The organism is Sulfitobacter sp. AS59 (assembly GCF_038899995.1).
In the GTDB taxonomy this organism is placed as follows: Bacteria; Pseudomonadota; Alphaproteobacteria; order Rhodobacterales; family Rhodobacteraceae; genus Sulfitobacter.
This window is the reverse complement of record NZ_JBBMQK010000002.1, coordinates 115,021-172,691: the sequence shown is the minus strand read 5'-3', so window position 1 is coordinate 172,691 and position 57,671 is coordinate 115,021. Positions and strand designations below refer to the sequence as shown.

Sequence of the window (57,671 nt, the reverse complement as noted above, 5' to 3'; positions counted from 1 at the left end):
CACCCCACGGCATCTTTACCCCACGCTATGACGGGCGCCCGATCAGCGGCGATGTCATGATATCGGTGATGTCGTTTTTCATGTTTTTCACCCTGACGCTGGGCCTTGTCGCGGTGGCGCTTAGCATGACGGGGCTGGATTTCGTGACCTCGGTATCGGGGGCGGGGGCCGCACTTGCCAATATCGGGCCGGGTCTGGGCGATATCATCGGACCTGCGGGTAATTTCAGCACGCTGAACGATCCGGCCAAATGGATTCTTACAGCCGCAATGCTGTTCGGACGGCTGGAACTGATGGCGGTTTACGTCATCCTCACCTTTAAATTCTGGAGAGCCTGATGGCCAAGACCACGACCGTGCAAACGCGCCCCTTGGGTGCGCAGATTTCGCATATGCTTAAGGATCGCGGGGTCGAGGTGATTTTTGGCATTCCCGGCGTGCACAATCAGGAAATGTACCGCGGGATCGAAGAATCCGGCCTGACCCATGTGCTGGCCCGCCACGAGCAGGGTGCCGGCTTTATGGCCGATGGCTATGCGCGGGCGACGGGGAAGCCGGGTGTGGCTTATGTGATCACCGGGCCGGGGCTGTGCAACATCATGACCCCCATGGGTCAGGCCACCAGCGATTCTGTGCCCCTGCTGGTGCTGTCTTCTTGTCTGGATGAAACCGCAGCCCGCAAAGGTCAGCTGCATCAGATGAAGGACCAACAAGCCGCCGCCGCGACAGTTTGTGACTGGTCCGAGGAAGCCCGCAACGCCAGCGCCGCCTATACGCTGATCGACCGCGCGCTGAGCGAATTTGCCACGCAGCGCCCCGGCGCAAAGCACATTCAGGTGCCCATCGGAGTGCTAGAAGCCTCAGCACAGGGCCATGCCCCATCCGGGGACAAAACAACCCGCCCCTTGGGCCCAACGCCGCAGGATATCGCAATGGTCTGTGATCTCTTGATGGCCGCCAAGCGTCCGCTGTTCGTTTTCGGCGGCGGTGCAAAGGGGGCAGGTGACGTGAATGCCCTGCTGCGCCGCGTGGGGGCTGCGTCCTTCACCACCTACGCCGGTCGTGGCGTGGTGGCACCGGATGCGCCTTTGCACTTTGGATCAACCTTGGCGCGGCCCGGCAGCGCCGATGTGATCGCCAGCGCTGATCTGGTGATCGCTGTCGGCACCGAACTGGCCGAGGTGGACATCTGGCGCGCGCATTTTGGGCACACAGCGCCCTTGGTGCGGGTCGATCTTGACCCAACCGTGCTGACCGACGGCCAAAGCGCGCAGGTTCAGGTGCAAGGGGATGCCGCTACGTTTGTATCTGGCTTGTGCGAGATGGGCATTGATCGGCCCCAGTCGGGATGGACCGCGCAAGAGGTCGCAGCCGCACGCGCGCGCTGGCGGTCAGAGATCAAGGCCGAGCGCCCCGGGCTGTTGCCGGTGATCGACGCCCTGAAAGCAGCGGTGCCCAAAGACGCGATGATCTATTCCGACATGACCCAATTTGCCTATGCCGCCAAAGAAGTGTGGGATATGGACGCGCCCGGCCACTGGCATCACCCCTATGGGTTCGGCACATTGGGCTATGCGACCCCGGCCGCCATTGGTGGCGCGATTGGGCGGCCCGATGCGCCCACGTTGGCGATCATCGGCGATTATGGATTTCACTATACCATGCAGGAACTCGGCGCGGCGGTTGAGCTGGGCCTGTCGCTGCCCATCATCCTGTGGGACAATGGCAAACTGGGCGAGATCGAAGACAGCATGGTCCGTGCACAGATCGCGCCAAACGCAGTCGTCGCGCATAATCCGGATTTCTGTAAACTGGCCGAGGCCTTTGGTGCCTTGTCGGCGGCCCCCAAGACGCTGAATGATCTGCCGAAGGTTCTAAATGAAGCGTTCAGCGCCGGTCGCCCGACGCTGATTTATCTCACACCTGACATCACGGGCTAAGACGTTTTCTTTGAAGAAAACGGGCCGGAATTTTTGAAAATTCCGCGCCCCGTCGCCTGTGTTATTCCCAGCAGTTGACCAGCACGGTCATGCCTTTGGCCTTTGCGCGCAAATCTTCGGGGTGCAACGTGCCTGACCCTTGGGTCGTTTGCACGGCAATGCCCGCCTGTTGCGCAACATCGCTGATCTGCGCGGCATCGACGGCAAAGTTCACGTCTTCGGGCAGTTGCTGCGCGCCATCGTTGCGGGGCAACAGCATGCCCAACACCTGACCATTGCTGTCAAAAACGGGTCCGCCCGCATCACCAGATTGCGCGACAAGTTCAAGCCTGACGACATTATCCTCGCCCTGCAATCCGCGCACATCGGCCAGCGCGCCGTAGGTCACAGTCGCCGTGCCCAACACGCCCTTATAGGGAAAACCGGCAACCGCGATCTCGGATTGCAGACGGGGCAAAAGCGGGTTGAACATCGCAACTTCCATCGGTGCCAGACGATCACTGGGCTTGAGCAGGGCAATGCCATTGGCGGTGTCATTCACAACCACGCTTAGCTCCGTTTCATCCTCCAGCGTCATGCGACCACAGTTTTGCACCGCTTGCGATGTGGTCGCGATAATCCCCGCACCATCGATGAAAAAGCCCGAGCTTGAGAGCTTGGGCAGGCGCACCTGCAGGCCGGACACCAGATCAATCGCCTGATCGTCCCCACCACCCGCAGCTGCATCCAACACGCCGGGGATGCGGGTGAAACTTTGAGACAGCTCAGACATGACGCGGCGGCGGCGGTCTTCGTCACCTGCTGGCCAAACAAGGGTAAAGCCTTTGATCTCGCCATCTTCCAGCGACACTTGGGTCTGGCTTATGATGCTGCCGTTTTCCCCGATCAGCTCAAAGCTGTTCGATTTGCGTTCGCGCGGCCCGTCTTGGGGGACGATTTCAAGGGTCTGCATAATCTCGTAAAGACCGGCCAGCGTGTCTTGATCGCCTGCTTGGCTGACTAACAAAACACGCGCATCAATATCGCCCGTTGCGTTGTACTGCACAAATGGCGGCTCCAGCTTTTCAAAGGCCACAACTTCGGTGGGCAAGAGCATCTCGATACCCGCGTCCGCGTTGCTGACCCGCTTCAGGCCAAGGCCCTCCAGCACGGCGTTATATTGTTTGTTCAGCGCTGCACGTTGCAATGTGGTCAGCACGCCTGTGGGGTCATAGCCGTTGACGGCTTGCCAGTCGGTCATCGACCCGCGCGTGCCGCGTCCGAATGCGCCGTCAATAGCACCGTCATAGAATCCTGCCCATTGCAGCGCGATTTGCAATTGCTGACGTTCCTCGCGCGACAGCGCCCGCTCGCTGCGGCGTGCTTCCGATACCGTCTCGTCTATGGGTGGCTCGGGCTGGGAAATCTCTGCAACGGTGGGGGTCTCTTCGCTGACAGGGGGCAGCGTCGTCTCGGTAATGGGGGCTGCTGGGGCTTCGGCTGTCACTTCAGGCGCGACCGGGGCAATCAGGGGGATGTTCAATACATTCGCACCGACTGGCCAGAACTGCTGTTGAAACCGGCTTGATATCTGCACAAAGCTGTCACCGGGCACCAACCCCTCGCGGCGATACCGGCGCAGCAGTAATTCTGCATCGTCGCGGCGATAGGGGCCGACGACAATCGCATACCAGCCACCGCCCAGCGAAAACCCGTTCACATCTTCGATGTTATTGCTATAGGCCTGCGCCCGCTGGGTCGCGGCGGATAGGGTGGGCTGTGCTTCAACCTGAAGCCAAACCACGTCGTTCGCGGATTGGGCCATCAAGGAATAAGGGGTCAGAAGTAGGGTGGCAAACAGGGCCGCGATCAATCGCTTCATGGTGAAATTGCTCTCGTGCATTTAAATTCAAAGTAGATAAACAGGAACGCGGGTAAAATGCCATGGCCGTTGGGTATGAAATCATCATAAAGCTGCCAATTGACCCTTGGCCGAGCGCGCCGTAGGAAAGGCGCGCAGTAGTAAAGGCTCTTATCCCATGTCCGACCCGGTTCAGCGTCCCCGTTCCTTTCAGGAAATCATCCTTGCTCTCCAAACCTATTGGGCGCGGCAGGGCTGTGCAATCTTGCAACCCTACGACATGGAAGTCGGCGCAGGCACGTTCCACCCGGCAACCACATTGCGCTCCTTGGGCACCAACCCGTGGGCTGCGGCCTATGTGCAACCGTCGCGCCGCCCGACCGATGGGCGCTATGGTGAAAACCCGAACCGCTTGCAGCATTATTATCAGTATCAGGTCTTGATCAAACCAAGCCCGCCCAACTTGCAGGAACTGTACCTCGGCTCGCTTCAGGCGATCGGCATCGATATGGCACTGCACGATATCCGCTTTGTCGAGGATGACTGGGAAAGCCCGACCTTGGGCGCATGGGGGCTGGGCTGGGAAGTCTGGTGCGACGGCATGGAAGTGTCGCAATTCACCTATTTCCAACAGGTCGGCGGGCATGACTGCCACCCGGTATCGGGCGAATTGACCTATGGTCTGGAACGCCTTGCGATGTATGTTCTGGGTGTCGATCACGTTATGGACATGCCGTTCAACAGCCCTGACGCGCCGATCCCGCTGACCTATGGCGACATCTTCAAACAAACCGAAGAAGAATTCGCGCGCTGGAACTTTGACGTGGCCAATACCGAGGTGCTGCTGGATCACTTTGTCGAGGCGGAAAACGAATGCAACGCGATCCTGTCGCAAGAGGCCCTTGACCCCAAAACCGGCAAACGCATCATCATGGCGCACCCCGCCTATGACCAGTGCATCAAGGCCAGCCACATCTTTAACCTGCTCGACGCACGTGGGGTTATCTCGGTCACTGAACGCCAGGCCTATATTGGCCGTGTGCGGACCTTGGCCAAAGCCTGCGCTGACGCATTCGTTCAAACCCGCGCTGGCGGCTGGACCGAGGACGCAGCATGAACGGTAAAATCGTCGGCGGCGCTATCCTGGCCGCAGCTGCCATTGCGGGCATGACGCTCTATTACGTCCAAATCTACGGCTACTATCACGATGCGCCAACACCCGAAAACGGGGTCGAATTGGTGTCGCTTTCAACAGGCCAGCCTGAACCCATCGCGACAGAAAACTTTCGTGCCATTGACGCGGACAGCTCTCCGATCCGGTATCGTGCGTGTTTTGACACCACAGACAGCCTTGCCACGCTGTCCGAAACCTATGTGGCGACCGACAAGATCGAGCCGCGCAATGCGCCGGGTTGGTTTGACTGCTTCGATGCCAAATCCATCGGCGCAGCGCTTGACGCGGGTACCGCCCAGACGTTCCTAAGCCAAAAGAACGTCCACTTTGGCGTGGACCGCGTTGTCGCCATCACATCAGACGGTCACGGCTATATCTGGCACGAGCTGAACGATTGTGGCGAAAAGTCTTATGATGGCACCGTTGTCGGCGAAACCTGCCCGGAACAGCCCAGCCAATAGGGCCTTCTCTGGCTCTTAAATATCCTCGCGCGAAGCGCAAAAATTCTTAGCCGTGCTATGTAATGCGGCAACCGAAAGGTACCACTGATGCCCGACCTGCTGATTGAGCTTTTCTCAGAAGAAATTCCCGCCCGGATGCAGGCGCGGGCTGCGGATGATTTGAAAAAACTGGTAACGAACGGCTTGGTCGAGGCGGGGCTGACCTATGCCTCAGCCGCCGCATTTTCGACGCCGCGCCGTTTGACCCTGACGATCGAGGGGATGCTGGACGCCAGCCCGTCGATCACCGAAGAACGCAAAGGCCCCAAAGCCGATGCGCCCGAAAAAGCCATCGAAGGGTTCTTGCGCGGTGCCGGTCTGACCCGCGACCAGCTGGAAGAACGCGAAACGTCCAAGGGCAACATCCTGTTCGCGATGATCAAAAAGCCGGGCCGCCCCGCAGCCGAGATCGTGGCCGAAGTGCTTGAAACCACGATCCGCACTTTCCCATGGCCGAAATCCATGCGCTGGGGCACCGGTTCCTTGCGCTGGGTGCGCCCGCTGCATTCCATCCTGTGCATCCTGACGGCGGAGGACGGCGCGCAGGTCGTGCCCATGAACGTTGACGGGATCGAAGCGGGGGCCACCACGCGTGGCCACCGTTTCCTTGCCCCCGACACCATCACCGTCAGCAATTTCGACGACTACGCTGCCAAGCTGAAACGCGCCTTTGTCGTGCTGGACCCGGCCGAGCGTCGCGATGCGATCTGGCATGACGCGACCAATATGGCCTTTGCCAACGGGCTTGAGGTTGTCGAGGACGCTGGCCTGCTGGCCGAGGTTGCAGGGCTGGTCGAATGGCCTGTGGTGCTGATGGGGCGGATCGGCGACGATTTCCTTGATCTGCCGCCAGAGGTTTTGCAGACCTCGATGAAAGAGCACCAAAAGTTCTTTTCCGTGCGCGACCCCAAGTCCGGCCGGATTGAGCGTTTCATCACTGTCGCCAACCGCACCACCGCTGATGACGGGGCCACAATTCTGGCGGGCAATGAAAAGGTGCTTTCCGCACGTCTATCGGACGCCAAATTCTTTTGGGAAAACGACCTGCGCATCGCCAAATCTGACGCAGGGATGCAGACTTGGGTCGACCGTCTGTCAAACGTGACCTTCCACAACAAGCTGGGCACACAGGCCGAACTGATCTCACGGATGGAAGCACTGGCAGGCGAATTGGCCCCGATGGTCGGTGCCGATGCAGTCGAGGCCCGCGAGGCCGCACGGTTTGCCAAGGCTGATCTGTCGTCGGAAATGGTCTATGAATTCCCCGAGCTTCAAGGGCTCATGGGCAGCTACTACGCGAAAGCGGCGGGCAAATCCGACGCCATCGCCGCCGCCGCGCAAGACCACTATGCGCCGCTTGGCCCGTCGGACGATGTGCCAACCGCGCCGGTTTCCATCGCGGTGGCACTGGCCGAAAAGATCGACAAGCTGACGGGGTTCTGGGCGATTGATGAAAAGCCGACGGGGTCGAAAGACCCGTTCGCGCTGCGCCGCGCGGCGTTGGGTGTTATTCGGATTCTTTTGGAAAACACGGTCGAAATAAACCTCCTTAGCATATTCTCTGACTCCATCTATGAAATACAGAGAAAAGAACACGACCAGATTAGCCGCGAGGAACAAGATTATGAGATGGATGTTGCTCGCTACATGGGTGTTTCACTTTCAGGATTGAACGAAATTCGCAAAAAGACCGGGAGGGTTATTTCCGCGACTGAGAACCCTGAAAAGTTTAAGGAAAAAATGGATGAGGTTTTTGGCGATATAGATCTTTCTGATATTGATCTTATTGGAGTTGACGCGCGAAACCTCCTCTCCTTCCTCCACGACCGCCTGAAGGTTTACCTTAAGGACCAAGGCGTCCGTCACGATATCATCGATGCCTGCATCGCGATGGAGGGGAACGACGATCTAACCCTTCTGGTCAAACGTGCCAAAGCCCTTAGCGAAACGCTGAAAACCGATGACGGTGAAAACCTGATCCAAGGGTTCAAGCGCGCCAATAACATCCTGTCCCAAGCGGAAGCGGCGGATGGGGTCGAATACTCCTATGGTGCAGACATCAAATTCGCTGAGACTGACGAAGAACGCGCATTGTTCGACGCGCTTGATAAGGCCGAAGCACAGATTAATCCGGCGATGGCGGCGCAAGACTTTACCGCCGCCATGTCCGCCATGGCATCCTTGCGCGGCCCGATTGATGCGTTTTTCGATGCGGTTCAGGTGAATTCCGACAACAGCACCGTGCGGCGCAACCGGTTGAACCTGCTTAGCCGCATCCGCACCATCTGTTCCTCGGTCGCGGACCTGACCAAAATCGACGGCTAACAGTCTGCTTCTTTGGTCTGGCAGGGCGCATCAAGCCTTGCCAGACAACACCGAAAGCCTATGCTGCGGACAGACCAAAAAGGTGCCGCAGTGCAGAAAACGCCCATGACAACGCTGGTGACCCAGACCGCCCCCATCGCCACGGAAACCCATGGCGGGCGGGCAAAATGTTTGCAACGTCTGGTGCGTCTTGATCTGCCGGTGCCGCGTACGGTCACGCTGCCCTTCAATGTGGTGCACGAGATCGCGAATGGCCGGATGCCGGATTTGCAAGCTGTCGCGGATGAATTTCCCAAAGGGGCGTTGCTCTGTGTGCGCCCGTCCAGCCAAGACCCCGATTGGGGCGGCCCGGGGGCAGTGTTGAACATCGGTATGAACGATGCGCGGTTCAAAGATTACTGCGATCGCATGGGCGAGGGGCCTGCATCCGCGCTGTATACGCGGTTCGTGCAATCCTATGCCGTCAACATTGCGCGGCTTGACCCTGACATGTTCGACGATGTGATCGGCGACGGGCGCGAGGCGTTGGAACAATCCCTGCGCGCCTACGAGCTTGAGACCGAAGAAGCATTCCCCCAAGACCGCGTGACCCAGTTAACGGCGGTGTTAAGCTCTATGGCCCGCGCGTGGGAGGGCACCTCGGCACGGCTGTTGCGGCAGGCCAAAGGTGCGCCTGCGGATGCGGGGCTGGGGTTGATCGTTCAGGAAATGGCATTTGGTGTTGGCACGGGGCTGTGCGGGTCGGGCGTGTTGCAATTGGTCGATAGCGACACCGGGCTGCCGCAGATCACGGGTCGCTATCTAAGCCAGTCCCAAGGGCGTGACGCGTTGCAGGGCGATGCCGACGCGATGTATCTGACCCGCGATCCACGGGGGCCTTCGCTAGAGGAACACGCGCCGGAAGCCTTTGAAACGTTAAAGCAAAACGCCGAATTGATGAGGGTGCGGTTGCGCGCTGAAATGCAGCTGGAATTTGTGATCTCGGACGGAGAGCTGTTTATCCTCGACGGTGTGCGGGTGTCGCGGTCGTCACGCGCGTCGGTCAGGATTGCGGTGGCGCTGGCCGAGGAAGGTATCATTTCGCGTGAAGAAGCATTGATGCGGGTGCAGCCGCGCACATTGACCGAACTGCTACACCGGCAGGTCGATCCACGGACCAAGCGGGATCTGATCGGGCGCGGTATTGCCGCCAGCCCCGGTGCCGCGACGGGTAAAATCGTGTTTAACGCAAATGATGCGCAGGCCAGCGCGGCACGGGGCGAAAAATGTATTTTGGTGCGGCGCGAAACATCGCCCGAGGATATTCGCGGCATGCATGCGGCCCAAGCGGTGTTGACCGAACGCGGCGGGATCACCAGCCACGCCGCCGTGATCGGGCGCGGTATGGGTCTGCCCTGTGTTGTGGGCGCGTCGTCGATGACCTTTGATCTGGTCAAAGGACAAATTACCGCCCCCGATGGCCGTGTGTTCAAAGCCGGTGACGAGATTACGATTGATGGCACCAAGGGCGAGGTTCTGGCAGGGGCCGCGCAGATGCTTGAGGCGCTGCTGGATGCGACGTTCCAGAAATTGATGGATTGGGCGGAGGAGGCGGCAGATATCGGCATTCGCGCCAATGCCGACACCCCCGCCGATGCGCAGACGGCCCGCAATTTCAACGCCCATGGCATCGGTCTATGCCGGACAGAACATATGTTCTTTGATCCCAGCCGCTTGACCGTGATGCGCGAGATGATCTTTGCCGACAGCAGCGAAGAGCGTCGGGCGGTGTTGGAACGTCTGTTGCCGATGCAGCGCGATGATTTCATTCAGCTTTTCCGCATTATGCAGGGACAGCCCGTGTGCATCCGGTTGTTCGATCCGCCCCTGCATGAATTCCTGCCCGCCAACCGGTCAGGGCAGCGTGATCTGGCCGAAGCGTTGGATTTGCCCTTGTCCGACGTGATCCGCCGGATCGAGGCGATGTCGGAATATAACCCGATGTTGGGTTTGCGCGGCGTGCGTCTTGGGGTGACTGTGCCCGAGATTTACGAAATGCAGGCGCGCGCGATTTTTGAGGCCACAATCGAGGCCAGCCGTGATGGCGACCCTGTGGTGCCCGAGATTATGATCCCGCTGGTTTCGGCCAAGCGCGAGGTTGAATTGGTCAAGGCCAGCATCGACAAGATCGCCACGGATGTGCGCAACGAACGCGGTGCCACCTTTACCTATCGTTTGGGGGTCATGGTCGAAACGCCACGCGCCGCGCTGCGGGCCGGTGAAATCGCGCCGCATTGTTCGTTCCTCAGCTTTGGGACAAACGACCTGACGCAGATGACATACGGCCTGAGCCGCGATGACGCGGGGCGGTTCATGTCGACCTACGTGCAGCAGGGCGTGTTCCCCGAAGATCCGTTCCATATGCTGGACCAAGACGGGGTGGGCGAGCTGTTGCAACTGGGCGCATCGCGCGGTCGGGCGGCCCAACCGGGTATCACTTTGTCGATCTGCGGAGAGCACGGCGGCAACCCCGAATCGATTGCATTCTGCCGAGAAGCGGGATTCGACTACGTTTCTTGTTCACCTTTCAGGGTTCCCGTGGCCAGACTCGCGGCGGCTCAACTGGCAATTGAACACAAGATAGGGTAGTTTTTGGAATTATCACGTCAATATGTGGTATTGTTGGGCGGTTAATCGCGCAATTGCCGTGCTTAGGGTTTACGTAAGGGGCTGCATTGTCTAATCGGCGTCTCTGAAATTACCTGCGAGGCGCTCAATGCGTTATTCTACCTTCCTATCCCTTTGCGCTGCTGCGGCGCTGTCCATTTCGACACCATTGGCCGCTTACGCCAATTCTCAACAGGCCGAAACACTGGCCGAGATCGAGTCGAAAGGATTGCAAGCAGTCGGATCAGAGCGGCTGGAACGTATGATCGCAGAGAGTGCATCGGCAAACGAGATCGAATTTACCCGCAGCTGGCTGGCAGAGCAGCCAAAAGCATCTGGCGGCGAACAGTGGAAATGCTTGTCCGAGGCGCTTTACTTTGAAGCGCGGGGCGAGACGGTCAAGGGCCAGTTCGCTGTTGCCGAGGTGATCCTGAACCGGGTCAAATCCGATGATTTCCCCGGGTCGCTGTGCAACGTGATCCATCAGGGAACCGGCAAAAAGTACCAGTGCCAGTTCACCTATACCTGTGACGGCTATGCCGAAGTGATTTCAGAGCCGCGCGCCTATGACCGCGTAAGCAAGATCGCGCGCGCAGTGCTTGATGGCAAAGTGCCGTCGCTGACGGATGGTGCCACATATTATCACACCACTGCCGTTAGCCCGCGTTGGTCGCGTGTCTTTACCCGCACTGCGAAAATCGGCGTTCATCTGTTTTACCGTGATGGCGTGCGTACCGCCTCCAACTAAGCGCTGGCCGCCGTCGTCTTTGAGGTCTGGCCAGCCGCAACTGGCTTTGTTACATCCGGGTAAACGGTCTAGGATCGTGTTGACCGTCGAAACGTAAAGGCCCGCATGATGACCACCGACACAAGGCTTGCCTTTGCGCACCCGTCCGAGCGCGCTGCCGCCACTGCTGGGCCGGAACCTTTAGACCGTATTTCCCTGCGCGACCATATCGTCGAGGTTGAAATCGGTGCCTTTCAAGCTGAACGCGGTGTGACACAGCGCATATGCTTTAACATCGTGGTCGAGGTGCAGCCGTTGACCGGCCCTGTGGACGACGACGTGGATCGCATCCTGTCCTATGACCGCGTGACCGAAGCCATTGCCCATGAACTGTCGGACGAACGGCTGAACCTACTGGAAACCCTTGCCGAACGCGTGGCCGACCGGATTTTGCTGGAACGTCAGGCGATGCGCGTATTCGTCCGTATCGAAAAGCTGGACCGGGGCCCCGGTGCCTTGGGCGTTGAAATTGCCCGTGCCCGCGATGATGCCCCCGACGCGCGGTCCGAGGCCGCAGAGGTGCCGCACCCCGAATTGGTATATCTGTGCAATGCCGCAATTACCTCTCCCTATCTAACCGGGTGGCTGGACCAGCTTGAACAGTTGGGGCGTCCGTTGATCCTGTGTGTTGGTGCGTCTGATACGCCCGCCCCGCAGGTCGCGCATAAGATGGCGCAGCGGCGGATTGATTTGCTGGCGATTGAACAGAACGCATGGGTTTTGGCGTCTAAGGACAATCGATGTGTCGTTGTATCGACCCGCACGGAGCTGGACTGGGCGATGAAGAATGGCCAAACCAGCGTTTGGGCCCCGTCGAAAATCGTGTTGGACAGTGTTGATATCCCATCGGCACAACCGCGTGATGCGGTTGCTTTGGCCGCGTGGTTTGCCGCAACATTCGACGCGACAGAGATGCTGGTGTTCGGCAGTGACCTGCCCAAACAGGCATCCGTGCCTTTGCGCATGGTGGCTGTCGATCAGGAACAAATTTAGCGCCATGACCGACTATTTCAGACCGCTTGTTCAGATCGGGCCTGCACGCCCCGAAACGTCTGTACAACTGGCGGGCGGCTGGGGCTGGTTTACCCATGTGGAGGTCCTGTCACGCGACGCGCCAGCGCAGGTGATCCCGGCAAATGAACTGCCCGCAGATGTGGCCGACCGACTGACGGCACCACGGCCCCCCATTGCAGGCATGTCCTTGGACCGGCCCCGCATCATGGGCATATTGAACACAACACCTGACAGTTTTTCGGACGGGGGCCAGCACGAGGGCGTCGCCGATGCTGTGACCGCAGGGCTGGCGATGGCGCAAGCGGGCGCAGATATCATCGACATCGGCGGTGAATCCACGCGCCCCGGCGCGCAGACTACCCCGATTGAGGTCGAGATCAACCGCACTGCGCCCACGATCAGCGCCCTGCGCGCCGCCGGGCTGACCCAGCCAATTTCAATCGATACGCGCAAAGCGGCGGTGGCCGAGGCCGCCGTGGCCATGGGGGCCAATCTGGTGAATGATGTCTCTGGGTTCACCTATGACCCAGCCCTTGGCCCGTTTTGCCAAAAGCATCAACTGCCTGTCTGCGTGATGCATGCGCAGGGCGATCCCGAAACGATGCATCTGAACCCCAACTACTCAGACGTATTGCTGGACGTTTATGATGCGCTTGAGCGTCAGATTACCATGCTTGAGGTCGGCGGAATGGCGCGCAGCGCGATCCTTGCTGATCCTGGGATCGGCTTTGGGAAAAATCTGAACCACAATCTGGCGTTACTGTCGCGGATCAGCTTGTTTCATGCGCTTGGCACGCCGCTTTTGCTGGGGGCGTCACGGAAAAAGTTTATCGGTACTCTTGGCAATGCACCCGAGGCGAAAGACCGCGCGGCTGGGTCAATTGGCGTCGCCCTTGCAGGGTTGGCGCAAGGTGTGCAATTGGTGCGTGTACATGACGTGGCTGAGACCCGCCAAGCTGTTTCGCTTTGGCGTGCTGCATATTCTGGGAGTATTTTATGACGAAGTTATTTGGAACAGACGGTATTCGCGGCACGGCCAATGTCCACCCTATGACCGCCGAGGTCGCTTTGAAAATCGGCGCAGCGGTGGGCCGCTATTTCAGCAGCAGCCGGGGCGGCGCACATCGGGTTGTGATTGGCAAAGATACGCGGCTGTCGGGCTATATGTTCGAGAGCGCACTAACCGCCGGGCTGACATCATCAGGAATGAATGTCTTGCTGCTTGGGCCCGTGCCGACCCCTGCGGTTGGTCTTTTGACGCGGTCGATGCGCGCGGATCTGGGTGTGATGATTTCGGCCAGCCACAACCCCGCCACCGACAACGGGATCAAGTTTTTCGGCCCCGACGGGTTCAAGCTGAGCGATGCGGTCGAGGCCGAGATCGAGCACCTGATCGCCAATGGTGTCGACCTGATCCCCTCCGACAAGATTGGCCGTGCGAAACGGATTGACGACGGGCGGTTCCGCTATGTTGAGCGTGTGAAATCGTCCTTTCCGCGTCGCATGCGGCTAGACGGGCTAAAGGTGGTCATCGATTGCGCCAATGGTGCCGCGCACCGCGTGGCCCCCGAAACCCTATGGGAGCTGGGTGCAGAAGTGGTGCGCATCGGCGTTGAGCCGAACGGATTTAATATCAACGATAATTGCGGATCGACGCACCCTGAACGGGCGGCGGCGGCCGTGATCGAGCATAAGGCGGATGTCGGCATCTGTCTGGACGGCGATGCGGACCGGGTCATCTTGATTGATGAAAACGGGAAAGTCGGTGATGGCGATCAGTTCATGGCACTGATGGCGTCGCGTTGGGCGGCTGAAGAGCGCTTAACGAATAATGCGCTGGTGGCCACGGTGATGAGCAACCTTGGCCTTGAGCGTTTTTTGCAAGGCCAGGGCGTGCAGCTGGAACGCACAGCCGTCGGTGACCGCTATGTCGTGGAACGGATGCGCGAAGGCGGGTTCAACTTGGGTGGGGAGCAGTCGGGTCATATCGTCATGACGGACCACGCCACCACCGGCGACGGGTTGATGGCGGGCTTGCAGTTCTTGGCGGAAATGATCCGGTCCGGTAAGCCGTCATCGGAATTGTTGAACAGCTTTGATCCGGTGCCCCAGCTATTGAAGAACGTGCGCTTTGCCGCGGGACAGACACCATTGGATGACGCGCAGGTCAAGGCAGCGATTGCACAAGCCGAGGCTGATCTGGCCGGGCAAGGGCGTTTGTTGATCCGCAAATCGGGCACCGAGCCATTGGTGCGCGTGATGGCCGAGCATGAAGATGCTGCCCTGATGGCGCGGGCGGTGGATATGGTTGTCGACGCCATGACCCAATCGGTCCGGACCTAAAGGCGCGCAAAAGCGCATTCGATTTATTTGGGCGGGGTCGGGGCGGCGTTGTCGTGCCGGTTCAAAGGGTTGGTCCGTGTCTTGCGTGCGGATGCCTTCGGCGAGGATTTTTTGCCATTTGGAGTTAGGTCTGCGGGTTGGTGAACAACCTGCGGAGCGCGCCGTATTGGCTGAGCGCGACGCCTGCCAAAATCAGGGCGAGGGACCAGATGAGCGAGGCGGGCAGGGGTTCGCCCAGGATCAGCGCGCCCAGGCAGACGGACCATACCGGCACTTGATAGTTGACCAGAGACATGAAGACCGGGCCTGCGCTGCGCACCACCAAGACGCGCAGGAAATTTGCGGCGGCTGTCGGGACGAGACCGAGAAATGCGAGCACGCCTAGGATTTTGGCGGACGGTAGCGGTGGTAGCCCTTCGATCAGGAATGCGAGGGGGATTGTGATGGCGCTGGCGATGATGAGTAGGATCGTCGCAAGGCCGATGGCGTCGACTTGGGGTAGGCGGCGCATCACCAGGGAGCTGAGGGCATAGCAACTGGCCGCACCGAGACAGGCGAAACGGCCAGCGGTTTCGAAGGCGGCCCCTGTGCTTTCGAACGCTTGGGAACCGATCAGAATTGTGACGCCGATAAAGCCGATGACGAAGCCAAGTGTTTTGCGCGGTGTCATTCGTTCGCCTTGCACGAAGAAATGCGCCAGCGGCAGAATAATCAGGGCAACGGCGGCCATAGAGACACCAGCAAAACCGGATGTCACATATTGCTGACCCCACGCCAGCAGACTGAAGGGCACGGCAGAGCTGGCGGCACCGACGAAGAGCAGGGCGGTGATGTCTGTTTTGGTTGGTGGCACGGCGAAGAGATGGAAGCCGCGCAGGGACCAGATTGCGGTCATCACGAGGGCGGCGAGGCTGACGCGACTGGCGGCGATCCAGAACGGGGGCATGCCGGTGAGGGCGATTTCGGTGACCATGAACGTACCGCCCCAGATGAACGCCAGCAAGGCGATCATCAGCCAGCTGCTGGCGGTGATGTTGGGGGTGTTATGCATGGGCGACCTTTGGTGGGCAAAGCCAAGCTTTCGTCGCGGACTTGAGACCTGCAATGACGTGTCGTTTTAATGTTGGCCCTAAGGGGCGCGGGTAGAAAAGGCCCGGAGGAATACCCCCGGGCCTTTTGAATTTTAGTTCTTAGCTTTGTCGACCATTTTGCCTGCGGAAATCCATGGCATCATGTCGCGCAGTTTGCCGCCGACGATTTCGATCTGGTGTTCGTCGTTGGAGCGACGCGATGCTTTGAGTGTGGGCTGGCCCACTGTGTTCTCAAGCATGAAGTCGCGCACGAATTTACCGGATTGGATGTCGCTGAGAACATCCTTCATGCGGGCTTTGGTTTCGGCGTATGGCAGGATGCGCGGGCCGGAAACGTATTGGCCATACTCGGCTGTGTTGGAGATGGAGTAATCCATGTTGGCGATGCCGCCTTCATAGATCAGGTCAACGATCAGCTTGGTTTCGTGCAGGCATTCGAAATAGGCCATTTCGGGCTCGTAGCCGGCTTCGACCAGTGTTTCAAAGCCCATGCGGATCAGTTCAACGATACCGCCACACAGAACTGCTTGTTCGCCGAACAGGTCGGTTTCGCATTCTTCGCGGAAGTTGGTCTCGATGATGCCGGAGCGACCGCCACCGATGGCGGAGCAGTAGGACAGGCCGATTTCCAGCGCTTTGCCGGAGGCGTCTTTGTCAACGGCCACGAGGCAAGGCACGCCGCCGCCTTTGGAGTATTCGCCGCGTACGGTGTGACCCGGGCCCTTGGGGGCCATCATGATCACGTCAACGCCGGGCTTTGGTTCGATCAGGCCGAAGTGGACGTTCAGGCCGTGGGCGAATGCGATGGCGGAGCCTTCGCGGATGTTGTCGTGCACGTATTTTTTGTAGGTTTCAGCCTGCAATTCGTCGGGCATGGTGAACATGATGACGTCGGCCCAAGCGGCGGCTTCGGCGATGCCCATTGTTTTCAGGCCTTCGCCTTCGGCTTTGGCGATCGAGGCAGAGCCTTCGCGCAGAGCAACGACGAGGTTTTTCGCGCCGGAATCGCGCAGGTTCAGGGCGTGGGCGTGGCCTTGGGAGCCGTAGCCGAGGATGGCGACTTTTTTATCCTTGATCAGGTTAACGTCGCAGTCACGGTCATAATAAACGCGCATTGGGGCGTCCTTTCGGGTTCGTTGAAATCTGAGTGTGTTATAGCTGATGGATCGGGTGATGCCATTGTCGGATTATGAGTTTATTTGGCAAAATGAAGATGGTAATGCGTGATTTGGTAAAAATATGGAAAAGTCATGCTTGATGATGAGGATCGGCGCATTTTGCGTCATTGGCAGGGCGATGCAGGGCTGAGCCCGGGCGAGCTGGCAGATCGGGTTGGGTTAAGCCCCGGCAAGGTTGCGCGGCGCATTGTGCGCATGCAAGAGGCGGGGATTGTCGAGGGTGTGGGCATGATCGTGGATTGGGCCGCCCTTGGCTATACCGTCGAAGTGTCATTGCGGATCACGCTGGATAAGACGCAAGGTAATGCGTTTGATGCGTTTCTGGTCGCAGCACGCGCCGTTTCAGAAGTGATCGAAATACAGACGTTTCTGGGGCGTGTGGATGTGCGGCTGTCGATCATTGCCCGTGACATGGCACATTATCAGGCGATTTACCGCGGCAAGATCCTGACCCTGCCGCATATCGCCGACATTGAGGCGCTGATGCATGTGGCGCGGATCAAATCGGACGAGGCGCTGCCGCTATGATTCAGTTAGACGAGATTGACCATCATCTGATCCGATCACTGGCGCGCGACGCGACGCAAAGTGCGGGGGCCTTGGGGCGGCATTTGGGGCTGTCCCAGCCTGCCACATGGCGGCGGATCAAACGGCTTGAGGACGCAGGTATCTTGCGCGGCAAGCGATTGCGGCTGAACCGCGAGGCGTTAGGCTTTGGCGTGACGGTGTTCTTGGGCGTCAAGCTGGCGACCAAAGGGCGTGTGAGCCTTGAGGATTTTGAACGTGCGGTCAGTGCGATCCCCGAAGTGCAAACGGTTGAACATGTTTTAGGGCTTTATGATTATCGCTTGCGGGTTGTTGCGCGGGATCTGGCCGATTTTGAACGGGTCTTGCGGCGGCGGATTATGACCTTGCCGGGGGCAGGGGCGGTCGAGGCGAATGTGCTGCTGAGCGAAGAACGTCTTGCGGGGCCATTGGGCCTATAACTTTGGCAGGCGGCGCTGTATCTTGCGCTTAAAGGAAAAGGAGACACCCATGCCAGCTTTGCTGAATACTGTTGACCCGCAAGGGCTTGAAGAATTCTCGGTCGTCTTTACCGACCGGTCGTTGAACCATATGTCGGCGGCGTTTCAAGGCGTGATGCGCGACATCAGCGCCATGCTGAAAGAGGTGTATAACGCCGATGCCGTGGCGATTGTGCCCGGTGGCGGGACGTTCGGGATGGAGGCCGTGGCCCGCCAGTTCGCCCGCAATGCCGAAGTTGTTGTGGTGCGCAACGGCTGGTTTTCTTACCGTTGGAGCCAGATCATCGAAAGCGGTGATCTGACCGGCAATACCACCGTTCTTAAGGCGCGGATGCAGGGCAACAGCACGCCCGCGCCCTTTGCGCCATGCCCGATTGATGAGGTGGTCGATACGATCCGGACCCAAAAGCCCCAGGTGGTGTTCGCGCCCCATGTAGAGACCAGCGCCGGGGTGATCCTGCCAGATGACTATATCAGGCAGATGGCGGATGCGGCCCATGAGGTGGGCGCGTTGATGGTGCTGGATTGTATCGCGTCGGGCTGTGCTTGGGTGGATATGAAGGCGCTTGGCGTGGATGTGTTGATCTCGGCCCCGCAAAAGGGGTGGAGCGCGTCGCCCTCTGCCGGATTGGTGATGATGTCGGAGCGTGCCGTGGCGCGGTTGGCCGAAACCAAGTCGGACAGCTTTTCGCTTGATCTGGGCAAATGGCATAGCATCATGAAAGCTTATGAGGATGGCGGGCATGCCTATCATTCGACCATGCCCACCGATGCGCTGCGCGGCTTCCGCGACACCATGAAAGAAACCCAAGCCTATGGGTTTAAGCGTCTGAAAGAGGCCCAGTGGCGTTTGGGCGATGGCGTGCGCAAGATGCTGGCCGATCGCGGTGTGGTTTCGGTTGCCGCCGAAGGCTTTGGCGCGCCGGGCGTTGTGGTCAGCTATACCACCGACCCGTCGGTGCAAAACGGTAAGGCGTTCGCGGCGGAGGGAATGCAGATTGCCGCAGGCGTGCCGCTGATGTGCGACGAGCCGGATAATTTCCAGACATTCCGCTTGGGACTGTTCGGCTTGGATAAGCTGTATGACGTCGATGCGACCTTGGCGCGTCTGGCACGTGTGGTCGATAAGGTTCTATAAAATCACGGCGTTGCGGCGGGGTCTTACCCTTGCCGCATGCCCAACCCCATCTCCATCAACATTTTGCGCACGGGGGCCATCGCGTATAGCGCATTCAGCCCCGTCGCGCGGGCATCGCGGGCAATCGGCGCGCTGGCCTGACTGGCGCGGTTCAGCAGATCAATGCCCCGCACCCGCAGCATAATGTCGGCAAAGCGGGCTTTGTGATAGGCATCCAGCATTTTCTGACTGCCCAGATCGGCGGGGCTTGCCTGCGCCAGTTCAAGCAGGGTCGCGACGTCTTGTAACGACATGTTCAGCCCCTGCGCGCCAATCGGAGGCATGACATGGGCGGCCTCTGCGATCAGGGCGATGCGTTCGCCCGACAGACGCGCGGCGTGCTGAGTGATGATCGGCCAGACGTTGCGGGCGGTCGCCAATGTCAGCGGGCCGAACAGATGGCAACTGCGCAGGGTGGCCTCGTCTGAAAATGCATCTGCATCCAGCGCCATGCGTCGCTTGCATTCTGCGGCGCTGTCCATCCAGACCACGGCAGAACAGGGCATCCCGTCACGGTCGGGCAAGGGCACGAGGGTGAACGGCCCGCCGGTGCGGTGGATCTCAGTTGATACATTTTCATGTGGCACAGGATGCGTGACCGCGAATACCACGGCGCTTTGGCCATAACCGGACGTGGTAATGTCGATGCCCGCCGCCTCGCGCATGGGGCTGTTGCGGCCATCTGCGGCGATCACCAAAGGGGTTGTAATGCGGCTGCCGTCGCTAAGGCCGACGCGGGCCTCGGCGGTGCGGGTGAACAGCGATGTGGTGCCAGTGCCGGGGCGAAAATCGACGTTTGGCAGATCGGCTAACCGTTCCAACAGGGCGCGGCGCAGCAGCCAGTTGGGGAAATTCCACCCGAAAGGCTGATCCGAAATTTCGGCTGCGTTGAATTCTCGGGTAACGCGGGGCTCTGCTTCGGCACCGCCCGCGTCGACAATCCGCATAATCTGTAAGGGGGCGGCATGGTCCGCAAGATGGGTCCAGATGCCTGCCGCCTCAAGCACGCGGCGCGCCGGTTGCAGCATCGCGGTGGAGCGTAGATCGGCACCGTCGGCATCGCCATCGGTGATCGGCGGGGTGGGATCAACACAGATCACCTTGAAACCCGCGCTGCCAAAGGCCGCTGCCGCCGTTAACCCGGCAATACCGCCGCCCGAAATCAGAATATCACAATCCATGGTCATCCCCGAAAGCTAGCCCGTGATCCGCCCAAGAAAAGTGCTTAGATCATCGGTGTGGAAATGAATGTGGTCGGCGGCCTCAGGCTCTGGGGCGACATGGACCGTGCCCATGCCCATGGCATGCGGTTCCGCCAGATTGCGCGGGTCATCCTCGAACATCACGGCTTTGGTGGTGTCCAGTTTGTCAGTGGTGAAAACATGCTCGAACGCGGCGCGTTCGGGTTTCGGTAAAAACTGTGCATGTTCAACGCCATAGATTGCATCAAATACCCCGTCCAAGCCACGTGCCGCGACCACGCGTTCGGCATAGGGCGCGGTGCCGTTGGTGAAAATAATGCGCCGTCCGGGCAGGGCGCGGATGCGGTCGGCCAGCATGGGGTCGGGCACCAGCGCGTCAAAGGAAATATCGTGCACGTCATGCAGATAGGGGCCGGGATCCACTGCGTGTTCACGCATCAACCCGGCGAGCGTGGTGCCGTAGCTGTGCCAGTAGTGTTTGCGCAGATAATTGGCGCGGGTATGGTCCACATCAAGTGCGTTCATCACCCAACTGGTCATCCGCTGTTCGATCTGGTCAAACAGGCGGGCCGAGGGCGGGTAAAGCGTGTTATCAAGGTCAAAGACCCATGTATCCACGTGAGAAAAAGCGTGCTTTGGCATATGCCCTAGCTACGCTTCGTCGCAGCCATGCGCAAGATCGCGGGCTTGCGCAAATGGACGCGGGGGATAGAGTGCCCCCAACCAAAATGAAAGTGACCCGATGAGCGCGCCCAGACCCGGACCGACAGATGCCTATGCCATGATCCTAGAGGCGATCGATTTGGGCACCTACAGGCCGGGGGATCGTTTGGTGGAAAGCGAATTGGCGGAACGGTTCGGCGTCTCGCGCACCCCAATTCGCGAGGCATTACAACGGCTTGAGACGCAATCATTGCTGGCACGGGATGGCCGCAGCCTGATCGTGGCATCGCTGGATCATAACCAGACGGCAGAGCTGTATGTCGTGCGCGGGGAGTTGGAGGGGCTGGCTGCGCGGCTAGCAGCACGCCATGCCACCGTCGAAGAAGTCCGCGTGCTGCGCGATATGGTCGAGGCGGATAATGACCTGCGCGATGACCCAGCTGCGTTGGCGCGGGCGAACCGACGGTTTCACAAGCAAATTCATTTGGCATCACACAACAGATATTTGGTGCAGCAATTGGATTTGGTGCATCGGTCGATGGCCTTGATGGCGACATCATCCCTTGCGGTCGAGGGGCGCGGCCATATCGCGCAGGCAGAGCATGACAAGATCGTGCGCATGATCGAACAGCGCGATGAGGATGGTGCGGACGAAGCGCTGCGTTTGCATATCTCGGTCGCCTTCACGACCCGTCTCAAACAAGAGGCCGCGCGGCGCGAAGAAGAGGGCTAGCCGGTGGGGGCAGGGCTTGCGAGCTTGGTCTTTTCGTCTGTTTTATGGGGCACGCCGTGTTCGGTTTTGTCCCAATAAAACGGGTGAAAGATGAATTCATACAAGGCCTTATAAGCCGCGAATGTTCCTAGGATAAAATAAAACGGCAAGCTGAAGGCCCAAGGTATCAAATGCCTGTGCTCTTTGCGGCGTACCGCGCAAAGCGCGATAGAGATGTTTATAAGCTCGGCAAAGATAAAGTAATAGAACAATCCCAAAAGCATTGGTGTGCCAAGGACGGTTTCGACCGGATGGGATAGGCCAATCAAGGTAATGCAAAGCGTCCATAACAGCGGCGCGCAGAGGAATTGGCTGACCGTTGCCAAGAACAGGATCTGCAGCCCGAGAAAACGCAGAAACCCCACCTGTTTTACCAGCTTGATCGGTTGTCGCATGTGCACGCACCACGTGGTCAAAAACCCCTTGAGCCAGCGGGAGCGTTGTTTGACCCATGGCCAAGCCCGAAAATTCGCCTCTTCATAGGTGACGGTGGGCAAAAGGTCGGTTTTATAGCCATGCCGCGCGAGCCTGACGCCCAAATCGGCATCTTCGGTCACGTTATGGGCGTCCCAAGCGCGCAATTCCTCAAGCGCGGTGCGGCGGAAAAACAGGGTCGTCCCACCCAGAGGGACAATAAACCCAAGCCGCGCAATACTTGGCAGAACAACCCGCCACCACGCGGCATATTCGATGGTAAAGCAGCGCGAAATCCAATTGGTGCGCGCGTTGTAATAGTCCAGCATTCCCTGAACACAGACGACATTTTTGGGCGCGTTGGCAAAATGGCTAACGACACGGTCAATTTGATCCACTTCGGGTGCGTCCTCGGCATCCCAAACGCCGATAATGCTGCCTTTGCAAAAGTCCAAAGCATAATTCATCGCGCGGGGCTTTGTGCGCAGATTGTTCGCCTGCGGCACCTCGATCACGTCAAACCAGACGGGCAGCGTGGTGCGCGCAATGGTGTCGCGGGTCATGTCGTCGCCTTCCTCAAGCACCAGCACGATCTGAAGCAGCGATTTGGGATAGGTCAGTTTCGCAAGCCGCGTGATCAACGCCCCGGCGATTTCCTTTTCACGGAACAGGGGCACGAGCACGGACACATGGGGGTGGAAATTACGACCCGGTTCGTGTTCCGGCGGGGGGCGCGGCGGAATTTTTTGCAAGAAGACATGGGTGAACAGGGCCACTGTGCGCAACGACACGATCATGACGCTGCTGCACAGCGCCCAAAACAGGATCAGGGTAAAGCCCCAAGCCGGTTCCAGCACCAGCACGATGGCCATCAACGCGAGAATACCCATGGCCCATGCACGTCGGCTTTTGGCATCTGCACGCCATGTGCGGCAGCTTTCAATCGGGGGCACACGAATGGCCGCACGCTGGGCAAGCTCGGTGCCGTACAGCGCTGTAATGCTTTCGGAAATTTGCCTTTTGTCGGCGACCACGGGCAGCAGGCTAACACCCGCACGGGTCAGCGATGGGGCGATGTGTTCAAATTGATCGGGATTGCTGATGGCGACCATGATTGTATCGCCCAAGGATCGCCACGGCACGATGCCGTATTTTAGGCAATCATGGGCATCCAGATGTTGCGCCATGGCTGGTTTTGGCGGGTCAACGGCCAGATCAATATGTTGCAGGTTATGCTGCGCGGCCAGCGCGGCGCATAGCTGTGCAGGGGAAATGGCACCGCTTGCGATCAGGCATTCCCCCAAAGGCACATTCAGCCGTTCCTGATCTTGTAGCGCGCGCACAAGGTCGGCCTGATCAATCGCGCCTGAGTTCACCAGTATCCGGCCGAGCGGCAGCTGCGCTTGGGCAGGTGCCGCCGGTTCGGGCGTGGTGAATTGCAGATGTAGATCGCTCAACCGCGAATCCCCTTAGATACAAGGGGACAGGATGCGGCGGGTAGGCTTAATCAGCCCTTAACAGCAGATAAACTAGGCGGTCTGGAGGTCGCGTTCGGCCATCGCAGCGGCGAAACGTTCAAACAGATAAAAGCTGTCTTGGGGGCCGGGGCTTGCCTCGGGGTGGTGCTGGACGGACCAGACCGGGCGGCCTTCCATACGGATACCGCAGTTCGATCCGTCAAACAGCGACCGGTGGGTTTCGACAACGCCATTTGGCAGGGATTGCGCATCAACCGCAAAGCCGTGGTTCATCGACGTAATCTCGACCTTGCCGGTTTCCATGTCTTTAACCGGATGGTTGGCACCGTGATGGCCGTGGCTCATCTTGATTGTTTCGCCGCCCAGGGCCAGCGCAAGCATCTGATGACCAAGGCAGATCCCGAACACTGGCAGATCGGTTTTAGCAATCACTTGTTGGATCATCGGGACGGCGTACACGCCTGTCGCCGCCGGATCGCCGGGGCCATTGGACAGAAACACGCCATCTGGGTTATGGGCCATCACATCTTCATATGTGGCGGATGCAGGCAACACAGTTACGTCGCAGCCAGCCGACGCGAGACAGCGCAGGATGTTACGTTTGGCACCGTAGTCCACGGCAACAACCTTGTATTTTGCCTCTGTTTGCGGGGCATAACCGTCGGGCCAAGCCCACCGCATTTCGTTCCAGCGGTAAGATTGCGCGCAGGTCACGTCTTTGGCCAGATCGGCACCTTCAAGGCCTGCAAAGCCGCGGGCCGCTGCGACCAGTGCTTCGATGTCGAAATTGCCGTCGGGATCGTGGGCGAGGGCTGCATGGGGTGCGCCTTGCTGACGGATGGCGCGGGTCAGGCGGCGGGTATCGATACCGCCAATTGCGATACGGTCCCGGCTGGCCAGCCACTCGGACAGTGGTTGAACCGAACGCCAGCTGCTGGGGTCGGTTGGCATCCACTTAACAACCATGCCCGCGGCAACCGGATCGCCTGTTTCATCGTCTTCGGGATTGGTGCCGGTGTTGCCGATATGGGGGAAGGTAAAGGTGACAATCTGCCCCGCATAGGACGGATCGGTCATGATTTCCTGATAGCCGGTCATTGCTGTGTTAAAACACAGCTCTGCCACGGTTTGCCCGGTTGCACCAAACCCCATGCCGTAGAAAATCGATCCGTCCGCAAGTGCTAGGCAGGCGGTCGGGCGGGTGGATACTGGCGCAGTCATGGGAGGGGCCTCCGAAGGCAGATAGGTGGGGCTAAACGGGTGCAATCTAAAGCCGTGGGCGGGCCGGGTCAATACCATGTGAAAAATGATATATCGTTTTAAAACAGCAGCTTACCTAAGGTCTGAACCATTGCCTGTTTTGTGGGAATTGTCTATGTTGGGCAGCTTACACCGCATTGGTCGAAGGACGATAGCAATGGAACTGCGCACACGCATCACGGACGCGATGAAACAGGCGATGAAAGACAAGGCCGCCGATCGGCTTTCTACGTTGCGTTTGATCAACGCTGCCATCAAGGACAAAGACATCGCTGCGCGCGCAGATGGTGGGGATGACGGCGTTGGCGATCCTGAGGTTCTGGCGATCCTTGGCAAGATGGCCAAACAGCGGATGGAATCGGTGCGCGCCTATGAGGAAGGGGGTCGTCTGGACCTTGCTGACCGCGAGCGCGAAGAAATTGCGATCATCGAAGAATTCCTGCCGCGTCAATTGTCCGAGGAAGAAAGCGCCAAAGCTGTGGATGATGCCATTGCCGAAGTTGGCGCAACTTCGATCCGTGACATGGGCAAGGTGATTGGTTTGCTTAAGGGCAAATACACCGGCCAGATGGATTTCGGCGCTGTTGGCCCCAAGGTCAAAGACCGCCTGAGCTAAGCCCGCAAAAGCGCGCGGTTCAATTCGTCAAACAGGGCGATCCGCTCGTCCTCGCTTAGGAATTTGCCAATCTCGACCTCGCGGCCCTTGCCGCGCAGGGTAACATAGTGGGGCACGGGGCCGTCTTTCTCGTATTTCGTGACCACCGTCCAATAGCGGTTGCAATCCCATTCTTTGACGTCGCCCTTTGGCGTGATGTGGGTCAGGTGCACCGTGTCGTCGGTAAGGGTGAAAACCTCCTCGATCTGGCGGGATTTATGGTTGCCTTGCAGGGCGAAATACATGCCCGCCACCGCCGCCAGCACAAATGGTAACAATCCCCATAGCAGCGCTGTGCCCAGCAAGGGCAGCGTCGGGATTAGGATTAACGTAAATGTTACCAGAATGAACGCGGCAAACCCTTTGGGCGGCAGCGACTGATGCGGCCAAAGCCGCAGTTCCTGCCGGTGGGCCGTTGGCGCAGTTTTCCATTCATAGGGCATGTGGCGGGTCCGGTTAGCCTGTGTTGCGTTCCTAACTTAGGGCAGATCGGGCACCAAACAATGCGACAGATTGCATCTGGCCGGTTTGGGAAGGGCTGTGAACGACTTAGACGTAATGTTCAGCGCGGTTCGATCAGGTCCCAGCGGTTGCCAAATGCGTCGCGAAAGACGGCAACGGTGCCATAGGGCTCGTGACGAGGTGTTTCTTCAAATATCACGCCAGCGGCCAAAAGGCGCGCGTGGTCACCGGCGAAGTCTTGGGTTTCCAGAAACAGCCAGACGCGACCCCCACCTTGGTTGCCGATGGCCGCACGTTGGGCAGCATCCCCTGGCTCGGCCAGAATAAACCCCGTGCCGCCGCCTGGCGGGGTGACGCGGACCCAGCGTTTATGACCTTGGTCCTCGTCTTGGGTCAGCTCAAACCCCATCACACCGCAGTAGAACGCGATGCCCTCGTCGTAACTGGGAACGATCAGGGTGAGGGCGGAGAGGCGCATGGCGCCTACTCCAACTCTACCAGCAGATCCTTGGCATCGATCTGGCCGCCGGGGGTGACATGCACCGCTTTGACGACGGCATCACGTTCGGCGTGGATGCCGGTTTCCATCTTCATCGCTTCGATGGTTAGCAGCAAATCGCCCGCTTTAACGTGCTGTCCGACGACCGCCCCGACCGATGCCACAACCCCGGGCATTGGCGCGCCGATGTGGTTGGGATTGCCGGTTTCGGCCTTGGGCCGCTGTGCCGTGGTCGCTTTGACCAGACGGTTTGGCACACGCACCACGCGGGGCTGGCCGTTGAGTTCAAAGAACACTTTGACCTCGCCATCCTCGTTGGTTTCGCTCAGCGCTTGCAGGCGGATTTCCAAGGTTTTGCCGGGGTCGATTTCGGCGGTAATTTCCTCGCCCGGTTCCATGCCGTAAAAGAACGTGCGCGTGGGCAGAACCCGCACGGGACCATAGGTGCGGTGGCGGCCCATGTAATCAAGGAACACCTTGGGATACATCAGATAGCCCGACAGATCGTCGTCTTCGATATCGACCCCTTCAAGCTGCTTTTTCAGATCGGCGCGGGTGGCCTCAAGATCGGTGGGGGGCAGATGCGCGCCGGGGCGGTCGGTGTTGGGTTTCTCGCCCTTCAGGATCTTGTCGACGATGCTGGCAGGGAACCCGCCCGGAGGTTGCCCCAGATTGCCACGCATCATGTCGATGACACTGTCAGGAAAGGACATTTCCGCTTCAGGGTCTTCGACCTGCGCGCGGGTCAACCCTTGGGATACCATCATCAGCGCCATATCCCCAACGACCTTGGAGGATGGCGTTACCTTGACGATATCGCCAAACATCTGGTTGACGTCAGCATAGGTTTTGGCGACCTCGGGCCAGCGGTCATCCAGCCCCATCGAGGCGGCCTGCGCCTTGAGGTTGGTGAACTGGCCACCGGGCATTTCGTGCAGGTAAACTTCGGAAGACGGGGCCTGCATGCCGGTCTCGAACGCCGCGTATTCGCCGCGGACTTCTTCCCAATAGTTTGAAATCTCGCGCACCGCGTCCATCGACAGGCCGGTATCGCGGTCGGTGTGTTTCAGTGCCTCGACGACAGAACCCAGCGTGGCCTGCGACGTATTCCCCGACAGCGCGTCCATCGCGCAATCGACCGCATCAACGCCAGCTTCTGAGGCGGCCATGATGGTGGCAATTGCAACGCCAGCCGTGTCATGGGTGTGGAAGTGGATCGGCAGGCCGACTTCGGATTTCAGCGCCTTTATTAGTACTTTGGCCGCGTTCGGTTTCAACACGCCGGCCATGTCTTTCAGACCCAGCACATGCGCGCCGGCTGCTTTCAGCTCTTTCCCCATAGCCACGTAATACTTCAGGTCGTATTTCGCGCGGTCTGGGTCAAAGATATCGCCGGTATAGCACACGGTGCCTTCGCAGATTTTGCCGTTATCAATCACGGCATCCATGGCCACGCGCATGTTTTCAACCCAGTTCAGGCTGTCAAACACGCGAAACACATCCACGCCCTCGGTCGCGGCGACACGTACGAATTCTTGCACCACGTTGTCAGGGTAGTTTGTGTATCCCACGCCGTTCGATCCGCGCAGCAGCATTTGCGTCATGACGTTCGGAATTGCGGCGCGCAGGTCGCGCAGGCGCTGCCACGGGCATTCCTGCAAGAACCGGTATGCGACATCAAATGTTGCGCCGCCCCAACATTCCATCGAGAACAGCGTTGGCAGGTTCGCCGCATAGGCGGGGGCCACCTTGATCATGTCATGGCTGCGCATCCGCGTGGCCAACAAGGACTGGTGCCCGTCGCGCATGGTGGTGTCGGTGATCAGCAATTGCCGCTGCTGGCCCATCCAGTCGGCAACGGCTTGCGGGCCTTTTTGCTCTAACAGGTTGCGGGTGCCCATCTGCGGCTCGGTCTTTGGGGCGGGCGGCATAGGGGCACGCACGGTGGCGGCGGGGCGTTCAAAGCCCTTGGTTTCAGGATGCCCGTTCACCGTGATGTCGCCAATATAGGTCAGCACCTTGGTCGCGCGGTCGCGGCGCTTTTTAAAGGTGAACAACTCCGGCGTCTGGTCGATGAATTTGGTGTGGTAGGTGTTGTTGAGGAACGTCGGGTGCTTCAACAGGTTCTCGACAAAGGCGATGTTGGTGCTGACGCCACGAATACGGAATTCACGCAGGGCGCGGTCCATGCGGGCGATGGCTTGCTCGGGGGTTTGCGCCTTGGCGGTGACCTTGACCAACAGACTGTCGTAATAGCGCGTGATCACGCCGCCAGAATAGGCGGTGCCGCCGTCCAGACGGATACCCATGCCCGTCGCCTCGCGAAAGGCGGTGATGCGACCATAATCGGGGATAAAGTTGTTTTGCGGGTCCTCGGTCGTGATCCGCGTTTGCAGCGCGTGGCCGTTCAATTGCACATCCGCTTGGCTGGCTTTGCCGGTCGCTTCGGCGATGGTTTTGCCTTCGGCGATCAGGATTTGCGCCTGTACGATGTCGATACCGGTGACTTCTTCGGTGACGGTGTGTTCGACCTGAACGCGGGGGTTCACCTCGATAAAGTAGAATTTGCCGTCATCCATATCCATCAGGAATTCGACAGTACCCGCACATTCGTAATTCACATGGGCGCAGATTTTGCGGCCCAATTCACAAATCTCGGCGCGCTGTTCTTCGGTCAGATAGGGGGCAGGGGCGCGTTCAACGACCTTTTGATTGCGGCGCTGCACGGAGCAATCCCGTTCAAACAGGTGGTAAATCTCGCCGTGTTTATCGCCCAGAATTTGCACCTCGACGTGGCGGGCCTTGAGGATCATCTTTTCCAGATAGCCCTCGCCATTGCCAAAGGCGGCTTCAGCCTCGCGACGGCCTTCGAGGACTTTTTCCTCAAGCTCTGCCTCGGAATTGATTGGCCGCATGCCGCGCCCACCACCGCCCCAAGACGCCTTGAGCATCAGGGGATAGCCCACTTCGGCCGCTTGTTTACGCACCAGATCCATGTCGTCGCCCAGTACTTCGGTGGCGGGGATGACGGGCACGCCAGCCTCGACTGCGACGCGGCGCGCGCTGGCCTTGTCGCCAAGGGCGCGCATGGTTTCGGCGCGCGGCCCGATAAAGGTGATGCCGTTTTGCTCGCAGGCGTCCACGAAATCTGGGTTTTCAGACAGCAGCCCGTAGCCCGGGTGGATCGCATCCGCACCACAGGCCTTGGCGACGCGAATGATTTCATCAATGCTCAGATATGCCGCCACGGGCCCCAACCCTGCACCAATGCGGTAAGCCTCGTCGGCCTTGAAACGGTGAAGCCCCAGTTTGTCTTCCTCGGCAAAGACGGCAACTGTCTTTTTACCCATCTCATTCGCCGCGCGCATGATGCGAATGGCAATTTCACCACGGTTAGCAATCAGAATTTTTTTGAAGTCGGTCATCGGGCCTCGCCTTGGTTACGCTGACTGGGGCGCGGCCGGAGGGGCCGGGCCCGGGTTGGTTTTTGCGGCAGTGCAGCATAGTTGCGTTTGTTTGCCGCGAGGTGCAAGGAAGTTTATGCCTCCGGCGGGGATTTTAGACCATTTGGAAACAACTCGGGCTGCGCAAGATCGACGGGTTGGGGTAAATCGCGCAGTGTTTTACTGCCCATTTGGCCCATGTTTGCGATCAGATCCTTGGTATAGATATCTATCAGGTGATCAATGCCTTGTGGCCCGAGGGCCGCCAACGCGTAGTGGAACGCGCGGCCCATCATCACGAAATCCGCCCCCAAAGACAAGGCGCGCAGAATATCGAGGCCGGTTTCAACACCGCTGTCAAAGAGGATTGGCAGGGTTGTGGCGGCGCGGATCGCGGGCAGCATATCGATGGAAGCCGGGGCCGCGTCGAATTGCCGGCCTGCGTGATTGGACACCCAAATTGCGTCTGCGCCGATGGCCTCCAGCGCGGTGGCGTCTTCAGGGCGCAGCACACCCTTTATGATGAAAGGCCCCTCCCAGGCGTCGCGCAGCCATTTGACATAGTCCCAATCCGGCGAGGTGCGCAGCAGATAGCCGACATGCGCGGTTGAGGACAGGCCCTCGGTGCTGGTGCTTTTGTATTTATCGAGCATCCGCATATGCGGCATCCCGCGTCGTGCCATGCCAGCAGCCCAAGCCGGGCGCATCGCCACCTGCGCCATTAGGCGTGGCGTCAGGCGGGGCGGATTGGTCAGGCCCGACCGCGTTTGCCGTTCACGGCGGCTGGCGACGGGAACATCAACGGTCAGGATCAACCCGTTGAAGCCGGCCGCTTTGGCGCGGTTCAGCATGTCGGTGCGAATGTCCGGATCGCGCGGCGGGTACATCTGAAACCACGCGTTATCGCCGATATGGGGCGCAAGGTCTTCGGGGCTTTGGGTGGCGACGGTGGACAGGCAATAGGGGATGTTCGCGCGGGCGGCGGCGCGGGCAAGGTGCCCTTCGGCATCGGGCCAGATCAGGCCGGACATACCAATGGGGGCAATGCCAAAGGGCAGGGGGAAATCGTTCCCAAACAAGGGGGTCCTCAGGTCGGGGGTGAATTCGCCGTGCAATATCGATGGCATAAACCCGATGCGGTCCAGCGCTTGCCGGTTGCGTTGCTTGGTCGCTTCGGCCCCTGTGGCGCTGTCCAGATATTCCCAGACAAATTTCGGGATACGCCGTTTGGCACGGCGGCGCAGGTCAGCTAATTCGGGGTAGTTCGCGTGTAAATCCATGGGCGTATTTGCTCAGGGCGTGGGGCTATTGTCCAGCCGCCTTTTGCAAGGAATGGGGCATGGCTGGGGCCGGATAAAGAGGGCGCAATTGGGCATATTCCCGCCCAGAACATTTTGCGAACGCGTCTTTCATTTGGTGGTTTTGCGCGCTAGGTTATGGCCCATGAATGATTTCGACGAAATGGACGCCTTTGAGGGCGCATCTTTATCAGCCCGCGCCATGGCCGCGCGCCCGCAACCCTATCTGGACGGGCTGAACCCGGCACAGCGCGCCGCCGTTGAGCAGATGGACGGACCTGTATTGATGCTGGCGGGGGCGGGCACCGGCAAGACCAAGGCGCTGACCGCGCGGATCGTGCATTTGATGAACACCGGCCGCGCCCGTCCGAACGAGATTTTGGCGGTGACATTCACCAACAAAGCCGCGCGCGAGATGAAGAACCGCGTTGGCGGCATGTTGGGGCAAAACATCGAGGGCATGCCGTGGCTGGGTACCTTCCACGCGGTTTGCGTCAAGCTGCTGCGCCGCCATGCGGAAATGGTGGGGTTGAAATCGAACTTTACCATTCTGGACACAGACGATCAGTTGCGCCTGCTCAAGCAGTTGATCAGGGCCGAGGATATCGACGACAAACGTTGGCCCGCGCGCCTGTTGGCGGGGATTATCGACGGTTGGAAGAACCGTGCGCTCACGCCTGAAAAGGTGCCAAGTGCCGATGCGGGGTTGTACAACCACCGCGGCACCGAGCTGTATGCGCAGTACCAAGCGCGCCTGAAAGAGCTGAACGCCTGCGATTTCGGCGATCTGCTGCTGCATATGGTGACGATTTTCCAGACCCACGAGGACCTGCTGAAGCAATACCAGCGCTGGTTCAAATTCATTCTGGTGGACGAATATCAAGATACCAACGTGGCCCAATATCTGTGGCTGCGGTTGCTGGCGTCGGGGCATAAAAACATCTGCTGCGTGGGCGATGATGATCAGTCGATCTATGGTTGGCGTGGGGCCGAAGTGGGCAATATCCTGCGGTTCGAGACGGATTTTCCCGGGGCCCATGTGGTGCGGCTGGAACAGAACTATCGGTCCACCCCGCATATTCTGGCCGCTGCATCCGGCGTGATTGCGGGCAACGAGGGACGGTTGGGCAAGACGCTTTGGACCGAAGCACAGGACGGTGAAAAGGTTCGGCTGATTGGCCATTGGGACGGCGAGGAAGAGGCGCGCTGGATCGGGGACGAGATCGAATCCATGCAGCGTGGCACCCGTGATTTGCGGCAGTTTTCGTTGGACGATATGGCGATCCTTGTCCGTGCGTCGCACCAGATGCGCGCGTTCGAGGACCGGTTTTTGACCATCGGTTTGCCCTATCGCGTGATCGGCGGCCCGCGATTCTACGAGCGCTTGGAAATCCGCGATGCGATGGCCTATTTCCGCGTCGTGACATCGCCTGATGATGATCTGGCGTTTGAGCGGATTGTGAACACGCCTAAACGTGGGTTGGGCGACAAGGCGCAACAGAATATCCAGAAAACGGCGCGTGAAAACGGCGTGAACCTTGTGGAAGGCGCGCGGATTTTGCTGGCCAATGGCGGGATCGGTGGCAAGGGGGCCGCGCAGTTGCGGCTGCTGATTGACGGCATCGAACGCTGGGGCGAGATGGCGCGCGGGCCTCGCATTCGCACCGAGATTGACGATAATTCTGTGATTGATGATGGCGCGCCGACCGCCCGCTATGAATATGGCCCGCCCGAGATGAGCCATGTGGAGCTGGCGCAGGTCATCCTGGACGAATCCGGCTATACGGGGTTCTGGCAGAACGACAAAACGCCAGAGGCACCGGGGCGGCTTGAGAACCTTAAGGAACTCGTCAAGGCCTTGGAACAGTTCGAGAATCTGCAAGGGTTCCTCGAACATGTCAGCCTGATTATGGACAACGAAAGCGACGATGGTGGGGCCAAGGTATCGATCATGACGCTGCACGCTGCCAAGGGCTTGGAGTTCCCCGCCGTGTTCCTGCCGGGCTGGGAGGATGGGTTGTTCCCCTCGCAGCGGTCCATGGACGAAAGCGGTATCAAGGGCCTCGAGGAAGAGCGGCGTTTGGCCTATGTTGGCATCACCCGGGCCGAGGAAATTTGCACCATTTCGTTCGCCGCAAACCGGCGGGTGTTTGGCCAATGGCAAAGTGCGATGCCGTCGCGGTTTATCGACGAATTGCCCGAAGAGCATGTGGAGGTACTGACCCCGCCTGGCCTCTATGGCGGTGGATATGGTGCTGCCATGCCGAAATCCGATCTGCACGAAAAGGCCGCCGAGGCGAATGTTTACAATTCCCCCGGTTGGCGGCGTCTGCAATCGCGCAGCAATGATCGCGGGATGAGTCAGCCCAAGGAAACCCGCAATGTCACCATCGATATGGCGGCGGTCAGTAGTTTCACCATGGGCGAACGCGTGTTCCATCAAAAATTCGGATATGGCGCGGTGATCGGGATCGAGGGCGACAAGCTGGAGGTCGAGTTTGAGAAGGCCGGGATCAAAAAGGTCGTGTCGCGGTTTTTGACCGGATCGGACGACGTGCCGTTTTAAAGGATTGGCTCATGGGGCGCGGTCGATGCCACGCCCCATGAGTATGTCGGCGCAATTTTAGCCTAAAATGGTTGTCACGGCCTGATGGGTTGCGGCAACGACCTGATCAGCCTCTTCCTTGGTCAGGCAGAACGGCGGGGCGAAGCCGAGAATGTCCCCTTGGGGCATGGCGCGGGCGATGACATTGCTTTGCTCTAGCAGTTTGCCAGCGATCTGCGGCCCGATTTTGTCGGCGGCGTCATAGAAGGTGCGGCTGTCTTTATCGGCCACAAATTCGACAGCACACAGCATCCCTTCGCCACGGATGTCGCCGACATGGGGATGGTCGGCAAGGGCGGCGCGCATTTGGGTGTTCAGATATGTGCCGACCGTACCGGCGTTTTCGATCAATCCCAGTTTGTCGATCAGTTCGAGGTTCGCCACGCCCGCAGCAGCCCCGATGGGGTGTGCGGAATATGTCCAACCGTGGCCGATAGGGCCGTTTTCATCGGTGCCTTTTTCCAGCACGGCCCACATTTTGTCAGACACGATCGACCCGGACAGCGGCGCATAGGCAGATGTCAAACCCTTGGCAATCGTAATCAGATCGGGACGCATGCCATAGTGATCGGACCCGAACATCGTGCCCAGACGGCCAAAACCGGTCACAACTTCATCTGCGACTAGCAGAATGTCGTGACGGTCCAGCACCTCTTGGATGGCGGGCCAATAGCCGGCGGGGGGCGGTACAATGCCGCCGGTGCCCAACACGGGTTCCCCGATAAAGGCCGCGATTGTGTCAGCCCCTTCGGCGTGAATCATCGCCTCAAGTTCTGCCACACAATGGGCGACGAATTCGCTTTCGCTTTGGCCCAGATCCTTGCGCTGGAAATAGAACGGTGCCTCGGTATGGATCACCTGCGCCAGCGGCAGATCGAACTTCTTGTGAAACAGATCAAGCCCCGTCAGCGATCCGGTCATCAGGCCCGAACCGTGATAGCCACGCCAGCGCGAGATGATTTTCTTCTTCTTCGGGCGACCCAGTATGTTATTGTAATACCATATCAATTTTACGTTGGTCTCGTTTGCATCGGACCCGGACATACCGAAATACACCTTGGACATGTGATCGGGTGCGCGGTCCATCACCATTTTGGCAAGGGTGATCGACGCCTCGGTGCCGTGGCCGACATAGGAATGGTAATAGGCGAGTTCTTTGGCCTGATCGGCAATCGCCTCGGCGATCTCGGGGCGGCCATAGCCGACGTTCACGCAATACAATCCGGCGAAAGCGTCCAGCATCCGGTTGCCATCGCGGTCCTCGATATGCACGCCGGACGCGGTTTTGATCACACGCTGTGGGATGTTGCCCCGTGCAAATTCAGCAAGATGGGTCGAGGCGTGAAAGAAATTCTCGCGGTCCCATTGTTCAAGATTATCATTGTGTAGCATGGTCTTACCCTTCGACTTTGGCGGCGCGCCGCCTGATGACATATGAAAGGAGCCAGTTGCACGCGCGGGGCCGAGAGGGCCGGAGTGTGAGCAGAAAGGCTCCGCTCACCCAAGCAGCAGCGCGCAATGCCTTTATTGCCAAGGTAATATGCAGGTTTAACCACGGCTGGCGGGCAAAACCAACAGATTTTTCAGCGGGTGCAGGTTTTTGGATCGGTGTTGGCCGAGGTTGCCTAGCAAACGTGCTGAACGGCGGTAGGGGGATGCTGGTGTTGGTTTTCTGATCTGTTACCGGGTTCACTTGCTCTTCCGCGGATTGTGAAGGTCAGGTTCGAGCCCTAAGCTACTGGCCTGTCGCTGAGTAATTGACTGAATCTGAGTAGATACCCATCAGGGTCTTGCACTAAAAATTCCGTCACCCCACGTTCGACCCGATCAATCCGATACCATGATGTTTCCAGTTGTTCGAAAAGCTGAAACCCAAAGGCCTCAATTCTTTCCGATAGACCTGAAGCGTCGTCGACGTTGATCTGGAAGTTGATCCCACGCCCATATGGTTTTTGCATTTCTCCAGTGTTCCAGAAATCATTGGCCTGTTTTACCATAATTTGCGCTTGTCCGAGGGTAAGGTAGGCGAACTTGCGTTCAGGGCGTTCGAACGCGATTTCAAAACCCAATACTCGCAAGTAGAAGTCCAAGGTGGCTGAAAAGTCAGAGCAAGACAGTTCTGGAACCAGTGCTGCTTGTTGTTTAAGGTTCACTGGGCGCTCCATTAATCAAGTCTTGGCGTAAGACAGAATTTTCTCAGTCATCTCGTCTTCCTACTGATGAGCAGTCTATTCTTCAACGGCAGCTAAGTCCCGGCAGCAGACCCTACACCGACACATAAATGACGGGCTCAAAGCCAAACGCAGGGAATATGCATCCTCCAGATACAAGAACGGCGGTGCTTTGGGAGGAAAGCACCGCCGACTTTATCGACGTCTCCAATCCAATCGGGAGGAAAGGAGGAAGGAGACGTTTATAAAGGCCTTTGGTTTCAGGGAGGAGGAAGAAACCGCCGGCCTTCTACAGACACACATCCGGGAGGAAGCGTGTGTCCGATCTCAATTCATTTAGGCAGCGTTGCGGCCTGTTTCCAGAGCGATGCTGCGGATTTGCGAACGCGACATGCCGAGGTCGGCCAATTCGCGGTTCGACAAGGAGCTCAGCTCGTTGAAAGTGGCGCGGTACACACGAGCCTGCTTGCGGCGCGTGGCGATCATGGACACGACAGCGTTAAAGCGATCTGCCAGGGAAGGAGCGGTAGTTGCGTTAAGGTATGCCATCTCAGCACCTCTTTCATTTGATCTGCGTTTCGTTCTGTTGTGACCAATATGTAGGAAGATGCTGCACTTGCACAATAGACAGATCGACAATGCTGCTATGCAGCAAATGCATACGAAAAGTTGACGTAACGTCCTGAAAATTGGTGATAAAGTAAAAAAATGGCGACGACACCAGGGAGGAGGAAGGTGTCGCCGCCTAAACAGAAACATCCGGGAGGAGGATGGATGCGTCTGGTCTTTCTGTTGGTTAGCGACTAGCGCTTTCCTGAAACCTTTTTGACCTAATTGCTGCATCTGCACAATAAAAAATTTTGCAATGCTGCTATGCAGCACAAACATTGCGGAAATGGCTAATTTTTAGGCGAAATTTGACGGGTTTGCTGGCGATATGCGCAGTACTGTGACGCCCTCTTGTGATTTACGTAGAAACTGCCATGTCAAAGCTGTTGTTTAGAAGGAAAAGTCGATGCCGATCACCAAAGCCCAAGTCGAAGCGGAACTGCAGCGAGTCACCTTGCCAGATGGGAAATCCATCCTTGCGCATGATCTGGTTCGCGCTTTGACGGTTGAGGGTGATGCCGTCCGGTTTGTGATCGAGGCACCGAATGCGCAAGTCGCCGCGCAGATGGCCCCCTTGCGCGACGCGGCAGAGCAGGTGGTGAAGGCGATAAAGGGTGTGGGAACAGTTACCGTTGCCCTGACCGCACACGGCCCGGCCCCCAAGGCACCGGCACCCAGCCTTAAGATCGGCGGCCATCCAAAGCCTCAAGACGGACCGACCAAACCGACCGGGGTAAAGCGTATTCTGGCCATCGGGTCCGGCAAGGGTGGCGTCGGGAAATCAACGGTCAGTTCCAACATCGCCGTGGCCTTGGCGCGGGCAGGGCGCAAGGTTGGCTTGTTGGACGCAGATATTTATGGCCCCAGCCAGCCGCGCATGATGGGGGTGAACAAACGCCCCGCGTCGCCGGATGGCAAAACGATCATTCCCCTGCACGCCCATGGCGTCACCTTGATGTCGATCGGCTTTATGATGGAAGAGGGTAAGGCCGTTGTCTGGCGTGGCCCGATGTTGATGGGCGCGCTTCAGCAGATGTTGGGGCAGGTCGAGTGGGGCGAGCTTGACGTATTGCTGGTCGATCTGCCGCCTGGCACTGGCGACGTGCAGCTGACCCTATGTACCAAGTCCGAATTGTCGGGGGCCATTATTGTCTCGACCCCGCAGGATGTGGCGTTGATTGATGCGCGCAAGGCGATCGATATGTTTAACACCCTCAAGACACCTGTTCTTGGCTTGATCGAGAATATGTCGATGTTCGTTTGCCCCGATTGCGGGTCCGAGCATGAGATTTTTGGCCATGGCGGTGTCGCGGACGAGGCCAAGAAGATCGGCGTTCCATTACTGGGCAGTTTGCCCATTGATCTGGAAACCCGACTTGCGGGTGATGCGGGTACGCCGATTGCAGCGGGCGATGGCCCGATGGCGCAGGCCTACGCCCGCATCGCAGACGGGTTGATCAAGGGCGGCATGGCCTAAGACGGCCGTCGCCCCTGCGGGCGGTTATATTCGTTTTATAGCGCCGCGCATCGCCACTGATCCGCGCAACACCTATTTACGGTCAATTTTCTCACTTTATGGCCTCCGGTGATCCCCCTCGTGGGACTTCATGGGAATTATCGACGTGTCTGCTGCGCCGGCCGTCAGGTGATTCGGCCATAAGCCGCCGATTTGCATGGGAATTGATGTATTTAGCCCTGAAAGTGGTTGCACAGTATTGCCCAATTCCAGAACAAGGCGCGAACATCCCTTGTGGATAAATCTGAGGGTTTATTTTTATTGGGATTTGATGGGAAATTTTGGATCGATTTAGTCGGCACTACATGTTGTGCCCAAATATACAATTTTCCCATCATGAAGTGATATTTTGGCCTTAAAGATATCCTACATGTTGTTTTGTAACCCTGTGCAAAACCATATCCTGTGTCTTTTCCCAAAGAAAACTGTAGACGCCCATGAATTCCCATGGCATCCCTAGTGCATCGGATGAGAACGAGACAAGGGGCACCAAACGACCCCATCGACCAAATAAAACTCTAGCAGGTTCATACAGGCACCTCGCTTTCATCAGACCAAGAATCCGGCGCGTGAGCGAGCAGACATCCCCCCAGGTGGCGCGCGCAGTCGGACTTCCCCGCAAAGCGGGACGGCGGCGGGTTGATCAGTGGCAGCAGATCAGCCCGCCGTTTTTACATTTACCGCCGGGGAAACGAAATTTTAGACGCAAGACGCGTCATAGTCAGGGACACACACGTGAGCCGCAGGTTCAGAGGCGAAAGCCAACACAAGGTCGATACGAAGGGGCGGGTGTCTATCCCAGCCTCTTTTCGTCGTGTGTTGGAAGCCGGTGATCCGAATTGGCAAAACGGTGGCACGCCCGAGCTGGTCATCGTCTATGGCGACAGCCGCCGCAGCTACCTTGAATGCTATACCATGCAGGCGATTGACGAGGTCGATGATAAAATCGACGCGCTGCCGCGTGGATCCATGGAACGCAAGATGTTGCAACGTCTGTTCCACGGCCAGTCCTTCCCGACATCTGTTGATGAAACCGGCCGTCTGGTCTTGCCTGCCAAATTGCGCAGCAAAATCGATCTGGAAGGCGAGGCGTTCTTTATCGCTGCCGGTGACACGTTCCAGATTTGGAAGCCCGAAACCTATGAGACCGAGGAAAAAGCCCGCGAAGAAGAATGGCTGGATGACCTGCCAGAAGACTTCGATCCCATGGCCTTCCTGGACGGTAAGCCGGGGGCATAAGCGATATGACCGCTGCCTCTGACACCCCCTCAGCTCCTCACACGCCGGTTCTGCTACGCCCCCTTTTGGCAGCAGTTGCCCCCGTCACGGGGCGCTGGCTGGATGGCACGTTTGGTGCAGGCGGCTATACCCGTGGTTTGATCGATGCCGGTGCGGATCAGGTGATTGCCGTTGACCGTGACCCGCTGGCGTTCGAAATGGCGCAAAGCTGGGCGGCGGCATATGGCGACAAGATCGTCATGCAGCAGGGCGTGTTTTCCAAAATGGACACCTATGCCCAAGACCTTGACGGGGTTGTGTTGGATCTGGGCGTGTCGTCGATGCAGCTTGATCTGGCCGAACGCGGCTTTTCCTTCATGCGCGACGGCCCGCTGGACATGCGGATGAGCCAGCAAGGCCCGTCCGCCGCCGATATCGTCAACGAGGCCGAAGAAGAAACCATCGCGAATATTCTGTTCCAATACGGAGAAGAACGCGCCAGCCGCCGCATTGCCAAGTCGATTGTCCGCGCCCGCGAAGATGCGCCAATCACCACGACCCTGCAATTGGCAGGATTGGTCGAGGGGTGTTTGCCCCGTTCAAAACCCGGTCAGTCGCACCCTGCGACCCGCAGCTTTCAGGCGCTGCGCATCGCGGTGAACAACGAATATGGCGAATTGTTCGAGGGGCTTATGGCCGCAGAACGCGCGTTAAAACCCGGCGGGCAATTGGCCGTGGTGACCTTTCATTCGGTCGAGGACCGGATGGTCAAACGCTTCCTTACGGCGCGCGCAGGGGCAGGCGGCAACGCCAACCGCTTTGCCCCCGAGGCGACGCACGTGCCGCCGCAATTCAAGATACTTAAACGCAAGGCCATCGGGCCTGACGCGCAAGAGCTTGAGGAAAACCCGCGCAGCCGGTCGGCCAAGCTGCGCGTTGCCATTCGCACCGATGCGCCTGCCGGTTCCGTTGACGCGAAATCGCTCGGCATGCCCATGGTCAAAGGAATACAGTCATGAGAGCCGTGCTTTACGTTCTGACCACTTTGTCCGTCATTGGCTTGGCCTTTTGGGCCTACCGCGAAAACTATGCCACGCAACAAGCGCTTAGCGATACGGACGAATTGCGCCAGGAAATCCGCCAAGCCCATAGCAGGTTGGCAGTATTGCGTGCCGAATGGGCCTATCTGAACCGCCCCGAGCGTCTGCGCGATCTGTCCGAGCTGAACTTTGACCGGCTGGGCCTGTTGCCGCTGCACCCGGATCAGTTTGGCGCGATTGATCAGGTCGGCTATCCGCCGCTGCCCGAACTGCCGCTGTTTGAAATCAGTCAAGGCGTCGATGTGTCCACGATGGAGGCCACAGAATGATCCGCACCCCGCTGCGTCCATTGGCCCGTATCCTTGAGGCCCGCCAAAAAGGCGAAAACCCCGACGCGATTGAACGCGAAAACACACGCATTCGTCATGAACAGATGCGCGACAGCGCGCGCCAGCGTGCCGAAGGGCGGTTGCTGGTGCTGGGCGTGTTCTTTTTCTGCGCCTTTACTGTGGTGGGCGCGCGTATGGGCGTCATGGCAACGACCGACCCGACAGAGCCACGCGCGGCGGCCCCCGGTTCGGTCATCTCGGCCACCCGCGCCGATATCGTTGACCGCAACGGCAACCTGCTGGCCACGAATTTTGAGACCCACGCCCTCTACGCCCAACCGCATCACATGATTGATCCGGAACGTGCGGCGAAAAAGCTGATGAAGGTGTTCCCGGATCTGGATCAGGAACGTCTGGTGCGTGATTTTACCGGGAAACGTAAGTTTCTGTGGATCAAAAAGAAGATCAGCCCAGAGCAAATGCAAGCCGTGCATGAAATCGGTGAGCCGGGCCTGCTGTTCGCCCCGCGCGACATGCGTCTGTACCCCAACGGTGCCTTGGCCGCGCATATCATGGGTGGTGCCAGCTTTGGCAAAGAGGGCGTGCACGGGGCCGAGGTGATTGGCGTTGCCGGTGCGGAAAAATACTTTGACGATTATCTGCGGGACCCTGCGAACGGGAACAAACCGCTGGAACTGTCGCTGGATATGACGGTGCAGGCGGCGTCGGAACGCATCTTGTATGGCGGCATGAAGCTGATGAACGCCAAGGGCGCGACATCGGTCTTGATGGATGTGCGCACCGGCGAGGTAATCAGCGCCGTGTCCTTGCCGTCGTTTGACCCAAATGACCGCCCGCACGCGGCGATCACCGGGGACGCGTCGGACAGCCCGCTGTTCAACCGCTCGGTCCAAGGGGTGTACGAGCTGGGGTCGGTGTTCAAGATCTTCGCCGCCGCACAGGCGATTGATCTGGGGCTGGTGACGGCTGATACGGTTATTGATACCTCTGGTCCGATGAAAGTCGGCGGTTTCCGGATCGGTGAGTTCCACAACAAAAACTACGGCGAACAGACGGTTACCGGCATTATCGTGAACAGCTCAAACCGTGGTTCGGGCCGTCTGGCCTTGCAGATCGGCGCAGAGCGGCAACAAGAATTCCTGAAAAGCCTAGGTTTCTTTGAACCCACCCCGTTCGAGATTGTCGAAGCATCCGGCGGCAAGCCCTTGCTGCCCAAACGCTGGGAAGAGCTAAGCTCAGTCACGATTTCATATGGGCACGGGCTGTCGTCCAGCCCCATGCATCTTGCCGCTGGATACGCGACCATTGCCAATGGTGGGCGCAAAATCGCGCCGACCTTGCTGAAACAAAATGGCCCCAAACTGGGCGAACGGGTGATGTCTGAACGCGCAGCCGCCGACGCGCGGATGATGCTGCGCGCTGTCGTGACCGAAGGCACCGCCAGCTTTGGCGAGGTGCCCGGCTATCAGGTGGGCGGCAAGACCGGCACGGCGGACAAACCCGGCCCCCGTGGGGGATACCTAGAAGACAAGGTGATCAACACCTTTGCCAGCATGTTCCCCGCGCATGATCCCAAATATGTGCTGATCGTGACCTTGGATGAACCTGTTGAAACATCGGGTGAAAAACCACGCCGCACGGCTGGCTGGACGGCTGTGCCCGTCGCCGCCGAGATGATCCGCCGGATCGCGCCCTTGCTGGGGCTTCGACCAACTGTTGAACCGGGCAGTGTCGCTGATATAACGCTGTCCAGCAGCAACTGATAAAAAGAGCGTCCCCCATGGGCTCACAGGCCGTCCCCCTTTCTTCACTTGGTCTGACCGCGAGGGGCGAGGCCAATCCCGATATTACAGGCATCGCCGTGGACAGCCGTCAGGTTAAAGACGGATATTTGTTCGCGGCCATGCCCGGCAGCACGGTGCACGGTGCCGAGTTCATTCAATATGCGCTGCGCATGGGCGCAGCAGCCGTGCTGACCGATGCCAAGGGCGCTGCGATTGCCGCCGATGTGATGGCCCATGCTAGCGTTGCCGTCGTGGTCACCGATGCCCCGCGCGAGGCGCTGTCACGCTCTGCCGCACTTTGGTTTGGCGCGCAGCCTGCCACGATGATCGCAGTAACCGGCACGAACGGCAAAACCTCCGTCAGTACTTTTGTGCGCCAAATCTGGATCGAAATGGGGCTGTCCGCCGTAAACCTTGGCACCACGGGGGTCGAAGGCGCATGGACCGCCCCGCTGGCCCACACCACGCCCGAACCGATTACCCTGCACCGCGCCTTGGCCGAGGCAGCAACCAACGGCATCACCCACGCCGCGATGGAGGCGTCGAGCCACGGGTTGGATCAGCGCCGCCTTGATGGCGTGACGTTGAAAGCGGCGGGGTTCACGAACTTCACCCAAGACCATCTGGATTATCACGAGACATTCGAGGCGTATTTCGATGCCAAGGCGGGCTTGTTCTCGCGCGTATTGCCCGAAGACGGCACGGCGGTCATCAACATAGACGATCCCAAAGGCGTCGATATGGCGGCCATTGCCCGTGCGCGGGGCTGTGACGTCATCAGCGTCGGTCGGGATGGTGGCGATCTGCATCTCACGGGCCAACGCTTTGACGCCACAGGACAGGACCTGCGGTTCGACTGGCGTGGCAAAACCTATCAAAAGCGGCTGAACCTGATTGGCGGGTTTCAGGCCGATAATATCTTGCTGGCCTGCGGGCTGGTTATCGCTTGCGGGGCCAATCCTGCCGATGTGTTCGACACGATCCCGCATCTGACAACCGTGCGGGGCCGGATGCAGCTGGCCGCGACCCGCGACAATGGCGGCGCGGTGTTTGTTGATTACGCCCACACACCGGATGCCATCGCCACGGCGCTTCAGGCGATGCGCCCGCATGTGATGGGCCGTCTGGTGGCGATTGTGGGCGCAGGCGGCGACCGTGACACGACCAAGCGCCCCTTGATGGGGCAGGCGGCGGCTGAACATGCGGATTTGGTGTTTGTGACGGATGATAACCCGCGCTCGGAAGATCCGGCGCTGATCCGTGCGGCGGTCATGACCGGCGCACCGCATGCGACCGAGGTCAGCGACCGCGCCGAGGCGATCTTGCGCGGGATCGATGTGATCGGGCCCGGTGATGCCTTGTTGATCGCGGGCAAGGGCCATGAAACCGGGCAGATCATCGGTGATGATATCCTGCCCTTTGATGATGTGGAACAGGCCAGCGTTGCCGTTGCGGCACTGGACGGGAGACTGACATGAGCTTGTGGACAGCAGCAGAGGCGGCAAAAGCCACCGGAGGCCGAGCAATCGGCGATTGGGCCTGCGACGGCGTGTCGATTGATACGCGCACAATTCAGGCGGGCGATCTGTTTGTGGCGCTCAAAGATGTGCGCGATGGTCATGATTTCGTGGCGATGGCGCTGGAAAAGGGCGCAGGGGCGGCTTTGGTCAGCCACGTGCCCGACGGTGTGGCCGCCGATGCACCTTTGCTGATCGTTGACGATGTGCTGCAGGGGCTTGAGGCGCTTGGGGCTGCTGCCCGTGCCCGCACGCAGGCCAAAGTGGTCGCGGTGACGGGCAGTGTTGGCAAAACCTCGACCAAGGAAATGCTGCTGGCGATTTTTGCGGATCAAGGGCGCGCGCATGCATCCGTGGACAGCTATAACAACCATTGGGGCGTGCCGCTGACATTAGCGCGGATGCCGGTAGATACCGAATTTGCCGTGATCGAGATCGGCATGAACCACCCCGGTGAAATCTCTCCGCTGGCGATCCTGACCAAGCCGGATGTGGCGATGGTGACGACTGTCGCGGCGGTGCATCTTGAGGCCTTTGATAATGTCGCGGGCATTGCCGTTGAAAAGGCGGCGATTTTCGACGGGCTGGAACCGGGCGGCGTGGCCGTGATCAATGCCGACATCGAACATGCGGCGATTTTGATGGCCAAAGCGGTTGATTGCCGTCTGCGCGAGGTTGAGTTCGGCGAACACGGCTATCAGTTCAAATTGCTGGACGTGCAGGTTCAAGGCGATGTGACGGTGGTGCAGGCCGATGCCGATGGTACCCCGCTGCTGTTCAAGATCGGCACACCTGGGCGGCATTTTGCTATGAACGCCCTTGGTGCGCTTGCTGCGGCACAGGCGATGGGCGCTGATCTGGCGCTGGCGGCGGCGTCTTTGGGGCGCTGGACCCCGTACAAGGGCCGTGGCGTGCGCGAGGTGATCCACCTCGATCCAGTCGAGACACAGATGACGTTAAACCTGATCGATGACAGCTATAACGCCAATCCCACCTCGATGGCCGCAGCGCTTGAGGTGTTGGCCGCATCGGACGTGACCCATGACATCGGCCGCGTCAGCAAGGGCCGGCGGATCGCCTATCTGGGCGATATGAAAGAGCTTGGCCCCGACGAGATCGCCCTGCACGCCGGGCTGGCCCATCTGGACGCGACCAAGAAACTGGACGTGATCCATTGCGTGGGGCCGTTGATGCGGTCGCTATATGATCTGATCCCCCCGCATCAACGGGGCGAATGGGCCGAGACATCGGCGGAGTTGCTGCCCGGATTGGCAAGCCATTTGGACAGTGGCGATGTGGTGTTGGCCAAGGGGTCATTGTCTATGAAACTCGGCCTGATCGTTGACGCGATCCGTAAAATGGGCCATCCGGTGGAAAACAAAGAACAGGGCTAAGGCCCGCAATATTTTGAGTGAGGACGCGCAAAATGCTCTATTGGTTGACCCTGCTGTCGGATGGCGGCGATTTTTTCAACCTTTTCCGCTACATCACGTTTCGGGCGGGTGGCGCATTTATGACGGCGCTGATTTTCGGTTTCCTGTTTGGCAAGCCGCTGATCTCGGTTCTGCGCAGACGTCAGGGTAAAGGCCAGCCGATCCGCGATGATGGCCCCGAGGGGCATTTTGTCAAAGCGGGCACGCCGACCATGGGCGGGCTGCTGATCGTGGGGGCATTGTTGACCTCGACGCTGCTGTGGGCCCGGTTGGACAATCCCTTTGTCTGGATGATCCTGTTTGTCACCATCAGCTTTGCCGCGATTGGATTTGCGGATGATTACGCCAAAGTCAGCAAACAAACTGTGGCGGGTGTCTCAAGCAAGCTGCGTCTTTTGCTGGGCTTTATCATCGCCGGTATCGCCGCATTCTGGGCCGCGCAGTACCACCCTGTTGATCTGCAAAACCAGCTGGCCCTGCCAGTGTTCAAGGACACGCTGATCAACCTTGGCTATCTGTTTATTCCTTTTTCGATGATCGTGATTGTAGGGTCTGCCAATGCGGTGAACCTGACCGATGGTCTGGACGGTCTGGCGATTATGCCTGTGATGATCGCAGCGGGGGCCTTGGGCGTGATTGCCTATGCCGTGGGGCGGGTCGATTTCACCGAATATCTGGATGTGCATTATGTGCCAGGGACGGGCGAAATCCTGATCTTTACCGCCGGTATCTTTGGCGGCGGCCTTGGGTTTTTGTGGTATAATGCGCCCCCTGCGGCTGTGTTTATGGGCGACACCGGGTCGCTGGCTTTGGGCGGGGCGTTGGGCGCGATTGCGGTTGCCACCAAGCACGAGCTGGTGCTGGCCGTCGTTGGCGGCCTGTTCGTGGTCGAGGCATTGTCGGTGATCATTCAGGTGCTGTATTTCAAACGCACCGGCAAGCGCGTGTTCCTGATGGCCCCGATTCACCACCACTATGAGAAAAAAGGCTGGGCCGAGCCGCAGATCGTGATCCGGTTCTGGATCATCTCGTTGATCCTGGCGATGATCGGGTTGGCGACGTTGAAAGTGCGCTAGGCGCACGCCGTTCGCATTTTTTCGGGGAGAAGAGGGGGCCAGCCCCCATCGGCCTTTGGCCGATCCCCCCGGAGTTTATTTGGCAAAATGAAACGGCTTTAGAAGATGGACCAGCCCATGTCGCGGGCGAGGCTGGCCATGGCTTCGGTGCCCTTTTTTGAATTGCCATAACGGTTGAGGCCCGGCGACCAGACTGCCACGCTGGCGACGCCGGGAACAATGGCAAGAATACCGCCACCCACGCCTGATTTGGCAGGCAGGCCGACGCGGTAGGCGAAATCGCCGGAGCCATCGTAATGCCCGCAGGTCAGCATCAATGCGTTCAGCCGCCGGATGCGTTGGGGCAGGATCATCCGGGGCAGTTTTGTGGTTTCGATCAGAAAACGCCCGGACATGGCAAGCTGGCGGGCTGACATTTCGATTGCGCAGTGGTGGAAATAGGTGCCGAGGGTTTTGTTGGGCGTGTTGTTGAGATTGCCGCAGGAGGCAAGAAAATGCGCCAGCGCGAAATTGCGGTGGCCGTGGGCTTTCTCGGAGCTGGCGACGGCGTTGTTGATGTGGATGTTGTCATCGCCCGCTGCGGCGCGGACGAACTGGAGGATTTCGGCCAGTGCTTCGCGGGGGAGGCGACCGGTGAGGATTTCATCGGTGGTGACAATCGCGCCGGCGTTGATGAAGGGATTACGCGGACGTCCGTTTTCCTGTTCGAGCTGGACGATCGAATTAAACGCCCTGCCCGAGGGTTCGCGCCCCACGCGCCGCCAGAGTTGGTCGCCCGAGCGACCCAAAGCGATGGCCAGGGTGAAGACCTTGGTGATCGATTGCACAGAAAACGGCGTGTCGGCATCGCCTGCGGTAAACACCTCGCCATCGGCTGTGGTCACGGCGATGGCGAATTGCGCGGGGTCGATGTGGGCGAGTTCAGGGATATAGCTGGCCACAGCGCCCCAGTCATCATCGCGGCGCATGTCATCGTTGAGCTGGGACAGAATATCTGGCAGAGGGGACATATCAGGCTCCTAAGGCGCATTGAGGGGCATCGCTAGCAGGAGATCGGGCATGATACCAGTTCAGGGTTTGACGGGCGCACGGGTCGCTATTTTGGGCCTTGGACGGTCGGGGCTGTCTGCGGCGCGGGCTTTGGTCGCGGGCGGGGCGGTGCCGGTATGCTGGGATGACAACCCGGCGGCGCGTGAAAAGGCGCAGGCCGAAGGGTTTGAATGTCTTGATCTGCTTAAGGCGGGGGCCTTTGACGATGTGGCGCGTCTGGTCGTCAGCCCCGGTATTCCGCATCTTTATCCGGCACCCAATCCGGTGATCGTTGCCGCCCAAGATGCGGGCGTGGCGGTTGATAACGATATTGGGCTGTTTTTCCAAAGCTTTGCCACACAGAGCTGGGATAATTTTGACCAGATGCCCAAGGTGATTGCGATCACGGGGTCGAACGGGAAATCGACGACCTCGGCGTTGATCCATCACATTTTGCAGCATGCGGGACGGCCGACGCAATTGGCGGGCAATATCGGGCGCGGTGTTTTGGATATCGATCCTGCGATTGATGGCGAAGTCGTGTTGCTGGAGCTGTCGAGCTATCAGACCGATCTGGCGCGTAACCTGACGCCGGATGTGGCGGTCTTTACCAACCTCAGCCCCGATCATCTGGATCGACATGCAGGCATGGGCGGCTATTTCGCGGCCAAACGTCGCTTGTTCGCCGAAGGTGGGCCGGACCGTGCGATTATTGGCGTGGACGAGGCCGAGGGGCGTTTTCTGGCCGGTCAGCTGAGCGAGGGGGCGGCGGATGACCGCGTTATCCGTGTGTCGGTGGATCGCAAGCTGGCGGGTTTGGGGTGGAATGTCTTTGCGCGCAAAGGGTTCTTGGCCGAAATGCGCAATGGCAAGCAGGTCGCATCGATCGATCTGCGCAAGGTTGAAGGCCTGCCGGGGGCGCATAACCACCAGAATGCCTGTGCCGCCTATGCGGCGTGTCGGACCTTGGGATTTGCGCCCAAGGTGATTGAGGCTGCGTTTCACAGCTTTGGCGGGTTGCCGCATCGCAGCCAGACGGTGGGCGAGCTGCGCGGCATTCGCTTTGTCAATGACAGCAAGGCCACCAATGTGGATAGCGCGGTCAAAGCGGTGGCGGCATTTCAGAACATCCGCTGGATTTGTGGCGGGCTTGAGAAAGAGGGCGGCTTGGGCGATTTGGCCAAGCCCCTGCCGACCGTGCGCAAGGCCTATGTGATCGGGCGCGAGGCGGCGCAGTTTGCGATGAAGCTGGGGGTCGAGGCCGAGGTTTGTGGCACCATGGAGGTCGCAGTGGCGCGCGCCGTGGCAGAGGCGGAAGCGGGGGATGTGATCCTGTTGGCCCCTGCGGCGGCGAGTTTCGATCAATATGACAGTTTCGAGCGGCGCGGGGATGATTTTGTCGCACAGGTGCAGAAGTTTTTGTGAGGTCGTATGGGGGCGCTGCCCCCGCAGCCTTTGGCTGCGCCCCCGGGATTTTAGTCCATTTGGAAATTAAGTGCGTTTTGAGATGTGGCGGGCGGCGGCCATGCCCGATGACCATGCCCATTGGAAGTTATACCCGCCGAGCCAGCCTGTGACATCAACGGCCTCGCCGATGAAATAGAGGCCGGGTGTGGTTTTGACCTCCATCGTTTTGGAGGACAGCGCATCGGTGTCGATGCCGCCAAGGGTGACTTCCGCGGTGCGGTAGCCTTCGGTGCCCGACGGGGTCATTTCCCAGTTTGCCAGCGTGTCGCAGAGATTTTGCAACCGGACATCGGACCAATCGGCAAGGTTGCCGGTCAGATCAAATTGGGTGGTGAGGTGATCGACCAGCCGCGAGGGCAGGTGTTTGGCCAGTTCCGTCGTCAGGTTGCGGCGGCCATAGGTTTGGCGCTGATCGCGGAGTTTGGCGAAGAGATCGTTTTGCGGCAGCAGGTTGAGAGTGATGGGGTCACCATCGTGCCAATAGCTGGAGGCCTGAAGGACAGCGGGGCCTGATAGGCCGCGATGGGTGAACAGGAGCGCCTCGTCAAACGACGTGCCGCCGGCGGTTACCCGGGCCGGTGTGGCGGTGCCAGAGATCGGGGCAAAGCGGGCATCGGTGAAGGTAAAGGGGACAAGGCCCGCGCGGGTGGGCGTGACGGGAATACCGAAGCTTTCAGCGATCTCGTAGGCGCGGCCGGTGGCACCCATCTTGGGGATCGATTTGCCGCCTGAGGCGATGACCAGATGGGTGGCGGTGATTTTGGTGCTGGCGTCGGGCGTGGTCAGCGTCATCGCATAGCCGCTGTCGGTTTTGGTGATGTCACCCAGCGTGCTTTGCAAGCGCAGATCGACGCGCGCCCGATCCATCAACCGGCGCAGCATGGCGACGATTTCCTTGGCCGAGGTGTCACAGAACAATTGGCCGAGGGTTTTTTCGTGCCATGCAATGCCATGGGTGTCGATGAGTTCGATAAAATCCCACTGGGTATATTTGGCCAACGCAGATTTGGGGAAATGCGGATTGGCGCAGATAAAGGCATCAGCAGTGCAGTGCATATTGGTGAAATTGCAACGCCCGCCGCCTGAAATGCGGATCTTTTCGCCGGGGGCTTTGGCGTGATCAACCAGCAGCACCCGCCCGCCCGCATGGGCCGCGCACATCATGCCGGCGGCCCCGGCGCCAAGGATCACGGTATCATACTGCATGTACCGCGCTTTGCCTGAGGCGGACAGGGCGGTCAAGACCCAGACCCCATGGGCAGCTTTGCGTGGGCGACATGAAAACAGGCTAGCGCCGTTGGGCAATTCACGCTATGATTATAGGCAGACCCCGAAAAGGGGCGTGTTGAGGCAGTGTAAGGCAGTAACCATGACAGAAATGGTCTATGGCGCGGTTCCGGTACGGGACGGCGAACCCATTCTTCCAAAATGGTGGCGGACAATTGATAAATGGGGCATGTTCTGCATCCTCATGTTGTTTGCCGTCGGAATGCTGCTTGGCTTGGCGGCGTCACCGCCACTGGCTGCCAAAAACGGGTTTGATTCCTTTCATTATGTTCAACGTCAGGCCGTGTTCGGATTTCTGGCGATTGTGGCGATGTTGCTGACATCGATGATGACGCCGACCATGGTGCGCAGGCTTGCTGTGATCGGGTTTCTGGTGTCCTTTGTGGCCTTGGCGCTATTGCCGTTTTTCGGAACGGATTTTGGCAAGGGGGCGATGCGGTGGTATTCGCTGGGTTTCGCGTCTTTCCAGCCGTCCGAGTTTTTGAAGCCCGGTTTTGTGGTTGTGTCGGCTTGGATGATGGCCGCCTCTGTTGAGATTAACGGACCACCGGGCAAGACATGGTCTTTTGCGCTGTGTATTTCGATTGTGCTGATGCTGGCGTTGCAGCCCGATTTTGGTCAGGCCTGTCTGGTCTTGTTCGGTTGGGGCGTGATGTATTTTGTCGCGGGTGCGCCGCTGGTGTTGCTGGTGGGGATGGCCGGAATGGTCGTGGTTGCGGGCACCGTGGCTTATTCGAACTCTGAACATTTTGCGCGCCGGATTGACGGGTTTTTGTCGCCTGATGTCGACCCGCGCACGCAGCTTGGCTATGCCACGGATGCGATCCGCGAGGGTGGGCTGTTCGGTGTTGGTGTCGGCGAGGGGCAAGTGAAATGGTCGCTGCCTGACGCGCATACGGATTTTATCATCGCGGTCGCCGCCGAAGAATACGGGCTGATCTTGGTGATGGCCGTGATTATTCTGTACGCTGTTGTTGTGGTCAGATCGTTGCTGCGGCTGGTGCGTGAGCGTGATCCGTTCATTCGTCTGGCGGGCACCGGCCTGGCATGCATGTTTGGCGTGCAGGCCATGATCAACATGGGTGTTGCGGTGCGGCTGCTGCCGGCCAAGGGGATGACCTTGCCCTTTGTCAGCTATGGCGGGTCATCCGTGATCGCGTCGGGCATTGCCGTTGGCATGTTGCTGGCGTTTACCCGAACACGGCCACAGGGCCAGATTTCTGATCTGTTGGGCCGAGGGCGTGGTCGATGAATAAACGTGTTCCGCTTTTGACGATTGCTGCTGGTGGCACCGGGGGGCACATGTTCCCCGCGCAGGCCCTTGCCGAGGTGATGCTGGCGCGTGGCTGGCGGGTCAAACTGTCAACTGATGCGCGCGGTGCACGCTATACGGGCGGTTTTCCGGATGCGGTTGAAATTCAGCAGATCAGCAGTGCCACCTTTGCCCGCGGTGGGCTGGTGGCCAAGGCGCTTGCTCCGTTTCGTATTTTTGGCGGCATCGTGGGTGCAGTGTTTGGCATGCTGCGTGACAGGCCGTCTGTGGTTGTGGGCTTTGGCGGGTATCCGTCGATCCCGTCTTTGACCGCCGCGTGGATTTTGCGCAAACCGCGGATGATCCACGAACAAAACGGCGTTTTGGGGCGGGTGAATACGTTCTTTGCCAAACGCGTCGATGCGGTCGCTTGTGGCACTTGGCCGACGACCCTGCCCGAAGGGGTCGAGGGTTATCATGTGGGCAATCCCGTGCGTGCATCGGTATTGGACCGTGCCGGTGCCGGCTATATCGAACCGGGTGATTACCCGATGGAAGTGTTGGTGATGGGCGGCAGCCAGGGTGCGCGGATTCTAAGCGAAGTCGTGCCGCCCGCCATTGCGCAGTTGCCGATGGACATGCTCCGCAATATCCGCGTCAGCCATCAGGCGCGTGACGAAGATGCGCAGCGCGTGTCAGAGTTTTACGCAGAAAATGGTATAAACGCCGATGTGCAGCCGTTTTTCCACGATGTGCCCCGTCGCATGTCCGAGGCGCAATTGATTATCAGCCGTGCGGGCGCGTCCAGCGTAGCCGACCTGTCGATCATTGGCCGCCCGTCGATCCTGATCCCCTATGCGGCGGCGACAGGCGATCACCAAACCGCGAATGCACGCGGGCTGGTTTCTGCTGGTGCCGCTATTTTGGTGCCCGAAGACATGGCAGAGCCGGAGCGCCTGACCACACAGATAGAGATGGTGTTGTCGAACCCGCCCGGCGCACAGCAAATGGCCAAGGCGGCCCTGTCAGCGGGCAAGCCTGACGCGGCAGAAGAGCTTGCAGAGATGGTAGAACACTTGGGACATAAAGGATCCGCAACATGAACGCAGCCACCAAGCTTCCTACCGATGTGGGGCCGATCCATTTTGTCGGCATTGGGGGCATTGGCATGTCCGGTATCGCCGAGGTGTTGCTGAACCACGGCTACCGCGTGCAAGGGTCTGACCTGAAGGCGACCAAGATCACCGACCGTCTGGTCGAACTGGGCGCAACCGTGTTCGAGGGGCAAAAGGCCGAGAATATCCAAGGGGCCGAGGTCATTGTGATCTCCTCCGCGATCAAACCGGGTAATCCAGAGTTAGACGCCGCGCGCCTTGCCGGATTGCCGATTGTGCGCCGCGCCGAAATGCTGGCCGAATTGATGCGTCTGAAATCCAACATCGCGATTGCGGGCACCCATGGCAAGACGACGACCACCACGATGGTTGCCGAATTGCTGGTGCATGGTGGTATCGACCCCACTGTCGTGAACGGCGGGATCATCCATGCATACGGATCAAACGCCCGGATGGGGCAGGGCGAATGGATGGTGGTCGAGGCGGATGAATCCGACGGCACCTTTAACCGTCTGCCCGCGACCATTGCGATCGTGACCAACATCGACCCCGAACATATGGAACATTGGGGCGACTTCGATAAGTTGCGCCAAGGGTTCCTTGATTTCGTGTCGAACATTCCGTTTTACGGTCTGGCGATCTGCTGCATCGATCATCCCGAAGTGCAGGCGCTGGTGGGCAAGATCACCGACCGTCGTGTCATGACCTATGGCTTTAACGCGCAGGCCGATGTGCGCGCCGTAAACCTGCATTACAAAGCAGGCGTTGCGCATTTCGACATCCAGTTTCAGGCCGAAGATATCGTGATCAAGGATTGCACCCTGCCAATGCCCGGCGATCACAACGTGTCGAATGCCTTGGCCGCCGTGGCTGTGTCGCGCCACCTAGGTATGAAGGTCGAAGAAATTCGCACCGCCCTTGCCGAGTTCGGGGGCGTCAACCGCCGCTTTACCAAAGTGGGCGAAGTGGACGGTGTGACGATCATTGACGACTATGGCCACCACCCGGTTGAAATAACCGCCGTGCTCAAGGCCGCGCGCCAAGCGACCGAAGGGCGCGTGATTGCCGTGCACCAACCGCACCGCTACAGCCGCCTGCATCACCATTTCGAAGAATTCTGCGCCTGCTTTAACGATGCCGATGTTGTGGGCATTGCCGAGGTTTACGCCGCTGGCGAAGACCCGATTGAAGGGGCCAGCCGCGATGATCTGGTGGCGGGGCTGATCCGCCATGGTCACCGTCACGCCCGCGCTGTGCAAAGCGAAGACGACCTTGCCCGCCTTGTGCTGGAACAAGCGGGGCCAGGTGACATGGTTGTCTGCCTTGGGGCCGGTACGATCAGCACCTGGGCCAATGGGTTGCCCGCTGCGTTGGAAGCAATAAAAAAGGGTGCGGGCTGAATGGCGCGCTTACCCAAGCGTAGGGCGGTGCAATGACACTGGCGTGGCTGTGTCTGATCTGGGTGTTCCTGTCAGCGACCGTCGCGACCTTGCCCTTGCGGATGCAGTTTATTCCGGGTGCGATCCTGTTGGTCGCGGGACCGGTGTTGATCGTTGTAATTGGTTTTGAAGTCGGGTTTGTTTTTAGTGTGATTGCTCTTGCTGCCTATGTGTCCATGTTCCGTAATCCTTTGCTGTTTCTGCTGGCAAAGCTGCGCGGACGTAAACCCGAGGTGCCAAGATGACCCTTTCCCTAACGCTTGCCTGTCTATGGGCTGTGATCGCGAACATCATCGCCATGACCCCCAGTTCGGATAACCACTGGCGCAATGCCTATGGGCTGATCGCGGTTGGCATTCCCATTCTGGGCTACGTCACGATGCAACATGGGCCGTGGATCGGCATGTTGGTGTTGGCGGCGGGGTGTTCGGTGTTGCGCTGGCCAGTCGTTTATCTGATGCGCTGGCTGCGGCGCACGGCGTTTCACGGTCCCGCTGAATAACCTCTGACCGGGCATTCTGATCCACGTGTGGTGCCTTGGCCCCGTTCCAGAAAACCCGCCCGTTTGACGACAGCCGAAAACAGCGATACCTCGCAAAGCATGACAGATATTTCATTTCCCGACATGCGCGGCAAGCTGACGCCGCAACGCCCGCTGAGCGACCTGACATGGCTGCGTGTCGGCGGTGTGGCCGATTATCTGTACCAGCCTGCGGATGCCGATGACCTTGCCGCCTTCATGCGTGCACTGCCTGACACTGTGGCAGTATTTCCGATGGGCGTGGGGTCTAACCTGATCGTGCGCGATGGCGGTTTGCGGGCGGTGGTGATCCGGCTTGGCCGCGGCTTTAACCAGATCGAGATTGACGGCGACCACGTGGTTGCAGGGGCGGCGGCGCTGGACGCCCATGTGGCGCGCAAGGCGGCGGATGCGGGGTTGGACCTGACATTCCTGCGTACGATCCCCGGCAGTATTGGCGGTGCCGTGCGCATGAATGCGGGGTGCTACGGCAGCTATACCGCTGATCACTTTGTCAGCGCGCAAGCCATTACGCGCAGCGGCGACCTGATCACGCTGACAGCGCAGGACCTTGAGTTCAAATACCGCCAAACCACGCTGGACGAGGGCTGTGTTGTCATCTCGGCCACGTTCGCGCCGCCAAAGGGTGATCCGGAAACGCTGCATGCCCGCATGGAAGAGCAACTGCGCAAGCGCGATGAAACCCAGCCCACCAAAGACCGCAGCGCGGGTTCAACCTTTCGCAATCCCGCCGGATTTTCCAGCACCGGACAGGCCGATGATCGCCATGATCTGAAAGCGTGGAAGGTGATCGACGACGCCGGAATGCGCGGGGCGACCCTTGGCGGGGCGCAAATGAGCCCCAAACACCCAAACTTCTTGATCAACACCGGTGGCGCAACTGCCGCAGAGTTGGAAGGATTGGGCGAAGAGGTGCGAAAAAAGGTTTACGATTCCAGCGGTATCACGCTAGAGTGGGAAATTATGCGTATCGGCGAAAAATAAACGCGCGAACGCTCAGGCACGGTGCCGCGTTGCGGCAAACTACATAATAAATAGGGTCAATAAGACCCAGTTAAAAAGGCACATTGAGTGGGCATGTCGAGCAGGACAGACCCGAAAGTGGTGGTATTGATGGGCGGCCCTTCCGCAGAGCGGGACGTGTCGCTCTCGACAGGGCGCGCCTGCGCTGCTGCTTTGCGGGACAGAAAATTCAACGTGATCGAGGTCGATGCAGGCCCCGATCTATACGCTGATCTGCGCGCCGCGTCCCCCGACGTTGTGTTGAACTGTCTGCATGGCCGTTGGGGCGAAGACGGTTGCGTGCAGGGCATCCTTGAATGGATGGGCATTCCTTACAGTCATTCGGGCGTGCTTGCCTCGGCACTGGCCATGGACAAACAACGCAGCAAAGAAGTGTTCCGGTCTGCCGGCTTGCCGATTGTGGAAAGCATCATTGCCTCGGCCGCCGATGTGCGCGCCCGCCATATGATGGACCCGCCCTATGTCGTAAAACCCAACAACGAAGGGTCGTCTGTCGGGGTCTATCTGGTTAATATCGAAAACAACGGCCCGCCGCAGCTGAGCGCGGATATGCCAGCCGAGGTGATGGTCGAACGCTTTGCCGCCGGTCGAGAGCTGACGACCACGGTGATGGGCGAACGCGCGCTGACGGTGACGGATATCCTGACCACCGGATGGTATGACTACGACGCGAAATACAAGGAAGGCGGATCAACCCATGTGGTGCCCGCCGATGTCCCCCAGGAGATTTTTGAACTGTGCATGGATTACGCCCTGCGCGCCCATAATGCGCTTGGCTGTCGTGGTGTCAGCCGCACAGATTTCCGCTGGGATGAAAGCTGCGGTGCCGAAGGTCTGATCCTGCTTGAGACAAACACCCAACCCGGCATGACCCCAACATCGCTGTCGCCGGAACAGGCGCAGGCGGTTGGCATTTCCTTTGGCGAACTTTGCGCCTGGATGGTGGAGGACGCATCATGCAATCGCTGATAAATCGCGTCAAACCTGCCAGGGCGCTCAAGTCTGATCCGGCCCCATCCCGTTGGGCATGGCGCATGCAGCGGTTGATGCTGACCCCCGCATTTCTGTTTGGCCTGCGTTTTGGCGTGCCGTTTTGCTTGGCGCTGCTGGCCGGTACGGTCTATCTGGCCGATGATGCGCGGCGCGGACGGATCACCGATGGCTATGCCAGCCTGCGGTCCAGCATCCAGCAGCGCCCCGAGTTTATGGTCAAACTGATGGCAATTGACGGCGCAGGGCCGGAACTGGCCGCGAATGTCCGCGCGGCGGTGCCGATTGATTTCCCTACCAGTTCCTTTGACCTTGATCTGGCGGCGATGCGGTCAACGATCATGCAATTGCCGGGCGTCCAGCAGGCCAGCTTGCGGGTGAAACCGGGCGGGTTGCTGCAGATCGAAGTACAGCCGCGCGTTGCCGTTGCGGTTTGGCGCAACCAAGATGGGTTGGCGCTGATCGACGCAAGCGGCACTTATATCGGCCGATTGGCACATCGCACGGATCGTACCGACTTGCCACTTGTGGCAGGTGAAGCGGCAAATGTCAGCGTTTCAGAGGCGCTGGACCTTTTGCGGGTTGCGGCCCCCTTGGGCGACCGTTTGCGTGGATTTGTCCGCATGGGCGCGCGCCGTTGGGATGTGGTGCTGGATCGCGAACAGCGCATTTTGCTGCCGGAAACCGGCGCAATCCAGGCGTTGGAGCGTGTCATCGCGCTGGAAGGCGCACAAGAGGTTCTGACCCGCGATGTTGCGCGGGTCGACATGCGGTTGGCACAAAGACCAACCGTACAAATGAATAAAGAGGCCACCCAAGAATGGTGGCGCATCAGGCAAATTTCGGGACAGTAACGTTATGGATCTTTACGACAGTCAACGGTCGATGCGCCACATGCGCAAGCTTGCTATGCAGCGCGGCGTTGTGGCCATTTTGGATGTGGGCAGCTCGAAAATCGCCTGCCTTGTCCTGCGGTTTGACGGGTCTGGCCCCCTTTCCGACGAGGGCGAGATCGGATCGCTGG

50 protein-coding genes (2 of these 50 only partly in view) are annotated in these 57,671 nt (G+C 59.1%); 34 read left to right on the top strand and 16 right to left on the bottom strand.

Annotated features, from left to right (window positions below; all coding sequences use genetic code 11):
• Both WNY39_RS05095 and WNY39_RS05090 read left to right on the top strand, forming a co-directional pair.
• Positions 1-338, top strand: partial view of a TrkH family potassium uptake protein gene (locus WNY39_RS05095; RefSeq protein ID WP_341234485.1) — the final stretch only. Its footprint begins 1,111 nt before the window's first position; only the last 338 of its 1,449 coding nucleotides appear in the window; its start codon lies off the left edge, out of view; it ends in the stop codon at positions 336-338.
• Entirely contained in the window at positions 338-1,939 is a 1,602-nt protein-coding gene (locus WNY39_RS05090) for a 5-guanidino-2-oxopentanoate decarboxylase (RefSeq protein ID WP_342844599.1), read from the top strand. The genes WNY39_RS05095 and WNY39_RS05090 overlap by 1 nt, the downstream gene beginning before the upstream one ends.
• Positions 1,940-2,000: 61 nt before the next feature.
• Here the strand turns inward: WNY39_RS05090 and WNY39_RS05085 are convergent, their stop codons facing one another.
• Positions 2,001-3,800, bottom strand: a complete 1,800-nt coding sequence (locus WNY39_RS05085; protein WP_342844598.1) for a serine protease — start codon at positions 3,798-3,800, stop codon at positions 2,001-2,003.
• Between the two features lie 157 nt (positions 3,801-3,957).
• Here WNY39_RS05085 and WNY39_RS05080 point away from each other — a divergent pair, with 157 nt between their 5' ends.
• The 8 genes from WNY39_RS05080 to glmM all read left to right on the top strand — a co-directional run bounded on the left by WNY39_RS05080 (position 3,958) and on the right by glmM (position 14,568).
• On the top strand, positions 3,958-4,896 hold the full coding sequence (locus WNY39_RS05080; RefSeq protein WP_342844597.1) for a glycine--tRNA ligase subunit alpha: 939 nt from the start codon (positions 3,958-3,960) through the stop codon (positions 4,894-4,896).
• Positions 4,893-5,414, top strand: coding sequence for a DUF6446 family protein (locus tag WNY39_RS05075; RefSeq protein ID WP_342844596.1), 522 nt, complete (start codon positions 4,893-4,895; stop codon positions 5,412-5,414). The genes WNY39_RS05080 and WNY39_RS05075 overlap by 4 nt, the downstream gene beginning before the upstream one ends.
• Positions 5,415-5,501: 87 nt before the next feature.
• A complete protein-coding gene (gene glyS, locus WNY39_RS05070) occupies positions 5,502-7,778 on the top strand; it encodes a glycine--tRNA ligase subunit beta (protein WP_342844595.1) in 2,277 nt (758 codons plus the stop codon).
• 105 nt (positions 7,779-7,883) lie between these two features.
• Positions 7,884-10,406 (top strand): putative PEP-binding protein, encoded by a 2,523-nt coding sequence (locus WNY39_RS05065; RefSeq protein WP_342844594.1) that lies wholly within the window; start codon positions 7,884-7,886, stop codon positions 10,404-10,406.
• 127 nt (positions 10,407-10,533) lie between these two features.
• Complete coding sequence (locus WNY39_RS05060; protein ID WP_341234271.1) at positions 10,534-11,172, top strand: cell wall hydrolase; 639 nt, start codon at positions 10,534-10,536, stop codon at positions 11,170-11,172.
• Positions 11,173-11,280: 108 nt separating this feature from the next.
• Positions 11,281-12,204, top strand: coding sequence for a dihydroneopterin aldolase (locus tag WNY39_RS05055; RefSeq protein ID WP_342844593.1), 924 nt, complete (start codon positions 11,281-11,283; stop codon positions 12,202-12,204).
• 4 nt (positions 12,205-12,208) lie between these two features.
• Complete coding sequence (gene folP, locus WNY39_RS05050; protein ID WP_342844592.1) at positions 12,209-13,225, top strand: dihydropteroate synthase; 1,017 nt, start codon at positions 12,209-12,211, stop codon at positions 13,223-13,225.
• Positions 13,222-14,568, top strand: a complete 1,347-nt coding sequence (gene glmM, locus WNY39_RS05045) for a phosphoglucosamine mutase (protein ID WP_342844591.1) — start codon at positions 13,222-13,224, stop codon at positions 14,566-14,568. Before folP ends, glmM begins: the two co-directional genes overlap by 4 nt.
• A gap of 124 nt (positions 14,569-14,692) precedes the next feature.
• Here glmM and WNY39_RS05040 read toward each other — a convergent pair whose 3' ends face one another.
• Complete coding sequence (locus tag WNY39_RS05040) at positions 14,693-15,619, bottom strand: DMT family transporter (RefSeq protein ID WP_342844590.1); 927 nt, start codon at positions 15,617-15,619, stop codon at positions 14,693-14,695.
• 132 nt (positions 15,620-15,751) lie between these two features.
• Positions 15,752-16,774: a ketol-acid reductoisomerase gene (gene ilvC, locus WNY39_RS05035; RefSeq protein WP_219578063.1), complete on the bottom strand. Its 1,023-nt coding sequence runs from the start codon at positions 16,772-16,774 to the stop codon at positions 15,752-15,754.
• Between the two features lie 135 nt (positions 16,775-16,909).
• Here ilvC and WNY39_RS05030 point away from each other — a divergent pair, with 135 nt between their 5' ends.
• Genes WNY39_RS05030 through WNY39_RS05020 form a run of 3 tightly spaced genes read left to right on the top strand, consistent with a single transcriptional unit; the run spans position 16,910 to position 19,000 of the window.
• Positions 16,910-17,365 (top strand): Lrp/AsnC family transcriptional regulator, encoded by a 456-nt coding sequence (locus WNY39_RS05030; protein ID WP_342844589.1) that lies wholly within the window; start codon positions 16,910-16,912, stop codon positions 17,363-17,365.
• The gene (locus WNY39_RS05025; protein WP_342844588.1) at positions 17,362-17,823 is read left to right on the top strand and encodes an Lrp/AsnC family transcriptional regulator; all 462 of its coding nucleotides are present in this window, start codon (positions 17,362-17,364) and stop codon (positions 17,821-17,823) included. The genes WNY39_RS05030 and WNY39_RS05025 overlap by 4 nt, the downstream gene beginning before the upstream one ends.
• Before the next feature lie 49 nt (positions 17,824-17,872).
• The gene (locus WNY39_RS05020; RefSeq protein ID WP_342844587.1) at positions 17,873-19,000 is read left to right on the top strand and encodes an aminotransferase class V-fold PLP-dependent enzyme; all 1,128 of its coding nucleotides are present in this window, start codon (positions 17,873-17,875) and stop codon (positions 18,998-19,000) included.
• A 23-nt stretch (positions 19,001-19,023) separates the two neighbouring features.
• Here the strand turns inward: WNY39_RS05020 and WNY39_RS05015 are convergent, their stop codons facing one another.
• The gene (locus tag WNY39_RS05015; protein WP_342844586.1) at positions 19,024-20,226 is read right to left on the bottom strand and encodes a UbiH/UbiF family hydroxylase; all 1,203 of its coding nucleotides are present in this window, start codon (positions 20,224-20,226) and stop codon (positions 19,024-19,026) included.
• Between the two features lie 9 nt (positions 20,227-20,235).
• A complete protein-coding gene (locus tag WNY39_RS05010; RefSeq protein ID WP_342844585.1) occupies positions 20,236-20,883 on the bottom strand; it encodes a pyrimidine 5'-nucleotidase in 648 nt (215 codons plus the stop codon).
• 100 nt (positions 20,884-20,983) lie between these two features.
• Between WNY39_RS05010 and WNY39_RS05005 the strand changes: the two genes are divergently transcribed.
• Complete coding sequence (locus WNY39_RS05005) at positions 20,984-21,637, top strand: GntR family transcriptional regulator (protein ID WP_341234281.1); 654 nt, start codon at positions 20,984-20,986, stop codon at positions 21,635-21,637.
• On the opposite strand, the gene WNY39_RS05000 is transcribed toward WNY39_RS05005, so the two are convergent.
• Both WNY39_RS05000 and carA read right to left on the bottom strand, forming a co-directional pair.
• Entirely contained in the window at positions 21,634-23,547 is a 1,914-nt protein-coding gene (locus WNY39_RS05000; RefSeq protein WP_342844584.1) for a glycosyltransferase family 2 protein, read from the bottom strand. The two genes, WNY39_RS05005 and WNY39_RS05000, sit on opposite strands and share 4 nt — an antisense overlap.
• Positions 23,548-23,619: 72 nt before the next feature.
• On the bottom strand, positions 23,620-24,789 hold the full coding sequence (gene carA, locus WNY39_RS04995; protein ID WP_342844583.1) for a glutamine-hydrolyzing carbamoyl-phosphate synthase small subunit: 1,170 nt from the start codon (positions 24,787-24,789) through the stop codon (positions 23,620-23,622).
• 196 nt (positions 24,790-24,985) lie between these two features.
• Between carA and WNY39_RS04990 the strand changes: the two genes are divergently transcribed.
• On the top strand, positions 24,986-25,444 hold the full coding sequence (locus WNY39_RS04990; protein ID WP_342844582.1) for a GatB/YqeY domain-containing protein: 459 nt from the start codon (positions 24,986-24,988) through the stop codon (positions 25,442-25,444).
• On the opposite strand, the gene WNY39_RS04985 is transcribed toward WNY39_RS04990, so the two are convergent.
• The 4 genes from WNY39_RS04985 to WNY39_RS04970 form a co-directional block, all read right to left on the bottom strand.
• On the bottom strand, positions 25,441-25,926 hold the full coding sequence (locus WNY39_RS04985; protein WP_342844580.1) for a DUF2244 domain-containing protein: 486 nt from the start codon (positions 25,924-25,926) through the stop codon (positions 25,441-25,443). The genes WNY39_RS04990 and WNY39_RS04985 overlap by 4 nt on opposite strands.
• 119 nt (positions 25,927-26,045) lie before the next feature.
• Positions 26,046-26,423, bottom strand: coding sequence for a VOC family protein (locus WNY39_RS04980; RefSeq protein WP_342844578.1), 378 nt, complete (start codon positions 26,421-26,423; stop codon positions 26,046-26,048).
• A gap of 5 nt (positions 26,424-26,428) precedes the next feature.
• Complete coding sequence (locus WNY39_RS04975) at positions 26,429-29,869, bottom strand: pyruvate carboxylase (protein ID WP_342844576.1); 3,441 nt, start codon at positions 29,867-29,869, stop codon at positions 26,429-26,431.
• 113 nt (positions 29,870-29,982) lie between these two features.
• Positions 29,983-31,167 carry an alpha-hydroxy acid oxidase gene (locus WNY39_RS04970; RefSeq protein ID WP_342844574.1) on the bottom strand — a complete coding sequence of 395 codons (1,185 nt, stop codon included), beginning with the start codon at positions 31,165-31,167 and terminating at the stop codon, positions 29,983-29,985.
• A gap of 163 nt (positions 31,168-31,330) precedes the next feature.
• On the opposite strand from WNY39_RS04970, the gene WNY39_RS04965 reads away from it, so the two are divergent.
• Positions 31,331-33,751, top strand: a complete 2,421-nt coding sequence (locus tag WNY39_RS04965) for a UvrD-helicase domain-containing protein (protein WP_342844572.1) — start codon at positions 31,331-31,333, stop codon at positions 33,749-33,751.
• Positions 33,752-33,808: 57 nt separating this feature from the next.
• Here WNY39_RS04965 and WNY39_RS04960 read toward each other — a convergent pair whose 3' ends face one another.
• The 3 genes from WNY39_RS04960 to WNY39_RS04950 form a co-directional block, all read right to left on the bottom strand.
• On the bottom strand, positions 33,809-35,182 hold the full coding sequence (locus WNY39_RS04960; protein ID WP_342844570.1) for an aspartate aminotransferase family protein: 1,374 nt from the start codon (positions 35,180-35,182) through the stop codon (positions 33,809-33,811).
• A 338-nt stretch (positions 35,183-35,520) separates the two neighbouring features.
• Positions 35,521-35,943, bottom strand: coding sequence for a VOC family protein (locus WNY39_RS04955; protein WP_342844568.1), 423 nt, complete (start codon positions 35,941-35,943; stop codon positions 35,521-35,523).
• 354 nt (positions 35,944-36,297) lie between these two features.
• Entirely contained in the window at positions 36,298-36,510 is a 213-nt protein-coding gene (locus WNY39_RS04950; RefSeq protein ID WP_342844566.1) for a DUF1127 domain-containing protein, read from the bottom strand.
• 466 nt (positions 36,511-36,976) lie between these two features.
• On the opposite strand from WNY39_RS04950, the gene WNY39_RS04945 reads away from it, so the two are divergent.
• The 8 genes from WNY39_RS04945 to mraY all read left to right on the top strand — a co-directional run bounded on the left by WNY39_RS04945 (position 36,977) and on the right by mraY (position 46,504).
• Positions 36,977-38,047 carry an Mrp/NBP35 family ATP-binding protein gene (locus WNY39_RS04945; protein ID WP_341234292.1) on the top strand — a complete coding sequence of 357 codons (1,071 nt, stop codon included), beginning with the start codon at positions 36,977-36,979 and terminating at the stop codon, positions 38,045-38,047.
• Positions 38,048-38,821: 774 nt separating this feature from the next.
• The gene (mraZ, locus tag WNY39_RS04940; protein WP_341234293.1) at positions 38,822-39,325 is read left to right on the top strand and encodes a division/cell wall cluster transcriptional repressor MraZ; all 504 of its coding nucleotides are present in this window, start codon (positions 38,822-38,824) and stop codon (positions 39,323-39,325) included.
• A gap of 5 nt (positions 39,326-39,330) precedes the next feature.
• Positions 39,331-40,323, top strand: a complete 993-nt coding sequence (gene rsmH / locus WNY39_RS04935; protein ID WP_342844564.1) for a 16S rRNA (cytosine(1402)-N(4))-methyltransferase RsmH — start codon at positions 39,331-39,333, stop codon at positions 40,321-40,323.
• On the top strand, positions 40,320-40,673 hold the full coding sequence (locus tag WNY39_RS04930; RefSeq protein WP_342844562.1) for a cell division protein FtsL: 354 nt from the start codon (positions 40,320-40,322) through the stop codon (positions 40,671-40,673). The genes rsmH and WNY39_RS04930 overlap by 4 nt, the downstream gene beginning before the upstream one ends.
• Positions 40,670-42,457: a penicillin-binding protein 2 gene (locus WNY39_RS04925; RefSeq protein ID WP_342844560.1), complete on the top strand. Its 1,788-nt coding sequence runs from the start codon at positions 40,670-40,672 to the stop codon at positions 42,455-42,457. The genes WNY39_RS04930 and WNY39_RS04925 overlap by 4 nt, the downstream gene beginning before the upstream one ends.
• Positions 42,458-42,474: 17 nt before the next feature.
• Positions 42,475-43,956 (top strand): UDP-N-acetylmuramoyl-L-alanyl-D-glutamate--2,6-diaminopimelate ligase, encoded by a 1,482-nt coding sequence (locus WNY39_RS04920; protein ID WP_342844559.1) that lies wholly within the window; start codon positions 42,475-42,477, stop codon positions 43,954-43,956.
• Complete coding sequence (murF, locus tag WNY39_RS04915; RefSeq protein ID WP_342844557.1) at positions 43,953-45,389, top strand: UDP-N-acetylmuramoyl-tripeptide--D-alanyl-D-alanine ligase; 1,437 nt, start codon at positions 43,953-43,955, stop codon at positions 45,387-45,389. The genes WNY39_RS04920 and murF overlap by 4 nt, the downstream gene beginning before the upstream one ends.
• A 32-nt stretch (positions 45,390-45,421) precedes the next feature.
• A complete protein-coding gene (gene mraY / locus WNY39_RS04910; RefSeq protein WP_342844555.1) occupies positions 45,422-46,504 on the top strand; it encodes a phospho-N-acetylmuramoyl-pentapeptide-transferase in 1,083 nt (360 codons plus the stop codon).
• A gap of 98 nt (positions 46,505-46,602) precedes the next feature.
• On the opposite strand, the gene WNY39_RS04905 is transcribed toward mraY, so the two are convergent.
• Positions 46,603-47,514, bottom strand: coding sequence for a glutaminase (locus tag WNY39_RS04905; protein WP_342844553.1), 912 nt, complete (start codon positions 47,512-47,514; stop codon positions 46,603-46,605).
• A 49-nt stretch (positions 47,515-47,563) separates the two neighbouring features.
• Here WNY39_RS04905 and murD point away from each other — a divergent pair, with 49 nt between their 5' ends.
• Positions 47,564-48,958 carry a UDP-N-acetylmuramoyl-L-alanine--D-glutamate ligase gene (gene murD, locus WNY39_RS04900; RefSeq protein ID WP_342844551.1) on the top strand — a complete coding sequence of 465 codons (1,395 nt, stop codon included), beginning with the start codon at positions 47,564-47,566 and terminating at the stop codon, positions 48,956-48,958.
• Between the two features lie 66 nt (positions 48,959-49,024).
• Here the strand turns inward: murD and WNY39_RS04895 are convergent, their stop codons facing one another.
• Positions 49,025-50,206, bottom strand: a complete 1,182-nt coding sequence (locus tag WNY39_RS04895; RefSeq protein WP_342844549.1) for an NAD(P)/FAD-dependent oxidoreductase — start codon at positions 50,204-50,206, stop codon at positions 49,025-49,027.
• Positions 50,207-50,369: 163 nt separating this feature from the next.
• Here WNY39_RS04895 and ftsW point away from each other — a divergent pair, with 163 nt between their 5' ends.
• From ftsW to ftsA, 9 genes are all read left to right on the top strand, one after another.
• Complete coding sequence (gene ftsW, locus WNY39_RS04890) at positions 50,370-51,539, top strand: putative lipid II flippase FtsW (protein WP_342844547.1); 1,170 nt, start codon at positions 50,370-50,372, stop codon at positions 51,537-51,539.
• Positions 51,536-52,642: a UDP-N-acetylglucosamine--N-acetylmuramyl-(pentapeptide) pyrophosphoryl-undecaprenol N-acetylglucosamine transferase gene (locus WNY39_RS04885; RefSeq protein WP_342844545.1), complete on the top strand. Its 1,107-nt coding sequence runs from the start codon at positions 51,536-51,538 to the stop codon at positions 52,640-52,642. The genes ftsW and WNY39_RS04885 overlap by 4 nt, the downstream gene beginning before the upstream one ends.
• A complete protein-coding gene (murC, locus tag WNY39_RS04880) occupies positions 52,639-54,054 on the top strand; it encodes a UDP-N-acetylmuramate--L-alanine ligase (RefSeq protein ID WP_342844543.1) in 1,416 nt (471 codons plus the stop codon). The genes WNY39_RS04885 and murC overlap by 4 nt, the downstream gene beginning before the upstream one ends.
• A gap of 32 nt (positions 54,055-54,086) precedes the next feature.
• The gene (locus WNY39_RS04875; protein WP_342844541.1) at positions 54,087-54,338 is read left to right on the top strand and encodes a DUF2484 family protein; all 252 of its coding nucleotides are present in this window, start codon (positions 54,087-54,089) and stop codon (positions 54,336-54,338) included.
• Entirely contained in the window at positions 54,335-54,595 is a 261-nt protein-coding gene (locus tag WNY39_RS04870; protein WP_342844539.1) for a DUF2484 family protein, read from the top strand. The genes WNY39_RS04875 and WNY39_RS04870 overlap by 4 nt, the downstream gene beginning before the upstream one ends.
• A 99-nt stretch (positions 54,596-54,694) precedes the next feature.
• A complete protein-coding gene (gene murB, locus WNY39_RS04865; RefSeq protein ID WP_342844537.1) occupies positions 54,695-55,618 on the top strand; it encodes a UDP-N-acetylmuramate dehydrogenase in 924 nt (307 codons plus the stop codon).
• A gap of 87 nt (positions 55,619-55,705) precedes the next feature.
• Positions 55,706-56,626 carry a D-alanine--D-alanine ligase gene (locus tag WNY39_RS04860; RefSeq protein ID WP_342844535.1) on the top strand — a complete coding sequence of 307 codons (921 nt, stop codon included), beginning with the start codon at positions 55,706-55,708 and terminating at the stop codon, positions 56,624-56,626.
• On the top strand, positions 56,614-57,501 hold the full coding sequence (locus WNY39_RS04855) for a cell division protein FtsQ/DivIB (protein ID WP_342844533.1): 888 nt from the start codon (positions 56,614-56,616) through the stop codon (positions 57,499-57,501). Before WNY39_RS04860 ends, WNY39_RS04855 begins: the two co-directional genes overlap by 13 nt.
• A 31-nt stretch (positions 57,502-57,532) precedes the next feature.
• Positions 57,533-57,671, top strand: the start of a protein-coding gene (ftsA, locus tag WNY39_RS04850) for a cell division protein FtsA (RefSeq protein ID WP_341234487.1). The gene runs 1,166 nt beyond the window's last position; the window shows 139 of its 1,305 coding nt (coding positions 1-139); its start codon is at positions 57,533-57,535; the stop codon falls past the right edge of the window.

Excerpts from the sequence above, each read along its gene's own strand:
- WNY39_RS05090 (WP_342844599.1), top strand. The coding sequence starts at position 338 with ATGGCCAAGACCACGACCGTGCAAACGCGCCCCTTGGGTGCGCAGATT.
- WNY39_RS05085 (WP_342844598.1), bottom strand. The coding sequence starts at position 3,800 with ATGAAGCGATTGATCGCGGCCCTGTTTGCCACCCTACTTCTGACCCCT.
- WNY39_RS05080 (WP_342844597.1), top strand. The coding sequence starts at position 3,958 with ATGTCCGACCCGGTTCAGCGTCCCCGTTCCTTTCAGGAAATCATCCTT.
- WNY39_RS05075 (WP_342844596.1), top strand. The coding sequence starts at position 4,893 with ATGAACGGTAAAATCGTCGGCGGCGCTATCCTGGCCGCAGCTGCCATT.
- glyS (WP_342844595.1), top strand. The coding sequence starts at position 5,502 with ATGCCCGACCTGCTGATTGAGCTTTTCTCAGAAGAAATTCCCGCCCGG.
- WNY39_RS05065 (WP_342844594.1), top strand. The coding sequence starts at position 7,884 with ATGACAACGCTGGTGACCCAGACCGCCCCCATCGCCACGGAAACCCAT.
- WNY39_RS05060 (WP_341234271.1), top strand. The coding sequence starts at position 10,534 with ATGCGTTATTCTACCTTCCTATCCCTTTGCGCTGCTGCGGCGCTGTCC.
- WNY39_RS05055 (WP_342844593.1), top strand. The coding sequence starts at position 11,281 with ATGACCACCGACACAAGGCTTGCCTTTGCGCACCCGTCCGAGCGCGCT.
- folP (WP_342844592.1), top strand. The coding sequence starts at position 12,209 with ATGACCGACTATTTCAGACCGCTTGTTCAGATCGGGCCTGCACGCCCC.
- glmM (WP_342844591.1), top strand. The coding sequence starts at position 13,222 with ATGACGAAGTTATTTGGAACAGACGGTATTCGCGGCACGGCCAATGTC.
- WNY39_RS05040 (WP_342844590.1), bottom strand. The coding sequence starts at position 15,619 with ATGCATAACACCCCCAACATCACCGCCAGCAGCTGGCTGATGATCGCC.
- ilvC (WP_219578063.1), bottom strand. The coding sequence starts at position 16,774 with ATGCGCGTTTATTATGACCGTGACTGCGACGTTAACCTGATCAAGGAT.
- WNY39_RS05030 (WP_342844589.1), top strand. The coding sequence starts at position 16,910 with ATGCTTGATGATGAGGATCGGCGCATTTTGCGTCATTGGCAGGGCGAT.
- WNY39_RS05025 (WP_342844588.1), top strand. The coding sequence starts at position 17,362 with ATGATTCAGTTAGACGAGATTGACCATCATCTGATCCGATCACTGGCG.
- WNY39_RS05020 (WP_342844587.1), top strand. The coding sequence starts at position 17,873 with ATGCCAGCTTTGCTGAATACTGTTGACCCGCAAGGGCTTGAAGAATTC.
- WNY39_RS05015 (WP_342844586.1), bottom strand. The coding sequence starts at position 20,226 with ATGACCATGGATTGTGATATTCTGATTTCGGGCGGCGGTATTGCCGGG.
- WNY39_RS05010 (WP_342844585.1), bottom strand. The coding sequence starts at position 20,883 with ATGCCAAAGCACGCTTTTTCTCACGTGGATACATGGGTCTTTGACCTT.
- WNY39_RS05005 (WP_341234281.1), top strand. The coding sequence starts at position 20,984 with ATGAGCGCGCCCAGACCCGGACCGACAGATGCCTATGCCATGATCCTA.
- carA (WP_342844583.1), bottom strand. The coding sequence starts at position 24,789 with ATGACTGCGCCAGTATCCACCCGCCCGACCGCCTGCCTAGCACTTGCG.
- WNY39_RS04990 (WP_342844582.1), top strand. The coding sequence starts at position 24,986 with ATGGAACTGCGCACACGCATCACGGACGCGATGAAACAGGCGATGAAA.
- WNY39_RS04985 (WP_342844580.1), bottom strand. The coding sequence starts at position 25,926 with ATGCCCTATGAATGGAAAACTGCGCCAACGGCCCACCGGCAGGAACTG.
- WNY39_RS04980 (WP_342844578.1), bottom strand. The coding sequence starts at position 26,423 with ATGCGCCTCTCCGCCCTCACCCTGATCGTTCCCAGTTACGACGAGGGC.
- WNY39_RS04975 (WP_342844576.1), bottom strand. The coding sequence starts at position 29,869 with ATGACCGACTTCAAAAAAATTCTGATTGCTAACCGTGGTGAAATTGCC.
- WNY39_RS04970 (WP_342844574.1), bottom strand. The coding sequence starts at position 31,167 with ATGGATTTACACGCGAACTACCCCGAATTAGCTGACCTGCGCCGCCGT.
- WNY39_RS04965 (WP_342844572.1), top strand. The coding sequence starts at position 31,331 with ATGAATGATTTCGACGAAATGGACGCCTTTGAGGGCGCATCTTTATCA.
- WNY39_RS04960 (WP_342844570.1), bottom strand. The coding sequence starts at position 35,182 with ATGCTACACAATGATAATCTTGAACAATGGGACCGCGAGAATTTCTTT.
- WNY39_RS04950 (WP_342844566.1), bottom strand. The coding sequence starts at position 36,510 with ATGGCATACCTTAACGCAACTACCGCTCCTTCCCTGGCAGATCGCTTT.
- WNY39_RS04945 (WP_341234292.1), top strand. The coding sequence starts at position 36,977 with ATGCCGATCACCAAAGCCCAAGTCGAAGCGGAACTGCAGCGAGTCACC.
- rsmH (WP_342844564.1), top strand. The coding sequence starts at position 39,331 with ATGACCGCTGCCTCTGACACCCCCTCAGCTCCTCACACGCCGGTTCTG.
- WNY39_RS04930 (WP_342844562.1), top strand. The coding sequence starts at position 40,320 with ATGAGAGCCGTGCTTTACGTTCTGACCACTTTGTCCGTCATTGGCTTG.
- WNY39_RS04925 (WP_342844560.1), top strand. The coding sequence starts at position 40,670 with ATGATCCGCACCCCGCTGCGTCCATTGGCCCGTATCCTTGAGGCCCGC.
- WNY39_RS04920 (WP_342844559.1), top strand. The coding sequence starts at position 42,475 with ATGGGCTCACAGGCCGTCCCCCTTTCTTCACTTGGTCTGACCGCGAGG.
- murF (WP_342844557.1), top strand. The coding sequence starts at position 43,953 with ATGAGCTTGTGGACAGCAGCAGAGGCGGCAAAAGCCACCGGAGGCCGA.
- mraY (WP_342844555.1), top strand. The coding sequence starts at position 45,422 with ATGCTCTATTGGTTGACCCTGCTGTCGGATGGCGGCGATTTTTTCAAC.
- WNY39_RS04905 (WP_342844553.1), bottom strand. The coding sequence starts at position 47,514 with ATGTCCCCTCTGCCAGATATTCTGTCCCAGCTCAACGATGACATGCGC.
- murD (WP_342844551.1), top strand. The coding sequence starts at position 47,564 with ATGATACCAGTTCAGGGTTTGACGGGCGCACGGGTCGCTATTTTGGGC.
- WNY39_RS04895 (WP_342844549.1), bottom strand. The coding sequence starts at position 50,206 with ATGCAGTATGATACCGTGATCCTTGGCGCCGGGGCCGCCGGCATGATG.
- ftsW (WP_342844547.1), top strand. The coding sequence starts at position 50,370 with ATGACAGAAATGGTCTATGGCGCGGTTCCGGTACGGGACGGCGAACCC.
- WNY39_RS04885 (WP_342844545.1), top strand. The coding sequence starts at position 51,536 with ATGAATAAACGTGTTCCGCTTTTGACGATTGCTGCTGGTGGCACCGGG.
- murC (WP_342844543.1), top strand. The coding sequence starts at position 52,639 with ATGAACGCAGCCACCAAGCTTCCTACCGATGTGGGGCCGATCCATTTT.
- WNY39_RS04875 (WP_342844541.1), top strand. The coding sequence starts at position 54,087 with ATGACACTGGCGTGGCTGTGTCTGATCTGGGTGTTCCTGTCAGCGACC.
- WNY39_RS04870 (WP_342844539.1), top strand. The coding sequence starts at position 54,335 with ATGACCCTTTCCCTAACGCTTGCCTGTCTATGGGCTGTGATCGCGAAC.
- murB (WP_342844537.1), top strand. The coding sequence starts at position 54,695 with ATGACAGATATTTCATTTCCCGACATGCGCGGCAAGCTGACGCCGCAA.
- WNY39_RS04855 (WP_342844533.1), top strand. The coding sequence starts at position 56,614 with ATGCAATCGCTGATAAATCGCGTCAAACCTGCCAGGGCGCTCAAGTCT.